At 65.4% G+C, this 56,151-nt stretch carries 58 protein-coding genes (2 of these 58 only partly in view); 53 read left to right on the forward strand and 5 right to left on the reverse strand.

The window, feature by feature from the left end; translation table 11 throughout:
• The 35 genes from rpoB to INQ43_RS02960 form a co-directional block, all read left to right on the forward strand.
• Positions 1–219, forward strand: the final stretch of a protein-coding gene (gene rpoB / locus INQ43_RS02790; protein ID WP_194037048.1) for a DNA-directed RNA polymerase subunit beta. 3,951 nt of this gene lie to the left of the window's left edge; only the last 219 of its 4,170 coding nucleotides appear in the window; its start codon lies beyond the left edge, outside the window; it ends in the stop codon at positions 217–219.
• A 99-nt stretch (positions 220–318) separates the two neighbouring features.
• Entirely contained in the window at positions 319–4,533 is a 4,215-nt protein-coding gene (gene rpoC / locus INQ43_RS02795) for a DNA-directed RNA polymerase subunit beta' (RefSeq protein ID WP_194037049.1), read from the forward strand.
• 282 nt (positions 4,534–4,815) lie between these two features.
• Complete coding sequence (gene rpsL, locus INQ43_RS02800; protein WP_036196058.1) at positions 4,816–5,190, forward strand: 30S ribosomal protein S12; 375 nt, start codon at positions 4,816–4,818, stop codon at positions 5,188–5,190.
• A gap of 11 nt (positions 5,191–5,201) precedes the next feature.
• Positions 5,202–5,669, forward strand: a complete 468-nt coding sequence (gene rpsG / locus INQ43_RS02805) for a 30S ribosomal protein S7 (RefSeq protein WP_043959536.1) — start codon at positions 5,202–5,204, stop codon at positions 5,667–5,669.
• Between the two features lie 137 nt (positions 5,670–5,806).
• Positions 5,807–7,897, forward strand: coding sequence for an elongation factor G (gene fusA / locus INQ43_RS02810; RefSeq protein WP_194037050.1), 2,091 nt, complete (start codon positions 5,807–5,809; stop codon positions 7,895–7,897).
• Positions 7,898–7,965: 68 nt separating this feature from the next.
• Positions 7,966–9,156: an elongation factor Tu gene (gene tuf, locus INQ43_RS02815; RefSeq protein WP_043959529.1), complete on the forward strand. Its 1,191-nt coding sequence runs from the start codon at positions 7,966–7,968 to the stop codon at positions 9,154–9,156.
• 311 nt (positions 9,157–9,467) lie between these two features.
• Positions 9,468–9,779, forward strand: coding sequence for a 30S ribosomal protein S10 (gene rpsJ, locus INQ43_RS02820; RefSeq protein ID WP_043959538.1), 312 nt, complete (start codon positions 9,468–9,470; stop codon positions 9,777–9,779).
• Between the two features lie 10 nt (positions 9,780–9,789).
• Positions 9,790–10,446, forward strand: coding sequence for a 50S ribosomal protein L3 (gene rplC / locus INQ43_RS02825; RefSeq protein ID WP_194035017.1), 657 nt, complete (start codon positions 9,790–9,792; stop codon positions 10,444–10,446).
• 2 nt (positions 10,447–10,448) lie between these two features.
• Positions 10,449–11,054 (forward strand): 50S ribosomal protein L4, encoded by a 606-nt coding sequence (rplD, locus tag INQ43_RS02830; protein WP_194037051.1) that lies wholly within the window; start codon positions 10,449–10,451, stop codon positions 11,052–11,054.
• Positions 11,051–11,347 (forward strand): 50S ribosomal protein L23, encoded by a 297-nt coding sequence (gene rplW / locus INQ43_RS02835; protein WP_036196034.1) that lies wholly within the window; start codon positions 11,051–11,053, stop codon positions 11,345–11,347. Before rplD ends, rplW begins: the two co-directional genes overlap by 4 nt.
• Before the next feature lie 10 nt (positions 11,348–11,357).
• Complete coding sequence (gene rplB / locus INQ43_RS02840) at positions 11,358–12,185, forward strand: 50S ribosomal protein L2 (RefSeq protein WP_043959541.1); 828 nt, start codon at positions 11,358–11,360, stop codon at positions 12,183–12,185.
• 6 nt (positions 12,186–12,191) lie between these two features.
• Complete coding sequence (gene rpsS, locus INQ43_RS02845) at positions 12,192–12,458, forward strand: 30S ribosomal protein S19 (protein ID WP_043959542.1); 267 nt, start codon at positions 12,192–12,194, stop codon at positions 12,456–12,458.
• 10 nt (positions 12,459–12,468) lie between these two features.
• Entirely contained in the window at positions 12,469–12,816 is a 348-nt protein-coding gene (rplV, locus tag INQ43_RS02850; RefSeq protein WP_043959586.1) for a 50S ribosomal protein L22, read from the forward strand.
• A 2-nt stretch (positions 12,817–12,818) separates the two neighbouring features.
• A complete protein-coding gene (gene rpsC / locus INQ43_RS02855) occupies positions 12,819–13,535 on the forward strand; it encodes a 30S ribosomal protein S3 (RefSeq protein ID WP_043959543.1) in 717 nt (238 codons plus the stop codon).
• A gap of 6 nt (positions 13,536–13,541) precedes the next feature.
• Positions 13,542–13,955 carry a 50S ribosomal protein L16 gene (gene rplP, locus INQ43_RS02860; protein ID WP_043959544.1) on the forward strand — a complete coding sequence of 138 codons (414 nt, stop codon included), beginning with the start codon at positions 13,542–13,544 and terminating at the stop codon, positions 13,953–13,955.
• Entirely contained in the window at positions 13,955–14,140 is a 186-nt protein-coding gene (rpmC, locus tag INQ43_RS02865; protein ID WP_043959545.1) for a 50S ribosomal protein L29, read from the forward strand. The genes rplP and rpmC overlap by 1 nt, the downstream gene beginning before the upstream one ends.
• A 9-nt stretch (positions 14,141–14,149) precedes the next feature.
• On the forward strand, positions 14,150–14,419 hold the full coding sequence (rpsQ, locus tag INQ43_RS02870) for a 30S ribosomal protein S17 (RefSeq protein WP_043959546.1): 270 nt from the start codon (positions 14,150–14,152) through the stop codon (positions 14,417–14,419).
• A 15-nt stretch (positions 14,420–14,434) separates the two neighbouring features.
• Positions 14,435–14,803, forward strand: a complete 369-nt coding sequence (rplN, locus tag INQ43_RS02875) for a 50S ribosomal protein L14 (protein ID WP_043959547.1) — start codon at positions 14,435–14,437, stop codon at positions 14,801–14,803.
• A gap of 14 nt (positions 14,804–14,817) precedes the next feature.
• A complete protein-coding gene (gene rplX, locus INQ43_RS02880; protein ID WP_193985943.1) occupies positions 14,818–15,132 on the forward strand; it encodes a 50S ribosomal protein L24 in 315 nt (104 codons plus the stop codon).
• Positions 15,133–15,143: 11 nt separating this feature from the next.
• Positions 15,144–15,683, forward strand: coding sequence for a 50S ribosomal protein L5 (gene rplE / locus INQ43_RS02885; RefSeq protein ID WP_194035019.1), 540 nt, complete (start codon positions 15,144–15,146; stop codon positions 15,681–15,683).
• A 14-nt stretch (positions 15,684–15,697) separates the two neighbouring features.
• Positions 15,698–16,003: a 30S ribosomal protein S14 gene (gene rpsN, locus INQ43_RS02890; protein WP_043959550.1), complete on the forward strand. Its 306-nt coding sequence runs from the start codon at positions 15,698–15,700 to the stop codon at positions 16,001–16,003.
• 136 nt (positions 16,004–16,139) lie between these two features.
• Positions 16,140–16,538, forward strand: a complete 399-nt coding sequence (gene rpsH / locus INQ43_RS02895) for a 30S ribosomal protein S8 (protein WP_193985956.1) — start codon at positions 16,140–16,142, stop codon at positions 16,536–16,538.
• A 13-nt stretch (positions 16,539–16,551) separates the two neighbouring features.
• Positions 16,552–17,079 carry a 50S ribosomal protein L6 gene (gene rplF / locus INQ43_RS02900; RefSeq protein ID WP_194035020.1) on the forward strand — a complete coding sequence of 176 codons (528 nt, stop codon included), beginning with the start codon at positions 16,552–16,554 and terminating at the stop codon, positions 17,077–17,079.
• 37 nt (positions 17,080–17,116) lie between these two features.
• On the forward strand, positions 17,117–17,470 hold the full coding sequence (gene rplR, locus INQ43_RS02905; RefSeq protein ID WP_193985960.1) for a 50S ribosomal protein L18: 354 nt from the start codon (positions 17,117–17,119) through the stop codon (positions 17,468–17,470).
• A gap of 152 nt (positions 17,471–17,622) precedes the next feature.
• Positions 17,623–18,153, forward strand: coding sequence for a 30S ribosomal protein S5 (gene rpsE, locus INQ43_RS02910; protein WP_194035021.1), 531 nt, complete (start codon positions 17,623–17,625; stop codon positions 18,151–18,153).
• Entirely contained in the window at positions 18,146–18,346 is a 201-nt protein-coding gene (gene rpmD / locus INQ43_RS02915; RefSeq protein ID WP_194035022.1) for a 50S ribosomal protein L30, read from the forward strand. Before rpsE ends, rpmD begins: the two co-directional genes overlap by 8 nt.
• A 4-nt stretch (positions 18,347–18,350) precedes the next feature.
• Positions 18,351–18,788, forward strand: coding sequence for a 50S ribosomal protein L15 (gene rplO, locus INQ43_RS02920; protein WP_193985964.1), 438 nt, complete (start codon positions 18,351–18,353; stop codon positions 18,786–18,788).
• A 7-nt stretch (positions 18,789–18,795) separates the two neighbouring features.
• Complete coding sequence (gene secY, locus INQ43_RS02925; protein WP_193985966.1) at positions 18,796–20,154, forward strand: preprotein translocase subunit SecY; 1,359 nt, start codon at positions 18,796–18,798, stop codon at positions 20,152–20,154.
• A 403-nt stretch (positions 20,155–20,557) separates the two neighbouring features.
• The gene (gene rpsM / locus INQ43_RS02930) at positions 20,558–20,914 is read left to right on the forward strand and encodes a 30S ribosomal protein S13 (RefSeq protein WP_043959558.1); all 357 of its coding nucleotides are present in this window, start codon (positions 20,558–20,560) and stop codon (positions 20,912–20,914) included.
• Positions 20,915–20,924: 10 nt separating this feature from the next.
• Positions 20,925–21,317, forward strand: a complete 393-nt coding sequence (gene rpsK / locus INQ43_RS02935) for a 30S ribosomal protein S11 (protein ID WP_043959559.1) — start codon at positions 20,925–20,927, stop codon at positions 21,315–21,317.
• Positions 21,318–21,331: 14 nt separating this feature from the next.
• Positions 21,332–21,961, forward strand: coding sequence for a 30S ribosomal protein S4 (gene rpsD, locus INQ43_RS02940; protein WP_043959560.1), 630 nt, complete (start codon positions 21,332–21,334; stop codon positions 21,959–21,961).
• Positions 21,962–22,020: 59 nt separating this feature from the next.
• Complete coding sequence (rpoA, locus tag INQ43_RS02945; protein ID WP_194037052.1) at positions 22,021–23,019, forward strand: DNA-directed RNA polymerase subunit alpha; 999 nt, start codon at positions 22,021–22,023, stop codon at positions 23,017–23,019.
• 16 nt (positions 23,020–23,035) lie between these two features.
• Positions 23,036–23,410 carry a 50S ribosomal protein L17 gene (gene rplQ / locus INQ43_RS02950; protein ID WP_043959562.1) on the forward strand — a complete coding sequence of 125 codons (375 nt, stop codon included), beginning with the start codon at positions 23,036–23,038 and terminating at the stop codon, positions 23,408–23,410.
• Positions 23,411–23,537: 127 nt separating this feature from the next.
• Positions 23,538–24,047, forward strand: coding sequence for a disulfide bond formation protein B (locus INQ43_RS02955; RefSeq protein WP_194035024.1), 510 nt, complete (start codon positions 23,538–23,540; stop codon positions 24,045–24,047).
• Positions 24,048–24,150: 103 nt separating this feature from the next.
• Complete coding sequence (locus tag INQ43_RS02960) at positions 24,151–25,548, forward strand: 3-deoxy-7-phosphoheptulonate synthase class II (protein ID WP_194037541.1); 1,398 nt, start codon at positions 24,151–24,153, stop codon at positions 25,546–25,548.
• A 103-nt stretch (positions 25,549–25,651) separates the two neighbouring features.
• Here INQ43_RS02960 and typA read toward each other — a convergent pair whose 3' ends face one another.
• Positions 25,652–27,478 carry a translational GTPase TypA gene (typA, locus tag INQ43_RS02965; protein ID WP_194035026.1) on the reverse strand — a complete coding sequence of 609 codons (1,827 nt, stop codon included), beginning with the start codon at positions 27,476–27,478 and terminating at the stop codon, positions 25,652–25,654.
• Positions 27,479–27,626: 148 nt separating this feature from the next.
• Here typA and INQ43_RS02970 point away from each other — a divergent pair, with 148 nt between their 5' ends.
• The 4 genes from INQ43_RS02970 to prpC all read left to right on the forward strand — a co-directional run bounded on the left by INQ43_RS02970 (position 27,627) and on the right by prpC (position 31,885).
• Entirely contained in the window at positions 27,627–28,133 is a 507-nt protein-coding gene (locus tag INQ43_RS02970) for a peptidylprolyl isomerase (protein ID WP_194035027.1), read from the forward strand.
• 165 nt (positions 28,134–28,298) lie between these two features.
• Entirely contained in the window at positions 28,299–29,504 is a 1,206-nt protein-coding gene (locus INQ43_RS02975; RefSeq protein ID WP_194035028.1) for an aminotransferase class I/II-fold pyridoxal phosphate-dependent enzyme, read from the forward strand.
• 44 nt (positions 29,505–29,548) lie between these two features.
• Positions 29,549–30,535 (forward strand): malate dehydrogenase, encoded by a 987-nt coding sequence (locus tag INQ43_RS02980; RefSeq protein ID WP_194037053.1) that lies wholly within the window; start codon positions 29,549–29,551, stop codon positions 30,533–30,535.
• A 198-nt stretch (positions 30,536–30,733) separates the two neighbouring features.
• Positions 30,734–31,885 (forward strand): 2-methylcitrate synthase, encoded by a 1,152-nt coding sequence (gene prpC, locus INQ43_RS02985; protein ID WP_194037054.1) that lies wholly within the window; start codon positions 30,734–30,736, stop codon positions 31,883–31,885.
• Between the two features lie 154 nt (positions 31,886–32,039).
• Here prpC and INQ43_RS02990 read toward each other — a convergent pair whose 3' ends face one another.
• Complete coding sequence (locus tag INQ43_RS02990) at positions 32,040–32,510, reverse strand: cell wall hydrolase (protein WP_194037055.1); 471 nt, start codon at positions 32,508–32,510, stop codon at positions 32,040–32,042.
• Positions 32,511–32,869: 359 nt separating this feature from the next.
• On the reverse strand, positions 32,870–34,843 hold the full coding sequence (locus INQ43_RS02995) for an NADPH-dependent 2,4-dienoyl-CoA reductase (RefSeq protein ID WP_194037056.1): 1,974 nt from the start codon (positions 34,841–34,843) through the stop codon (positions 32,870–32,872).
• 145 nt (positions 34,844–34,988) lie between these two features.
• Between INQ43_RS02995 and INQ43_RS03000 the strand changes: the two genes are divergently transcribed.
• From INQ43_RS03000 to INQ43_RS13030, 4 genes are all read left to right on the forward strand, one after another.
• The gene (locus INQ43_RS03000; RefSeq protein WP_194037057.1) at positions 34,989–36,452 is read left to right on the forward strand and encodes a bifunctional 2-methylcitrate dehydratase/aconitate hydratase; all 1,464 of its coding nucleotides are present in this window, start codon (positions 34,989–34,991) and stop codon (positions 36,450–36,452) included.
• 200 nt (positions 36,453–36,652) lie between these two features.
• Complete coding sequence (locus INQ43_RS03005; RefSeq protein WP_194035033.1) at positions 36,653–37,705, forward strand: OmpA family protein; 1,053 nt, start codon at positions 36,653–36,655, stop codon at positions 37,703–37,705.
• Positions 37,706–37,954: 249 nt separating this feature from the next.
• A complete protein-coding gene (locus INQ43_RS03010) occupies positions 37,955–38,971 on the forward strand; it encodes an OmpA family protein (RefSeq protein WP_194037058.1) in 1,017 nt (338 codons plus the stop codon).
• Positions 38,972–39,163: 192 nt separating this feature from the next.
• The gene (locus INQ43_RS13030) at positions 39,164–39,748 is read left to right on the forward strand and encodes a hypothetical protein (RefSeq protein WP_194035035.1); all 585 of its coding nucleotides are present in this window, start codon (positions 39,164–39,166) and stop codon (positions 39,746–39,748) included.
• Between the two features lie 185 nt (positions 39,749–39,933).
• Here INQ43_RS13030 and kbl read toward each other — a convergent pair whose 3' ends face one another.
• Positions 39,934–41,127, reverse strand: a complete 1,194-nt coding sequence (gene kbl, locus INQ43_RS03020) for a glycine C-acetyltransferase (RefSeq protein WP_194037059.1) — start codon at positions 41,125–41,127, stop codon at positions 39,934–39,936.
• Between the two features lie 100 nt (positions 41,128–41,227).
• On the reverse strand, positions 41,228–42,262 hold the full coding sequence (gene tdh / locus INQ43_RS03025; protein WP_194037542.1) for an L-threonine 3-dehydrogenase: 1,035 nt from the start codon (positions 42,260–42,262) through the stop codon (positions 41,228–41,230).
• A gap of 225 nt (positions 42,263–42,487) precedes the next feature.
• On the opposite strand from tdh, the gene INQ43_RS03030 reads away from it, so the two are divergent.
• From INQ43_RS03030 to INQ43_RS03075, 10 genes are all read left to right on the forward strand, one after another.
• Complete coding sequence (locus INQ43_RS03030; protein ID WP_194037060.1) at positions 42,488–44,665, forward strand: S46 family peptidase; 2,178 nt, start codon at positions 42,488–42,490, stop codon at positions 44,663–44,665.
• Positions 44,666–44,753: 88 nt separating this feature from the next.
• Positions 44,754–46,838, forward strand: coding sequence for a S46 family peptidase (locus INQ43_RS03035; RefSeq protein WP_228062655.1), 2,085 nt, complete (start codon positions 44,754–44,756; stop codon positions 46,836–46,838).
• 466 nt (positions 46,839–47,304) lie between these two features.
• Complete coding sequence (locus INQ43_RS03040) at positions 47,305–49,395, forward strand: S46 family peptidase (RefSeq protein ID WP_194037543.1); 2,091 nt, start codon at positions 47,305–47,307, stop codon at positions 49,393–49,395.
• Positions 49,396–49,444: 49 nt separating this feature from the next.
• Positions 49,445–50,092 carry a histidine phosphatase family protein gene (locus INQ43_RS03045; protein WP_194037062.1) on the forward strand — a complete coding sequence of 216 codons (648 nt, stop codon included), beginning with the start codon at positions 49,445–49,447 and terminating at the stop codon, positions 50,090–50,092.
• A gap of 64 nt (positions 50,093–50,156) precedes the next feature.
• Positions 50,157–51,473, forward strand: a complete 1,317-nt coding sequence (gene folC / locus INQ43_RS03050; protein ID WP_194037063.1) for a bifunctional tetrahydrofolate synthase/dihydrofolate synthase — start codon at positions 50,157–50,159, stop codon at positions 51,471–51,473.
• Between the two features lie 89 nt (positions 51,474–51,562).
• The gene (locus tag INQ43_RS03055) at positions 51,563–52,561 is read left to right on the forward strand and encodes an SPOR domain-containing protein (protein ID WP_194037064.1); all 999 of its coding nucleotides are present in this window, start codon (positions 51,563–51,565) and stop codon (positions 52,559–52,561) included.
• Between the two features lie 49 nt (positions 52,562–52,610).
• Positions 52,611–53,309, forward strand: coding sequence for a CvpA family protein (locus INQ43_RS03060; protein WP_194037065.1), 699 nt, complete (start codon positions 52,611–52,613; stop codon positions 53,307–53,309).
• Between the two features lie 69 nt (positions 53,310–53,378).
• A complete protein-coding gene (gene purF / locus INQ43_RS03065; protein WP_194037066.1) occupies positions 53,379–54,848 on the forward strand; it encodes an amidophosphoribosyltransferase in 1,470 nt (489 codons plus the stop codon).
• A gap of 252 nt (positions 54,849–55,100) precedes the next feature.
• Positions 55,101–55,922 carry a ferritin-like domain-containing protein gene (locus INQ43_RS03070; RefSeq protein ID WP_194037067.1) on the forward strand — a complete coding sequence of 274 codons (822 nt, stop codon included), beginning with the start codon at positions 55,101–55,103 and terminating at the stop codon, positions 55,920–55,922.
• A 48-nt stretch (positions 55,923–55,970) separates the two neighbouring features.
• A protein-coding gene (locus INQ43_RS03075; protein WP_194037068.1) for a hypothetical protein crosses the window boundary here: on the forward strand, positions 55,971–56,151 show its 5' portion. 290 nt of this gene lie beyond the right edge of the window; the window shows 181 of its 471 coding nt (coding positions 1–181); its start codon is at positions 55,971–55,973; its stop codon lies off the right edge, out of view.

A 56,151-nucleotide genomic window follows, 5' to 3' on the forward strand; every position in this document is an offset into this window, starting at 1 on the left:
GGTGAGATGGAAGTCTGGGCGCTGGAGGCCTACGGAGCGGCGTACACGCTGCAGGAAATGCTGACGGTCAAGTCCGACGACGTGCAGGGACGCAACCAGATGTACAAGAACATCGTCGATGGCGAGTACGAGACGGTCGCCGGCATGCCGGAGTCGTTCAACGTGCTGGTCAAGGAGATCCGCTCACTGGCGATCAACATGGAGCTGGAAGAGAACTGAGGTTCCTGGGCGGGCAACGCCGCGGATCGCGCGTTGCCCGGCCCAGGCCACCGGTAGTGCCAGCCCTTTGACGATTTACTCCTCCACGGAGAAAGAAAAATGAAAGACCTGCTCAACCTGTTCAACCAGCAGCGTCCGGCGCTGAACTTCGACGCGATCAAGATCGCGTTGGCGTCGCCCGACCTGATCCGTTCGTGGTCGTTTGGCGAGGTGAAGAAGCCCGAGACGATCAACTACCGCACCTTCAAGCCCGAGCGCGACGGCCTGTTCTGCGCCGCGATCTTCGGCCCCGTGAAGGACTACGAGTGCCTGTGCGGCAAGTACAAGCGCATGAAGCACCGCGGCGTGGTGTGCGAGAAGTGCGGCACCGAGGTCACCCTGGCCAAGGTCCGTCGCGAGCGCATGGGACACATCGACCTGGCCTCGCCGGTCGCCCACATCTGGTTCCTCAAGTCGCTGCCCAGCCGCATCGGCCTGATGCTGGACATGACCCTGCGCGATATCGAGCGCATCCTCTACTTCGAGGCGTTCGTCGTCACCGAGCCGGGCCTGACCCCGTTCGAGCGCGGCCAGCTGCTCAATGAAGAGGAGTACATGCAGGCCCGCCAGGAGCACAACGACGACTTCGACGCCGCGATGGGCGCCGAGGCGGTGTTCGACCTGTTGCGGACCCTGGACCTGCAGAGCGAGCTGGTCCAGCTGCGCGAGGACATGGCCGCCACCGGTTCGGAGACCAAGCTCAAGCGCTACACCAAGCGCGTCAAGCTGATCGAGGCGTTCCTGGAGTCGGGCAACAAGCCCGAGTGGATGGTCATGACCGTCCTTCCCGTCCTGCCGCCGGACCTGCGTCCGCTGGTGCCGCTGGACGGTGGCCGCTTTGCGACCTCCGACCTGAACGATCTGTACCGTCGCGTCATCAACCGCAACAACCGCCTGCGTCGCCTGCTGGAGCTCAGCGCGCCGGAGATCATCGTGCGCAACGAGAAGCGCATGCTGCAGGAGTCGGTGGACGCGCTGATGGACAACGGCCGTCGTGGCCGCGCCATCACCGGCACCAACAAGCGCCCGCTGAAGTCGCTGGCCGACATGATCAAGGGCAAGCAGGGCCGGTTCCGCCAGAACCTGCTGGGCAAGCGCGTGGACTACTCCGGCCGCTCGGTCATCGTGGTCGGTCCGTACCTCAAGCTGCACCAGTGCGGCCTGCCCAAGAAGATGGCGCTGGAGCTGTTCAAGCCGTTCATCTTCGCCAAGCTGCAGCGCCAGGGCCTGGCCACCACCATCAAGGCGGCCAAGAAGCTGGTCGAGCGCGAAGAGGCGGAAGTCTGGGACATCCTGGAAGAAGTCATCCGCGAGCATCCGGTGCTGCTCAACCGTGCGCCGACCCTGCATCGCCTCGGCATCCAGGCGTTCGAGCCGGTCCTGATCGAGGGCAAGGCGATCCAGCTGCACCCGCTGGTCTGCACCGCGTTCAACGCCGACTTCGACGGTGACCAGATGGCCGTCCACGTGCCGCTCTCGCTGGAAGCCCAGCTGGAAGCGCGTGCGCTGATGATGGCCTCCAACAACATCCTGTCACCGGCCAACGGCGAGCCGATCATCGTGCCGTCGCAGGACGTCGTGCTGGGCCTGTACTACATGACCCGCGCGCTGGAGAACAAGAAAGGCGAGGGCATGGCGTTTGCCAACGTCGCCGAGGTCAAGCGCGCCTACGACAACCGCGTGGTGGAACTGCACGCCAAGGTCAAGGTCCGCATCGAGGAGTCGGTGATCCAGGAGGACGGCAGCCGTGTGCAGCAGTCCTCGATCGTCGACACCACGATCGGGCGCGCGTTGCTGGACGACATCCTGCCGTCCGGCCTGCCGTTTGCGCTGGCCAACGTCGAGCTGACCAAGAAGAACATCAGCCGCCTGATCAACTCGTGCTACCGCATGCTGGGCCTGAAGGACACGGTAGTGTTCGCCGACCAGCTGATGTACACCGGTTTCGCCTTCGCGACCCGCGCCGGCGTGTCCATCGGCATCGACGACATGATCATCCCGGACGCCAAGAAGGGCATCCTGGACGAGGCCGAGACCGAGGTCACCGAGATCCAGGAGCAGTACCAGTCCGGCCTGGTCACCGGCGGCGAGCGGTACAACAAGGTCGTGGATATCTGGTCGCGCACCAACGAGCGCGTCGCCAAGGCGATGATGGAAACCATCGGCACCGAGAAGGTGGTCAACGCCAAGGGCGAGACCATCGACCAGAAGTCGATGAACTCGGTCTTCATCATGGCCGACTCGGGTGCGCGTGGTTCGCAGGCGCAGATCCGCCAGCTGGCCGGCATGCGTGGCCTGATGGCCAAGCCGGATGGCTCGATCATCGAGACCCCGATCACCGCGAACTTCCGTGAAGGCCTCAACGTCCTGCAGTACTTCATCTCGACCCACGGCGCGCGCAAGGGCCTGGCCGATACCGCGTTGAAGACCGCGAACTCCGGTTACCTGACCCGTCGCCTGGTCGACGTGGCCCAGGACGTGGTCATCACCGAGGACGATTGCGGCACGCTGGAAGGCCTCACCATGATCCCGATCGTGGAAGGCGGCGACATCGTGGAGCCGCTGCGCGACCGCGTGCTGGGTCGTGTCGTGGCCGAGGACGTGTTCCTGCCGGGCGATGACGAGGATCCGATCGTCACCCGGAACACCCTGCTCGACGAGGCCTGGGTGCAGAAGCTGGAAGAGGCGAGCGTGCAGCTGATCAAGGTCCGCTCGACCATCACCTGCGAGTCCACGTTCGGGGTGTGCGCCAACTGCTACGGGCGTGACCTGGGCCGCGGCCACATGGTCAACCATGGCGAGGCGGTCGGCGTGGTCGCTGCCCAGTCCATCGGTGAGCCGGGTACCCAGCTGACCATGCGCACGTTCCACATCGGTGGCGCGGCGTCGCGAGCGGCGGCCATCGACAACGTCACGGTGAAGACCACCGGTACGCTGAAGTTCAACAACCTCAAGCACATCGAGCACTCCGACGGCCACGTGGTCGCGGTGTCCCGCTCCGGTGAACTCTCCGTGCTCGACGTCCACGGGCGTGAGCGCGAGCGTTACAAGCTGCCCTACGGCGCCACCATCGACGTCAAGGATGGCGCGGATATCAAGGCCGGCCAGCAGGTCGCCCACTGGGACCCGCATAACCACCCGATCGTCTCGGAAGTCGCCGGTTTCGTGCGCTTCATCGACTTTGTCGATGGCGTGACCGTGATCGAGAAGACCGACGAGCTGACCGGCCTGGCCTCGCGCGAGATCACCGATCCCAAGCGGCGTGGTTCGGCGGCCAAGGAACTGCGCCCGATCGTGCGCATCATCGACAAGGACGGCAACGACCTCAACATCCCGGGTACCGACCTGCCGGCGCAGTACCAGCTGCCACCGCGCTCGGTGGTCAACCTGCAGGATGGCGCGGCGGTGGGCGTTGGCGACGTGGTTGCCAAGATCCCCCAGGAAGCGTCCAAGACCCGCGACATCACCGGTGGTCTGCCGCGCGTGGCCGATCTGTTCGAGGCGCGCAAGCCCAAGGATCCGGCGATCCTGGCCGAGGTGTCGGGCATCGTCAGCTTCGGCAAGGAAACCAAGGGCAAGCAGCGCCTGGTGATCAAGGAAGCCGACGGCACCGATTACGAGGAGCTGATCCCCAAGTACCGCCAGATCATCGTGTTCGAAGGCGAGCACGTGGAGAAGGGCGAGACCGTGGTGGACGGCGAGCCGACCCCGCAGGACATCCTTCGCCTGTTGGGCGTGGAGCCACTGGCGGTGTACCTGACGAAGGAAATCCAGGACGTGTACCGCCTGCAGGGCGTGAAGATCAACGACAAGCACATCGAGGTGATCGTTCGCCAGATGCTGCGCAAGGTCGATATCAGCGACGCCGGCGACAGCAAGTTCATGAATGGCGAGCAGATCGAGCGTCAGCGCTTTGTCGAAGAGCATGCACGCGTCGCGGCGAACGACGGCATCGTGCCGCAGTTCAACCCGGTCCTGCTGGGCATCACCAAGGCCTCGCTGGCGACGGAGTCGTTCATCTCCGCGGCCTCGTTCCAGGAGACCACCCGGGTGCTCACCGAGGCCGCTGTCCGCGGTACCCGTGACAACCTGCGCGGACTCAAGGAGAACGTCATCGTCGGTCGCCTGATTCCTGCCGGCACCGGATTGGCGTACCATGCGCAGCGCCGCAAGAACGCGTCGGGTCTGACCGACTCCGAAATGGCGGCCCTGTCGGCGCCGGTGGCGTCCGCTGCGGTGGCAGAGGATGTCGGCGAAGAGTCGAGCGCGTCGTAGTACTGCAATAGCAAGCGGCGACCGGAAACGGTCGTCCCAGATCACCAAATGAGGCGCACGGAGCGCCTCGTGTTGGGCCCAGGGAAGGGCGGGATCAGGAAGTTTCGCGGGGACTGGCGCACTGCGCCGGTCCCCGCGAATTCGTGTCTAATCCGCATTTGACGGCATCGTCAAGGGCGGGTTATACTTTTCGGTCTCGGTCGGTCGGGAGTTTCCGGCTTTCCGTTCGTTATTCACAAGAGGCGCGGCATTCCTGGCCGGCCTCCCACCAAAGAGTTCCTGATGGCGACGATCAATCAGCTGGTCCGCAAGCCGCGGCAGGCAGCGACCTACAACAGTGCCTCGCCGGCGCTTGAGAACTGCCCGCAGCGCCGCGGCGTTTGCACCCGTGTCTACACCACCACCCCGAAGAAGCCGAACTCGGCGATGCGCAAGGTGGCCAAGGTGCGCCTGACCAACGGTTACGAGGTCATCTCGTACATCGGCGGTGAAGGCCACAACCTGCAGGAGCACTCGGTGGTGCTGATCCGCGGCGGTCGCGTCAAGGACCTGCCCGGCGTCCGTTACCACACCGTGCGCGGTGCGCTCGATGCCGCCGGCGTCGCCAAGCGCCGCCAGCGCCGTTCAAAGTACGGCGCCAAGCGCCCGAAGTCCTGAGGAATTGACCCATGTCGCGTAAAGGTTCAGCACCGCAGCGTTCGATCCTGCCCGATCCAAAGCATGGCAGCGAGACGATCGCGCGTTTCATCAACATGGTCATGTACAGCGGCAAGAAGTCGGTCGCCGAGAAGATTGTGTACGGCGCCATGGACGTGATCGGCGAGAAGAATGCCGATCCGTTGGAAGTCGTCGAGAAGGCCTTGGCCAACATCTCGCCGGCGGTTGAGGTCAAATCCCGCCGCGTTGGTGGTTCCACCTACCAGGTTCCGGTCGAGGTGCGCTCGTCGCGCCGGGTCGCTCTGGCAATGCGCTGGCTGATCGACGCCGCGCGCAAGCGTGGCGAGAACACCATGCCGCGCAAGCTCGCCGCAGAGCTGCTTGATGCCTCCGAGAGTCGTGGTGGCGCGGTCAAGAAGCGTGAAGAGACCCACCGCATGGCGGAAGCGAACAAGGCGTTCGCGCACTACCGCTGGTGAGCCGGGTGCCCTGCCGCTGGCGGGGCGTTCGCAGGCAACAAGACACTCCGACGGCGGCCGTGGCTGCCCGAGCGTACCGTGTGCCGCCCCCAGGCGGCACCCGGCCTTTCTGAAACATCCAAATACGAGAGGGTACCGTGGCTCGCACCACTCCCATCGAACGCTATCGCAACTTCGGCATCATGGCCCACATCGATGCCGGAAAGACCACCACCTCCGAACGCATCCTGTTCTATACCGGTGTCAACCATAAGCTTGGCGAAACCCATGAGGGTGCCGCCACGATGGACTGGATGGAGCAGGAGCAGGAGCGCGGCATCACCATCACGTCGGCTGCGACGACCGCTTTCTGGAGCGGCATGGACAAGTCCATGGAACAGCACCGGCTGAACATCATCGACACCCCCGGGCACGTCGACTTCACCATCGAGGTGGAGCGCTCCCTGCGCGTGCTCGATGGCGCGGTGTTCGTGCTGTGTGCGGTGGGTGGCGTGCAGCCGCAGTCCGAGACTGTCTGGCGCCAGGCCAACAAGTACAAGGTGCCCCGTCTTGCGTTCGTCAACAAGATGGACCGCACCGGTGCCAACTTCAACAAGGTCGTCAGCCAGCTGAAGGCCCGCCTGGGTGCCTATCCGGTGCCGATGCAGGTGCCGATCGGTGCTGAAGACGGCTTTGAAGGCGTGGTCGACCTGGTCAAGATGAAGGCGATCCACTGGGATACCGCTTCCCAGGGCACCGTATTCGAGTACCGCGAGATCCCGGCCGAACTGCTGGAAGAGGCGACCACCGCCCGCTCGTTCATGGTCGAGGCTGCCGCCGAAGCCAGCGAAGAGCTGATGGACAAGTACCTCAACGACGGTGAGCTTACCGAGGCCGAGATCATCGCCGGCCTGCGCGAGCGTACCCTGAAGGTCGAGGTCATCCCGGTGTTCTGCGGCACGGCGTTCAAGAACAAGGGCGTCCAGGCGATGCTCGACGGCGTGATCCAGCTGCTGCCGGCTCCGACCGACGTGCATGCCGTCACCGGTATCGACGAGGACGATCAGGAAGCGACCCGTGAAGCCTCCGACAAGGCGCCGTTCTCGGCACTGGCGTTCAAGGTCATGACCGATCCCTTCGTGGGTTCGCTGACGTTCTTCCGCTGCTATTCGGGCGTGCTGAATTCCGGCGACCAGGTGTACAACCCGATCAAGTCGAAGAAGGAGCGCATCGGCCGCATCCTGCAGATGCACTCCAACGACCGCATCGAGATCAAGGAAGTGCGCGCCGGCGACATCGCCGCCGCGGTCGGCCTCAAGGACGTCACCACCGGTGACACCCTTTGCGCGATCGACCACGTCATCACCCTGGAGCGCATGGTGTTCCCGGAGCCGGTGATCTCGATGGCCGTGGAGCCCAAGACCAAGGCCGACCAGGAGAAGATGAGCACCGCGCTGGGCCGTCTGGCGCAGGAGGATCCGTCCTTCCGCGTGCACACCGACGAAGAGTCCGGCCAGACCATCATCTCCGGCATGGGCGAGTTGCACCTGGACATCCTGGTGGACCGCATGCGCCGCGAGTTCAACGTTGAAGCCAACGTGGGCAAGCCGCAGGTGGCTTACCGCGAGACCATCCGCAAGGCGGTCAAGGCCGAAGGCAAGTTCGTGCGCCAGTCCGGCGGCAAGGGCCAGTTCGGCCACGTGTGGCTGGAAATCGAGCCCGGCGAGACCGGCAGCGGTTACCTGTTCGAGAACGCGATCGTCGGCGGCGTGGTCCCCAAGGACTACATCCCGGCGGTGGACAAGGGCATCCAGGAGGCGGTTGCCAACGGCCTGCTGGCTGGCTATCCCATCGTCGATGTCAAGGTCAAGCTGGTCGACGGTTCCTACCATGAGGTCGACTCCTCGGAAATGGCGTTCAAGATCGCCGGCTCGATGGGCTTCAAGGAAGGCTTCCACAAGGCCAGCCCGGTCCTGCTGGAGCCGATGATGAAGGTCGAGATCGTCACCCCGGAGGATTACCTGGGCGACGTGATGGGCGATGTCAGCCGTCGTCGCGGAATCCTGCAGGGTCAGGAGGACAGCCTGTCGGGCAAGATCATCGACGCGATGCTTCCGCTGGGCGAGATGTTCGGCTACGCCACCAGCCTGCGCTCCATGTCGCAGGGTCGTGCGACCTTCACGATGGAATTCGATCACTACGCCGAGGCGCCGGCCAACATCGCCGACGCGGTGATCAAAAAGAACTGATGCAACGGCCGGCATCCGCCGGCCGCCGCTTCCACACGACAACCAGATGAAATCCAGAGGTAACAATCATGGCCAAGGGTAAATTCGAGCGCACCAAGCCGCACGTGAACGTCGGCACGATCGGTCACGTTGACCACGGCAAGACCACGTTGACTGCAGCGCTGACCAAGGTTGGCGCGGAGCGTTTTGGTGGCGAGTTCAGCGCGTACGACGCGATTGACCGTGCCCCCGAAGAGAAGGCGCGCGGCATCACGATCTCGACCTCGCACGTCGAGTACGAGTCCCCGAACCGCCACTACGCGCACGTCGACTGCCCCGGGCACGCCGACTACGTGAAGAACATGATCACCGGTGCGGCGCAGATGGACGGCGCGATCCTGGTGTGCTCGGCCGCGGACGGCCCTATGCCGCAGACCCGAGAGCACATCCTGTTGGCCCGCCAGGTGGGCGTGCCCTACATCGTGTCCTACCTGAACAAGGCGGACATGGTGGACGACGCCGAGCTGCTGGAGCTGGTGGAGATGGAAGTGCGCGAGCTTCTGTCCAAGTACGACTTCCCCGGCGACGACACCCCGATCATCACCGGTTCGGCGCTGAAGGCGCTGGAAGGTGACCAGAGCGACATCGGCGTGCCCTCCATCATCAAGCTGGTCGATGCACTGGACAGCTGGATCCCGGAGCCCGAGCGCGACGTGGACAAGGCGTTCCTGATGCCGGTCGAGGACGTGTTCTCGATCTCCGGTCGCGGCACCGTGGTCACCGGTCGTATCGAGCGCGGCATCATCAAGGTGGGCGAGGAGATCGAGATCGTCGGCATCCGTCCGACCGTCAAGACCACCGTCACCGGTGTTGAGATGTTCCGCAAGCTGCTTGACCAGGGTCAGGCGGGTGATAACGCCGGCCTGCTGCTGCGTGGCACCAAGCGTGACGACGTCGAGCGCGGCCAGGTGCTGTGCAAGCCCGGTTCGATCAAGCCGCACACCGAGTTCGAAGGTGAGGTCTACATTCTGAGCAAGGACGAGGGCGGCCGTCACACGCCGTTCTTCAAGGGCTACCGTCCGCAGTTCTACTTCCGCACCACCGACGTCACCGGCGCCTGCGAGCTGCCCGAGGGCGTGGAGATGGTGATGCCGGGCGACAACGTGAAGATGGTGGTCACCCTGATCAACCCGATCGCGATGGACGAAGGCCTGCGTTTTGCGATCCGCGAAGGTGGCCGCACCGTCGGCGCCGGCGTGGTGTCCAAGATCATCAAGTAATAGCGTCACCCGGCGCTCCCCAGGGAGCGCCAAACCAGCGAAATGAGGAGCAGGATGCCCCTCGTATTCGCCCGACAGGGAAATGTCGCGTGGCAAGACCACAGGCTGTAGCGGAGTTGTCCGCAACAGCTTGACGGGCTGATGACACGCGCTTTATACTTTTCTGTCTGGGCAGGCCGGGTAACCGGCCTGCCTTGTTTTGCTACAGATTTCCGTATCGGCGGGTCATCCCCGGTGCGGAGGATATGTCCATTGGGGTTCGGTGCACCCAGCCACCGGCCCGTCGCTCTTTACTTCCAAGGAACACCGTCATGGCGGACCAAAAGATCCGAATCCGGCTGAAGGCGTACGATCATCGATTGATCGACCGCTCGGCCAGCGAGATCGTCGAGACAGCCAAGCGGACCGGCGCACAAGTGCGTGGCCCGATTCCGCTGCCAACCAAGATCGAGCGCTTCACCGTTCTTACTTCTCCGCACGTCGACAAGGACGCGCGCGACCAGTACGAGACCCGCACGCACAAGCGCGTGCTCGATATCGTCGACCCCAACGACAAGACCGTGGACGCGCTGATGAAGCTCGAACTGGCTGCCGGCGTCGACGTCCAGATCAAGCTGACCTGAGGCAGACATCATGACCGCGAAGAAATATTCGTTGGGCATCGTCGGTCGCAAGGCCGGCATGAGCCGGTTCTTCACCGAAGATGGTCGTTCCATTCCGGTGACCCTCATCGAGGCGACCCCGAACCGGATCACCCAGATCAAGTCCGTCGACAGCGACGGTTACAGCGCGGTGCAGGTCACCGTGGGCGTGCGCCGCGCGGCGCTTGTGAACAAGCCCTCCGCGGGTCACCTGGCGAAAGCCAAGGTCGGCGCCGGTCGTGGTTTGTGGGAATTCCGCGTCGCCGACGACAAGCTGGGCGACTTCAATGTGGGCGGCGAAATCAAGGCCGACATCTTTGAAGTGGGCCAGATCGTCGACGTCCAGGGCGTGACCAAGGGCAAGGGCTTCCAGGGCACGATCAAGCGCTGGAACTTCGCCATGGGCGATGCGACCCACGGTAACTCGCTCTCGCACCGTTCCCCGGGCTCCATCGGCCAGCGCCAGACGCCGGGCCGCGTGTTTCCGGGCAAGAAGATGTCCGGCCATATGGGCCAGGTGCAGCAGAGCACGCAGGGCCTGGAAGTGGTCAAGGTTGACGCCGAGCGCGGCCTGATCGCGATCAAGGGCGCGGTGCCGGGCGCGCCGGGCGGCGATGTGATCGTCCGTCCGACGACCAAGGGAGTATGACGATGGAACTTGCCATCAATAACACCAGCAAGACGCTGGCGGTCTCCGAGGAGATCTTCGGCCGCGAGTTCAGCGAGGACCTCGTCCACCAGGTCGTGGTCGCCTACCGCAACGCCGGTCGTGCCGGAACCAAGGCGCAGAAGACGCGCTCGGAAGTCGCCGGTACCACCAAGAAGTCCAAGAAGCAGAAGGGTGGTGGCGCCCGCCACGGCGCCCTGACCGCTCCGATCTTCCGTGGTGGTGGCGTGACCTTCGCGGCCAAGCCGCGCAGCTTCGCGCAGAAGGTCAACCGCAAGATGTACCGCGCGGCGATGGCGTCGATCCTGTCCGAGCTCAACCGCCAGGGTCGCATCACCGTGGTGGAGAGCCTGGAGCTGGATTCGCCCAAGACCACGGGCATGGTTGCCCTGCTCAAGGATCTTGAAGCCGGCCGCCGTCCGCTGCTGGTCACCGAGGATGCCACCGAGAATCTGTACCTCTCGGCGTGCAACTTGCCGTATGTCGAAGTCCGTGACGTGCAGGGGCTGGATCCGGTCGCGCTGGTTGGCGCCGACACGGTCGTGGTCACCGCCGACGCGATCAAGAAGATCGAGGAGTGGCTGGCATGAACGACGCCAAGCTCTACAACGTGATCCGTGCGCCGCGTGTGTCCGAGAAGACCGCACGGCTGCAGGAAGTTTCCAATCAATACGTCTTCGAAGTGGCGACGACGGCAACCAAGGCGGACATCAAGGTCGCCGTGGAAAAGCTGTTCGACGTCAAGGTCGAGGCGGTCAACGTGCTCAACGTGAAGGGCAAAGCCAAAGCCTTCAAGTTCCGCATGGGCCGTCGCCCCGACTGGCGCAAGGCATACGTGACGCTGGCCGATGGCCAGTCGATCGACGTGATGGCCAAGGCTTGAGGATCGACCCATGGCACTAATGACATTCAAACCCACTTCGCCAGGCCGCCGTTCGGCAGTCCGCGTCGTGTCGCCCGAACTCCACAAGGGCGCGCCGTATGCGCCGTTGCTGGAGCCGCAGAGCCGCTCGGGTGGTCGTAACCACCACGGCCGCATCACCACCCGTCACATCGGTGGTGGCCACAAGCAGCACTACCGCATCATCGATTTCAAGCGCAACAAGGAAGGCATTCCGGCGCGCGTGGAGCGGATCGAATACGATCCCAACCGCACCGCCCATATCGCCCTGCTGTGCTACGTCGACGGTGAGCGCCGTTACATCATCGCGCCCAAGGGCCTGAAGGCGGGCGACCAGGTGATCGCCGGTCGTGATGCCCCGATCCGTACCGGCAACAGCCTGCCGCTGGCAAACGTGCCGGTCGGCTCCACCGTGCATTGCATCGAGATGAAGCCTGGCAAGGGTGCGCAGATCGCCCGTGCCGCCGGCGCCTCGGTGCAGCTGGTGGCGCGCGAGCAGGGTTACGCAACCCTGCGCCTGCGCTCCGGCGAGATGCGCAAGGTGCCGGTCGAGTGCCGCGCCACCATCGGTGAAGTCGGCAACAACGAGCACAGCCTGCAGAAACTGGGCAAGGCCGGTGCCAAGCGCTGGTTGGGCATCCGCCCGACCGTGCGTGGTGCCGCCATGAACCCGGTCGACCATCCGCACGGCGGTGGTGAGGGCAAGGCTGGCCAGGGCAACCCGCATCCGGTCACCCCGTGGGGTGTCCCGACCAAGGGTTACAAGACGCGGCACAACAAGCGCACGCAGCAGTTCATCGTTCGCGATCGCAGGAGCTAATCGACAATGGCACGTTCACTTAAAAAGGGTCCGTTCGTCGACCACCATCTGATCAAGAAGGTGGAGGCTGCGGCCAACAACAAGCGCCCGATCAAGACCTGGTCGCGCCGCTCGATGGTGCTGCCGGAGATGGTGGGTTTCACCATCGCCGTGCATAACGGTCGCAACCACATCCCGGTGCTGGTCAACGAGAACATGGTCGGCCACAAACTCGGCGAGTTCGCCCTGACGCGTACCTTCAAGGGACACGTCGGCGACAAGAAGAGCCGATAAGGAGATGACCATGGAAGCCAAAGCCATCCTGCGCAGCGCGCGCATCTCCGCCCAGAAAGTACGCCTGGTCGCCGACCAGGTCCGCGGTCAGACCGCCGAGAAAGCAGTCAACCTGCTGAAGTTCTCCGACAAGAAGGCCGCCGATCTCGTCCGCAAGGTTCTGGAGTCGGCCATCGCCAACGCCGAGAACAACCAGGGCGCCGACATCGACGAGCTGAAGGTCACGACGATCATGGTTGACGAAGGTCCAACGCTGAAGCGCTTCATGGCGCGTGCGAAGGGTCGCGGCACCCGCATTCTCAAGCGCACCAGCCACATCACCGTGGTTGTGGGCGACGGCAAGCAGGGCGGAGTCTGATTATGGGTAACAAAGTTCATCCGACCGGCATCCGCCTTGGCATTTCCAAGGACTGGAACTCCAAGTGGTTTGCCGGCAAGAAGCAGTACTCCGAGTACCTGATCGCCGACCTCAAGGTCCGCGAGATGCTGCGCAAGAAGCTCTCGCAGGCGGGCATTTCGAAGATCTTCATCGAGCGCCCGGCCAACAACGCCCGCGTGACCATCCATACCGCCCGCCCGGGCGTGGTGATCGGCAAGCGGGGCGAGGACATCGACAAGCTGCGCAAGGAAGTCAGCGAGATGATGGGCGTGCCTGCCCACATCAACGTGACCGAAGTGCGCAAGCCCGAGCTGGACGCGCAGCTGGTGGCCGAGTCGATTGCCCAGCAGCTGGAGCGTCGCATCATGTTCCGTCGCGCGATGAAGCGCGCGGTCGGCAACGCGATGCGTCTTGGTGCCCTGGGCATCAAGGTCCAGGTCGGTGGCCGCTTGAATGGTGCGGAAATCGCCCGTTCCGAGTGGTACCGCGAAGGTCGTGTGCCGCTGCACACCCTGCGCGCAGATATCGACTACGGCTTTGCCGAGGCGAATACCACCTACGGCATCATCGGGGTGAAGGCATGGGTCTACCGGGGCGAGATCTTCGATTTCTCCCAGGTTGGTCAGGAAAAGCCGGACGACAGCCCGCGCAGCGATCGACGTGACCGCTCGCCCCGTCCGCCCCGCGACTCGAGGTAACGGATCATGTTGCAACCAAAACGAACCAAGTACCGCAAGGTGCACAAGGGCCGCAATGACGGTCTGGCCTGGAGCGGCAACGCTGTCAGCTTCGGCGAGTACGGCCTGAAGGCAACCGCGCACGGCCAGCTCACTGCCCGCCAGATCGAGGCGGCGCGTCGCTCCATCAGCCGTCACGTCAAGCGCGGCGGCAAGATGTGGCTGCGCGTGTTCCCCGACAAGCCGGTCACCAAGAAGCCGATCGAAGTCCGCATGGGCAAGGGCAAGGGCAACGTGGAGTACTGGGTTGCCCAGGTCCAGCCCGGCCGGATGATCTACGAGATCGAGGGCGTGGCTGAAGACGTGGCGCGCGAGGCGTTCCGCCTGGCCGCCGCGAAGCTCTCGGTGACCACCACTTTCGTGACCCGGACGGTGCGGTAATGGAACTCAACAAACTGCGAGAGAAGTCCGCTGACGAGCTCAAGGCCCATCTGACCGAGCTGCACAAGGAAGGGTTCGCCCTTCGCATGCAGCAGGCCACCGGCCAGCTCGCCAAGACCCATGAGGCCCGCCGGGTGCGCCGCGAGATTGCTCGCGTCAACACCCTGCTCGGCGAGAAGAAGTAAGGACCCGCCATGACCGACAACAATACAGAGAAGGCGCTGCGCACGGTCGAAGGACGCGTGGTCAGCAACAAGATGGACAAGACCGTCACCGTGCTCGTGGAGCGCCAGGTCAAGCACGCGCTGTACGGCAAGTACATCCGTCGCTCGACCAAGCTGCACGCGCACGATGCGGAGAACACCTGCAACGAGGGCGACGTGGTCCGGATTTCCGAGATCGCGCCGATGTCGAAGACCAAGAACTGGCGTGTGGTGGAAGTTGTCACCCGCGCTGTCGAATAACGAGGAGGCTGAACCATGATCCAGATGCAAAGCTACCTCACGGTGGCAGACAATTCCGGCGCGAAGGAAGTGATGTGCATCAAGGTGCTCGGTGGCTCCAAGCGCCGTTACGCCGCGATCGGCGACGTCATCAAAGTGACCGTGAAGGACGCGATTCCGCGGGGCAAGGTCAAGAAGGGCGACGTCTATGACGCCGTCGTGGTGCGTACCCGCAAGGGCGTTCGCCGCTCGGATGGCTCGTTGATCCGCTTCGACGGCAACGCCGCCGTCCTGCTGAACAACAAGCAGGAGCCGATTGGCACCCGCATATTTGGGCCCGTGACCCGTGAACTGCGTTCCGAGAAGTTCATGAAGATCGTCTCGCTCGCCCCAGAAGTGCTCTGAGCGGAGGAATTGACATGAACCGTATCAAGAAAGGCGACCACGTGATCGTGACCGCCGGCAAGGACAAGGGCAAGAAGGGTGATGTGGTGCGCGTGGCAGGCGACAAGGTCGTCGTGTCCAACGTCAACATCATCAAGCGCCACACCAAGCCGAACCCGCAGGTCGGCCAGGCCGGCGGCGTGATCGAGCGTGAGGCGCCGATCCATATCTCCAACGTGATGGTGTTCAACCCGGCATCGGGCAAGGGCGAGCGCGTTGGCATCAAAGTGCTGGAGGATGGACGCAAAATGCGTGTGTTCCGCTCCAGCGGCGAGGCGCTTGACGCCTGAGGAATGCTGAAATGACCCGTCTTGAAAAATTCTACAAAGAAGAAGTGGTTCCGTCGCTGACCGAGAAGTTCGGTTACACGAACCCGATGCAGGTGCCGCGCATCTCCAAGATCACCCTGAACATGGGTGTGGGCGAAGCGGCCACCAACAAGAAGGTGCTCGAGAACGCGGTCGCCGACATGACGAAGATCGCCGGCCAGAAGCCGATCGTGACCAACAGCCGCGTCTCGGTGGCCTCGTTCAAGATCCGCGACGGTTGGCCGATCGGCTGCAAGGTCACCCTGCGCCGTTCGAAGATGTTCGAGTTCCTCGACCGTCTGATCAACGTCTCGCTGCCGCGCGTGCGTGACTTCCGTGGTGTGTCTGGCAAGTCCTTCGACGGGCGTGGCAACTACAACATGGGCGTCAAGGAACAGATCATCTTCCCTGAGATCGATTACGACCAGGTGGATGCTGTCCGGGGCATGGACATCGCGATCATCACGACCGCGAACACCGATGCAGAAGCCCGCGCCCTGCTGGAAGCGTTCCGCTTCCCGTTCCGCACCTAATTCAAGGATCCACCATGGCAAAGACATCAATGATCAACCGCGATCTGAAGCGGGCGAAGCTGGCGGAGAAGTACGCCGCCAAGCGCGCCGAGCTGAAGAAGACGATTTCCAGCCCGTCCAGCTCCTATGAGGAGAAGGAAGAGGCGGTGGTCAAGCTGCAGAAGCTGCCGCGTGACTCCTCCCCGTCGCGTCAGCGCAACCGTTGCGCCCTGACCGGCCGCTCGCGCGGCGTGTACGCCAAGTTCGGCCTCGGCCGGAACAAGCTGCGCGAAGCCACCATGCGTGGTGACGTGCCGGGCCTGCGCAAGGCCAGCTGGTAAAAAAGTGGTAATGGGGGTCGGTTAGTCTGCTAGACTTGCCGGCTCGCAACGCTCCACGCGTGTCTGTCGTTCGAAGGCGCGCCACAACTGAATTCGCAATCGCGCGGATATCGGTGCACTCATCAGGTAACTACACATGAGCATGACTGATCCCATCGCCGACATGTTCGTCCGCATCCGCAATGCGGCCGCGGTCGGCAAGCCGTCGGTGAAAATGCCGTCGTCCAAGACCAAGGTCGCTATCGCCAAGGTGCTGGAAGACGAAGGCTACATCCTCGGCACGACCGTGACCGATATCGGCAACGGCAAGCACGAGCTCCAGGTCGATCTGAAGTACTACGAAGGCAAGCCGGTCATCGAGCAGCTGAAGCGCTATTCGCGCTCGGGCCTGCGCCAGTACCGCGGCAAGGACGCGCTGCCCAAGGTGCTCAATGGCCTCGGCGTTTCCATCATTTCCACCTCCAAGGGCATCATGACCGATTCGAAGGCGCGCGAGCTCGGCGTCGGCGGTGAAGTCCTGTGCTTCGTGGCATAAGGGAGTAACGACCATGTCCCGTATTGCCAACAAGCCGATCGTCCTGGCCAAGGGCGTCCAGCTGGATGTCCAGTCCGGCAGCGTAACCGTCAAGGGCCCGAAGGGCTCGCTCTCGATGGCGGTGCCCGAAGGCGTGCAGATCAAGATCGAAGACGGCCAGGCGCTGATGAGCTCGGACACGCCGGCCCATGTCGCCGTGACCGGCACGATGCGTTCGATCATCGCCAACATGGTGCATGGCGTTTCCGAAGGCTTCGAGCGCAAGCTCGAGCTGGTCGGCGTCGGCTACCGTGCCGCCATGCAAGGCAAGGATCTGAGCCTGACGCTTGGATTCTCGCATCCGATCGTGTTCACCGCTCCGGAAGGCATCACCATCACCACCCCGACCCAGACCGAAGTGCTGGTGCAGGGTGCCGACAACCAGCGTGTCGGTGAGGTGGCTGCCAAGATTCGTGGCTTCCGTCCGCCCGAGCCCTACAAGGGCAAGGGTGTGAAGTACGCCGGCGAGACCATCATTCGCAAGGAAGCCAAGAAGGCCTGATCACCATCAGGGGCCTTCAGCTTTCGAGGACCAGACAATGAACAAGAACATCGCCCGCCTGCGTCGCGCCAAGTCCACCCGTTCGCATATCCGCACGCTCGGTGTCCCGCGCCTGTCGGTGCTGCGTACCGGCCAGCACCTGTACGCGCAGGTATTCACTGCCGACGGTTCGCAGTGCCTCGCCGCCGCATCGACCACCCAGTCGAGCGTGATGGAAGGCCTGAAGAACGGTCGCAACGCCGACGCCGCCGCCAAGGTTGGCCAGGCAATTGCCGCGGCGGCCAAGGCCGCCGGGATCGAGAAGGTCGCTTTTGACCGCTCGGGTTATCGCTATCACGGTCGCGTCAAGGCGCTGGCCGATGCCGCCCGCGAGGGTGGCCTGCAGTTCTAAGCCGGGACGGGGCTTGCGCCCCGTCTTTCACCTGCCGACGCGGGTCGCGTCGGGTGTGATCCCAGGTTCCTGTGGTCACACGGCACCCGGACGTGTCAACAATCATAAGCGGCACCGCCGCAAATTCCCTATTCAAACCAGGTAACTGCAAAATGGCTAACGAACGCGATTCGCGGGGGCGTGGTCCCCGCGACGAAATCGACGACGGAATGATCGAGAAGCTGATCACCGTCAACCGTGTCAGCAAGACCGTCAAGGGCGGCCGCCAGTTCACCTTCACCGCGTTGACGGTGGTCGGCGACGGTGGCGGCAAGGTCGGCATGGGTTACGCGAAGGCGCGCGAAGTGCCGGCCGCGATCCAGAAGTCGATGGAGCAGGCACGCAAAAACATGAAGGGCGTCGATCTCAACAACGGCACGCTCTGGCATTCGGTCAAGTCCGGCCACGGGGCGGCGCATGTGTACATGCAGCCCGCCTCCGAAGGTACCGGCGTGATCGCGGGCGGCGCCATGCGCGCGGTGCTCGAGGCGGTCGGCGTGCGTGACGTGCTGGCCAAGGCCACCGGTTCGCGCAACCCGATCAACCTGGTCCGGGCAACGCTGCGTGGCCTGTCCGAGATGCATTCGCCGGAGAAGATCGCGGCCAAGCGCGGCAAGAAGGTCGAGGAATTGCACCATGGTTGATGCAACTGAAAACAAGAACGGCACCGTCAAGGTGCGTCTGGTCAAGGGTCTGCGTGGTACCCAGGGGCGTCACCGCCTGTCGGTGAAGGCATTGGGCCTGCGCAAGATCAATGACGTCCGCGAGCTGAAGGACAGCCCGCAGGTTCGTGGCCTGATCAATACGGTCCACTACCTGGTCCGGGTCGAGGAGTAATACGATGCGTCTCAATACACTTTCGCCCGCAGAGGGCGCCCGCGAAGACCGCAAGCGCGTCGGTCGCGGTATCGGTTCCGGCCTGGGCAAGACCGCCGGTCGTGGACACAAGGGCTCGTTCGCGCGGTCCGGCAAGGGCAAGATCAAGGCCGGCTTCGAAGGCGGCCAGATGCCGATGCAGATGCGCCTGCCCAAGATCGGCTTCCGCAGCAAGACCAAGAACGACACCGCCGAAGTCATGCTCTACCAGTTGGACAAGCTTGAGGCGGGCGAGATCGATTTCGCCGCCCTGCGTGCCGCCGGCCTCGTGCCGAGCCGCGCCAAGCGCGCCAAGCTGGTGGTGAAGGGCGAGGTCGGCAAGAAGTTCGTGTTCAAGGGCGTGCTGGCCACGGCCGGTGCCAAGGCCGCCATTGAAGCGGCCGGCGGCAAGGTCGAGGAGTAAGTCACCGATGGCGCGTAGCAACAACGCCATGGCCGGCATGGGCGGCGGGCTCGGCAAGTTTACCGAGCTCCGTCAGCGCCTCATGTTCGTGCTGGGAGCACTGGTCGTCTACCGGGTGGGCTGTTACATCCCGGTTCCGGGCGTCAATCCCGAGGCGATGTTGCGCTTGATGGAAAGCCAGCAGGGCACCATCGTGGACATGTTCAACATGTTCTCCGGTGGTGCGCTGGAGCGCTTCAGCCTGTTCGCGCTGAACGTGATGCCCTACATCTCCGCGTCCATCATCATGCAGCTGATGGTGCAGATCCTGCCCAGCATGAAGGCGATCCAGAAAGAGGGCGAGTCGGGCCGGCGCAAGATCACCCAGTGGTCCCGTCTCGGTGCGATCCCGCTGGCGGTGTTCCAGGCCTGGGGCATTGCAACGGCGCTGCAGGCCGGCGGCGCCAGCCAGGGCATTCCGGTGGTCTACAGCCCCGGCGCGGGCTTTGTCATCACCGCGGTCATCTCGCTTACCGCCGGCACGATGTTCTTGATGTGGTTGGGCGAGCAGGTGACTGAGCGCGGCATCGGCAACGGTGTCTCGCTGATCATCTTCGCCGGCATCGTCGCAGGGTTGCCGTCGGCGGCGCTGAACATGTTCGAGCAGGTCCGCAACGGCGAGATGGGCACGCTCACCGCCATGGCGGTCGTTGCCATCGTATTGGCCGTTACCTTCTTCGTGGTGTTCGTCGAGCGTGGCCAGCGACGGATCACCGTAAATTACGCGCGACGCCAGGGCGGCCGCAGCGCGTACATGAACCAGTCCTCGTTCCTGCCGCTGAAGCTCAACATGTCGGGCGTGATCCCGCCGATCTTCGCGTCCAGCATCGTGATGTTCCCGGCAACCGCGGCAACGTGGTTCAGCCAGGGGGATTCGTCGTCGTTCATGCTCAAGGTCAGCCAATGGCTGAATCCGGGCGAGCCGCTGCACATGCTGCTTTACGGTGGCCTGATCGCCGGTTTCACGTTCTTCTATACGGCGCTGGTCTTCAACTCGCAGGAGACCGCCGACAACCTGAAGAAGTCGGGGGCCTTGATTCCGGGTATCCGTCCGGGCAAGGCGACCGCCGATTATGTCGACGGGGTGCTGACCCGGCTGACCGCAGCGGGCGCGACCTACCTGGTCATCGTCTGCCTGCTGCCGGAAGTGATGCGCTCGCAGATGGGGACCTCGTTCTACTTCGGGGGTACCTCTTTGCTGATCGTCGTGGTGGTGGTGATGGACTTCATCGCGCAGATCCAGGCGCACCTGATGTCCCACCAGTACGAAAGCCTGCTGAAAAAAGCGAACCTGAAGGGTTCCCGTGGCGGCGCCGGCGCGCGTTGAGTAAAAGGTGTTGATTCAAGCCAGTCGCTTCGGCTAAACTGGCGCGTCATCTTCGGCGTACGTTGCCGTGGATGCTGCTGATGTATCGAGAGCCCGGCTTCCACACCGGCTTTCATCAGGGCGACCTGCGCGACGTCTCGCGCGCAGGTGGATCCGGACCCGTCTGCGCGCCAGAGTAGCGCGCGGTGTCCGGGAAGGCGGCTTGACAGCGCTTTCCCGGTCAGTCCTGGTTCGTCGCCGGAGCATGGGCACACTCCCCATGCCGTTGCGGCGCTGCGTCAGTCAACCGACGGCGCGCTGCTTCCTACGACCCGAGGCCTAGATGATTTTTCGATTCACTGACCAGTGAACCTTTCCACCGAGTTGTCAGGGCTCGGTTGCCAAACCAGTTGGAGATCGCGTTATGGCGCGTATTGCGGGCGTCAATCTGCCTGCCCAGAAGCACGTCTGGGTCGGGCTGCAGAACATCTACGGCATTGGCCGTACCCGTTCCAAACAGGTATGCGAGTCGGCCGACGTCAAACTGTCGACCAAGATCCGCGACCTGTCCGAGCCGGAAGTCGAGCGTCTGCGCGGCGAAATCGGCAAGTTCATCGTCGAGGGCGACCTGCGTCGCGAAATCGGCATGTCGATCAAGCGCCTCATGGACCTGGGTTGCTACCGCGGCCTGCGTCACCGTCGCGGCCTGCCGCTTCGGGGCCAGCGCACCAAGACCAACGCACGTACCCGCAAGGGTCCGCGTCGGGCCATCAGGAAGTAAGGGGTAGATCATGGCCAATCCAAGCGGCTCGAAGACGAAGAAGAAGGTCAAGCGCGTCGTCACCGACGGCGTTGCGCACGTCCACGCTTCGTTCAACAACACCATCATCACGATCACCGACCGCCAGGGCAATGCGCTCTCGTGGGCGACGTCGGGCGGCGCGGGTTTCCGCGGTTCGCGCAAGTCGACCCCGTTTGCCGCCCAGGTGGCGGCTGAAAAGGCCGGCCGTGCTGCGCTCGACTACGGCGTCAAGTCGTTGGAAGTGCGCATCAAGGGCCCGGGTCCGGGTCGGGAATCCGCCGTTCGTTCGCTGAACAACGTCGGGTACAAGATCATCAACATCATCGACGTGACGCCGATTCCGCACAACGGTTGCCGCCCGCCGAAAAAGCGTCGCGTCTGAGGAGCTGAAGAAGAATGGCTCGTTATATTGGTCCCACCTGCAAACTTGCCCGTCGCGAAGGCGTCGATCTCGGTCTCAAGTCCGCCTCGCGCGCCCTTGACTCCAAGTGCAAGCTTGAGCAGAAGCCCGGTCAGCATGGCGCGACGCTCCGTCGCGGCAAGATGTCCGATTACGCTAACCAGCTCCGTGAGAAGCAGAAGGTCAAGCGCACTTACGGCTTGCTTGAGCGCCAGTTCCGGAACTACTACAAGAAGGCGGCGGCGAAGCGCGGCAACACGGGTGAAATCCTGTTGCAGTTGCTCGAAACCCGTCTCGACAACGTCGTTTACCGCATGGGCTTTGCGGTGACCCGGCCGGCCGCGCGCCAGCTGGTGTCGCACCGCGGTGTCACGGTCAACGGCAAGTCGGTCAACCTGCCTTCCTACCAGGTCAAGGCCGGTGACGCGATTGCGTTGTCCGAGCGTGCGCAGAAGCAGTTGCGCGTGCAGGAGTCGCTGACCGTGTCGCAGCAGATGGACCTGTCGCCGTCCTGGATCGATGTGGACAGCAAGAAGTTCGCAGGTGTCTTCAAGGCGATTCCGGAGCGTACGGATCTGTCGGCCGACATCAACGAAGCGCTGATCATCGAGCTGTACTCGAAGTAATCCATCTGTTCTTGAGCCTCCGACCCGCCGGGTCGTGGGCTCACAGGAGACTCCACAAAATGACGGTTACCGCCAATCAGGTGCTGCGCCCACGCGGTCCCCAGATCGAACGCCTCACCGACAACCGCGCAAGGGTGGTCATCGAGCCGCTCGAGCGTGGCTACGGTCACACGCTGGGCAACGCGTTGCGCCGGGTCCTGCTGTCCTCGATCCCGGGCTTCGCGATTACGGAAGTCGAGATCGATGGCGTGCTGCACGAATACACGACGGTCGAAGGCTTGCAGGAGGACGTGCTCGAGGTCCTGCTCAACCTGAAGGACGTCGCCATCACCATGCACACCGGCGAGTCGGCGACCCTGTCGCTGACCAAGCAGGGTCCGGGCGTGGTGACTGCGTCCGATATCAAGACCGATCACAACGTCGAGGTCGTCAACGGCGACCACGTGATCGCCCACTTGACCAAGGACACCGCACTCAACATGCGCATCAAGGTCGAGCGCGGTTACGGCTACCAGCCGGCGACCACCCGCCGCAATCCAGAAGAGGAGACCCGCACCATCGGTCGTCTGATGCTGGATGCGAGCTTCAGCCCGATCCGCCGCGTGGCGTATTCGGTGGAAGCCGCGCGCGTCGAGCAGCGCACCGACCTGGACAAGTTGATCATCGACATCGAGACCAACGGCACCATCGACGCGGAAGAGGCGGTTCGTACCGCCGCTGAAGTGCTCAGTGACCAGCTGTCGGTGTTTGGGGACTTCACCCAGCGCGAGCGCGGTGCAGCCAAGCCGGCCAGCACGGGGATCGATCCGGTGTTGCTGCGTCCGATCGACGACCTGGAGCTGACCGTGCGTTCGGCCAACTGCCTCAAGGCGGAAAGCATCTACTACGTCGGCGATCTGATCCAGAAGACCGAAGTCGAACTGCTGAAGACGCCGAACCTTGGCAAGAAGTCGCTCACCGAGATCAAGGAAGTGCTTGCCCAGCGCGGCCTCTCGCTCGGCATGAAGCTCGAAAACTGGCCGCCTGCAGGCATCGCCTCGCACGGCATGATGGGCTAAACAGGAAACAACACTCATGCGCCACCAGAAATCAGGACGCAAATTCAACCGTACCAGTGCCCATCGCGATGCGATGTTCACCAATATGGCCGCGTCGCTCATCAAGCACGGAGCAATCCGTACGACCCTGCCCAAGGCCAAGGAGCTGCGCCGCGTTGCGGAGCCGCTGATCACCCTTGGCAAGACGGATGGCGTTGCCAACCGTCGTCTCGCCTTCTCGCGCCTGCGCGACAAGGAAGCGGTGGGTACGTTGTTTGTCGAACTCGGCCCGCGTTACAGCGCGCGTCCGGGTGGTTACCTGCGCATCCTCAAGTGCGGCTTCCGCGCTGGTGACAATGCGCCGATGGCCTACGTGGAACTGGTTGACCGCCCGCAGTCCGCGGCCGAGTAATCGCTCCTCGACGTTGACCGGGTGGCAACGCCCTGTCATCCGCATCAACCCTGGCCGTGCGCCGGGGTTTTTGCGTTAGACGACCTCGGCTTTGCGTAGCCAACCCAAGCCCGTATGGTGTAGCCCCATGACGAGTCCCGCCACGCGTACCTCCCGTTTCCGCCTCCGTTTCCTGCTGGGCTTTCTGGCCTGCGCCGGCCTGATCGGCTACGCGCTCTACACGCAATTCTACGGCGGTCTGCTGCCGTGTCCGTTGTGCATCTTCCAGCGGGTCGCGTTTGCCGCGCTTGGGCTGGTGTTCCTGATCGGCGGACTGCACGCACCGCTCACGCGGGCGGCGCGACGAACATACGGCGGGCTGGCCTTCCTGGCTGCCCTGGTTGGGATGGGAGTGGCCGGCAACCACGTACGTCTGCAGCATCTGCCGCCCGACCAGGTGCCTGCCTGCGGCCCGGGACTGGACTACATGCTCGAAGCGATGCCTTTGACCGGCGTGATCCGCAAGGTCATGACCGGATCGGGCGAGTGCGCGGAGGTGGACTGGAGCTTCCTCGGCCTGGCGATGCCGGCCTGGAGCCTGATCTGGTTTGTTCTGCTCGGCGCCTGGGCCCTGTACGCGGCCGCGCGTAGCGACTGAAGCGACTGCAATACCCGATGGGCGACGCCCGCGGGGCGCCGTTGCAACTGGGTCGGTCCGCATGGATGATGTAATGCTGCTTCGCAACAAAAGTCCTGACGCCATGCCCACCGCCGAACGTAGCCTGCACCCCGTGAATCTCCCCGAGAACTGGAACCCGACCTCCTGGCGCGAGCGCACCGCGCTCCAGTTGCCGACCTACGGCGACGCCGAGGAGCTTGCCGGGGTGCTCTCGGAGCTGCGGGCGCTGCCGCCGCTGGTGACTTCCTGGGAAATCCTCGCGCTCAAGCAGCAGATCGCCGACGCCCAGGAAGGCAAGTGCTTCGTGTTGCAGGGCGGTGATTGCGCCGAGACCTTCGATGCGTGCTCGTCGGACGTCATATCGAACCGCCTGAAGGTGCTGTTGCAGATGAGCCTGGTGCTCGTGCACGGTATGCGCAAGCCGGTCGTGCGGGTAGGGCGGTTTGCCGGCCAGTACGCCAAGCCTCGTTCGGCCGACAGCGAGACGATTGATGACGTGACCCTGCCGAGCTACCGCGGCGACATGGTCAATGCGCCGTTGTTCGAGGCTGCCGCGCGACGCCCGGATCCACGGCGCATGGTCAAAGCGCATGCGCGTTCGGCGATGACGATGAATTTCGTGCGTGCGCTGATCGACGGCGGGTTTGCCGATCTGCGTCATCCCGAGTACTGGAACCTCGACTGGGTCGGGCACTCGCCGCTGGCCGCCGAGTACCGCCACATGGTCGAGTCGATCGGCGACGCGGTCCGTTTCATGGAAACGCTGTCGGGCGGATCGGTCCGCAACTTGGACCGGGTCGACTTCTACACCTCGCACGAGGCGCTGCTGCTGCCGTACGAGGAGTCGTTCACCCGCCAGGTGCCGCGTCACTGGGGCTGGTTCAACCTGAGCACGCATTACCCGTGGATCGGCATGCGTACGGCGGCGATCGACGGTGCCCACGTCGAGTACTTCCGGGGCATCCGCAACCCGATTGCCCTCAAGGTGGGGCCCTCGGTCACCCCGGATCAGTTGATGCGGGTGGTGGACGTGCTCAATCCGCAGGACGAGCCGGGTCGGTTGACGCTCATCCATCGGATGGGCGCGGCGCATATCGCCGAGAAACTGCCGCCGCTGCTGGATGCCGTGCGGCGCGACGGTCGCCGCGTGCTGTGGGTGTGCGATCCCATGCACGGCAACACCGAAGCCACCGCGAATGGCTACAAGACCCGCAAGTTCGCCAACATCGGCGACGAGCTCGAGCTCGCCTTTGACATGCACGCCGCGGCTGGGACGCGATTGGGTGGCGCGCATCTGGAGCTGACCGGCGAGGACGTCACCGAGTGCACCGGCGGCGCGCGCGGCCTGACCGAAGTCGACCTGGAGCGTGCGTACCATTCCACGGTCGACCCGCGGCTGAACTACGAGCAGGCGCTGGAGGTCGCGATGCTGATCGTTCGCAAGCAGTCCCAGCTGTCGGCGGCCGACAAGAGCGCATAGGCCGGACAGCCGGCACAGGACGCAGCAACAAAAAAGCCGCCCACCATGGGCGGCTTTTTTGCGCCCGCCCCGCGCATGGCGCACGGGGCCGGGTTGCAGGCGGTCAGCTGCGGCTGGCGCGCTTGCGGTCGGTTTCGGTCAGGTGCTTCTTGCGCAGGCGGATCTCCTTCGGCGTCACCTCGACCAGCTCGTCGTCCTCGATGAAGTCCAGCGCCTGCTCCAGGCTGAACTTGATCGCCGGGGTCAGCTTGATCGCGTCATCCTTGCCCGAGGCGCGCATGTTGGTCAGCGGCTTGGTCTTGATCGGGTTGACGGTGAGGTCATTGTCCTTGGAATGGATGCCGATCAGCTGGCCTTCGTAGACGTTGTCACCCTCGGCGGCGAACAGCTTGCCACGCTCTTCCAGCGGCCCCAGCGAATACGCGGGGGTGGCGCCGGCCGAGTTGGAGATCATCACGCCATTGGGGCGCTTGGCGATCGCGCCGACCTCGCGCGGACCGTAATGGTCGAACACGTGGAACAGCAGGCCGGTGCCCTGGGTCAGGGTCTTGAACTCGTTCTGGAAGCCGATCAGGCCGCGTGCGGGGATCATGTAATCCAGACGCACGCGTCCCTTGCCGTCGGACTCCATGTTCTTCAGCTGGCCCTTGCGGATGCCCAGCTTCTCCATCACGCCGCCCTGGTGCTGCTCCTCGATGTCGACAACCAACTGCTCCACGGGCTCCATCATCTGGCCGTCGATTTCCTTGACGATCACTTCCGGACGCGACACGGCCAGCTCGAATCCTTCGCGGCGCATGGTCTCAATGAGTACCGACAAATGCAATTCGCCGCGGCCGGACACCAGGAACTTGTCCGGGTCCGAACCTTCCTCGACCTTGAGGGCGACGTTGTGCAACGTCTCGCGCTCCAGGCGCTCGCGGATCTGGCGGCTGGTGATGAACTTGCCGCCGCTGAAGTCCTTGCGCCCGGCGAAAGGCGAGTTGTTGACCTGGAAGGTCATCGAGATGGTGGGCTCGTCCACGGTCAACGGAGGCAGGGCCTCGGGCGCGTCCACCGAGCAAAGGGTGTCGGAGATGCCCAGGTCCTGCACGCCGGAGATGGCGATGATGTCGCCGGCTTCCGCCTCTTCCACCTCGACCCGCTCCAGGCCCATGAAGCCCAGCACCTGCAACACCTTGGCCTGGCGCTTCTTGCCTTCGCGGTCGATCACGGTGACCGGCATGTTCGTGCGCACCTTGCCGCGCTGGATGCGGCCGACGCCGATCAGGCCGACGAAGCTGTTGTAGTCCAGCTGGCTGATGCGCATCTGGAACGGACCGTCGGGGTCCACCGCCGGCGGCGGCACGTGCTTCATGATCGCCTCGTACAGCGCGGTCATGTCGCCGTCGCGCACGGTGTCTTCCAGGCCGGCATAGCCGTGCAGCGCGGAGGTGTAGACGATCGGGAAGTCGAGCTGCTCGTTGGTCGCGCCGAGCTTGTCGAACAGGTCGAACACCTGGTCGATCACCCAGTCCGGACGCGCGCCGGGACGGTCGATCTTGTTGATCACCACGATCGGCTTGAAGCCCATCGCGAACGCCTTCTGGGTGACGAAGCGCGTCTGCGGCATCGGCCCGTCCATCGCGTCCACCAGGATCAGCACCGAGTCGACCATAGAGAGCACGCGCTCGACCTCGCCACCGAAGTCGGCGTGTCCCGGGGTGTCGACGATGTTGATCCGGTTGCCCTGCCAGGTGATGGCGGTATTCTTGGCAAGGATCGTGATGCCGCGTTCCTTTTCCTGGTCATTGCTGTCCATCACCCGCTCGGCCAGCACAGTGCGGTCGGAGAACGTGCCGGACTGCTTCAGCAGGCAATCAACGAGGGTGGTCTTGCCGTGGTCGACGTGGGCGACGATGGCGATATTGCGTAGGCGTTCGATGGACATGGGGTAGAGCGGCGCGTAGGCAGCTTTCAGAAGGAAGTCCGCCAGTATATATGCCTGCGTGTTCTGCGCGGTAACCGAGGTGCGGTGGGTTAAACTTGGGGGTCTGGCGTACGCACAAGCGCCCCCTTGAGAAAACCGGAGTCACGACATGAGCCTGATCGCCAATTTCGATACCGAGCGCGGACCGATCCGCATTGAGCTGGCCGCCGACAAGGCGCCGCTGACGGTCGCCAACTTCGTCAACCTGGCCCAGCGCGGTTTCTACGACGGACTGAATTTCCATCGCGTCCTGGCCGATTTCATGGTCCAGGGCGGATGCCCGCAGGGCACCGGCACCGGCGGTCCCGGCTACCGCTTCGAGGATGAGACCGGCAACGGCCTGGCCCACGAGCGTGGCGTCCTGTCGATGGCCAATGCGGGCCCGGGCACGAACGGCAGCCAGTTCTTCATCACCCACGTGCCGTGCTCGTGGCTGGATGGCAAGCACACGGTGTTCGGCAAGGTGATCGAGGGCCAGGAGATCGTCGACAGCGTCAAGCAGGGCGACAAGATCAAGTCGGTCAAGATCGAAGGCGACGCCGACGCGGCACTGGCGGCCAAGGCCGACCGCGTTGCCGAGTGGAACAAGACCCTCGACGCCGCGCATGGCAGCTGATCGGGTGCGATCATTTCCGGCGCGCCGCCGCGCGCCGTGAGACCCGCTTGCGATACAAGACCTTGAAACGCCTGGTCGCTTCGAAGCAACCCGCGCCGGCGCCTCATGCCCGGCCTGGTTGCGGGCGCCCACCTCACGACTCCTTAATTCTTTGAGAGTGTTGCGATGCCCCAATTTGCCCAGCGCATCGGTCGGGCCCGGCCCAGCGCGATCATGCAGGTCGCTGAAAAAGCCAAACGGCTGAAGGCCGAAGGCCGCGACATCATCAACTTCTCGATCGGCGTGCCCAACTTCCTGCCCGGCGACCACATCTATGCCGCGGCGCGCGAGGCGCTCGCCCACGACAGCGGCCAGTACGGCAGTAACCGCGGGTCCGATGCGCTGCTGAAGGCCTTCCTCGCGCACCTGGAAAAAATCGGCCTGAGCGGTTACACCGCCGCCAATCTGGCCAGCGGCATTGGCGCCAAGCAGGTGATCTACAACCTGGCCGAGGCGCTGCTTGATGAGGGCGACACGATCGCCTTCGCCGTGCCGTACTGGACCAGCTACCGCGACATCGCGGCCATCGTCAACGCGAAGGTCGATCTGCTGCCGTGTCCCGCCGCCCAGGACTACAAGCTGACCCCGCAGCAGCTTGAGGCCGCGCTGGAGAAGAAGCCGCGGGTGTTCCTGTTCAACAACCCGTCCAATCCCACCGGCATGGTCTACGGCAGGGACGAGATCGCCGCGCTGGCCGACGTGCTGGTGCGCTATCCCGATACCTGGATCATCACCGACGACATCTACCACGCGATGGTGTTCGACGAGCTGGGCTACCACAACTTCGCCCACGCCCGGCCGGAACTGCGTGACCGGCTGATCTTTGTCGACTCGTTGTCCAAGACCTACGGCATGCCCGGCTGGCGCGTGGGCTTGATGGCTGGGCCGGAATCAGTGGCCAAGGCGATTGCCACGCTCAATTCCAACCACATCACCAGCATTCCCGAGGTCGTCCAGGCTGCAGCGGTGGCCGCGCTGGAAGGCCCGCAGGATGTACCGGCCGCCAAGCGGCGCGAATTCCAGGCCAAGCGCGACCAGGTCATGGTCGTGATGGACGCGATCCCCGGCGTGGTCTGCCCACGGCCGCAGGGTGCGTTCTATGCGTTCCCCGATGTGAGCGCCGCATTCGGTCGGCTGCACGGGCCCAGCGGTCTGGCAATCGATGACGACCTGACGTTTTGTGGCGCCTTGCTGGAGACCAAGGGCGTGGCCTGCGTACCCGGTTCGGCCTTCGGTGAGCCGCGTGCCGTGCGCATCAGCTACACCTGCCCGACACCGCAGCTGGCTCCCGGGCTGCAACGCTTTGCCGAGTTTTTCGCCGAACTGAACTGAGCCGTCGCTTCCGATCTCCCACCCCCACTGTTTCAGGAGCCCCCATGAAGAATCCCGTTCGCGTTGCCGTTACCGGCGCTGCCGGCCAGATCGGTTACTCCCTGCTGTTCCGCATCGCCTCCGGCGAGATGCTCGGCAAGGACCAGCCGGTGATCCTGCAGATGCTCGAGCTGCCGATGGAGAAAGCCCAGGCCGCGCTCAAGGGCGTGATGATGGAGCTGGAAGATTGCGCGTTTCCGCTGCTGGCCGGCATGGTCGGTACCGATGACGCCGAAGTCGCCTTCAAGGATGCCGACTTCGCCCTGCTGGTTGGCGCGCGCCCGCGTGGCCCGGGCATGGAGCGCAAGGACCTGCTGCTGGAGAACGCGAAGATCTTCACCGCCCAGGGCGCGGCGCTGAACAAGGTCGCCAGCCGCGATGTCAAGGTGCTGGTGGTGGGCAACCCGGCCAACACGAATGCCTACATCGCCATGAAGTCCGCGCCAGAGCTCAACCCGGCCAACTTCACCGCGATGCTGCGCCTGGACCACAACCGCGCGCTGTCGCAGCTCGCCAACAAGGCCGGCGTGCCGGTCGGCGACATCGAGAAGCTGGTCGTGTGGGGCAACCACAGCCCGACCATGTACCCCGACTACCGCTTCGCCACCGTCAACGGCGAGTCGCTGAAAGACAGGATCAACGACGCCGACTGGAACGCCAACACCTTCATCCCGCAGGTCGGCAAGCGGGGCGCGGCAATCATCGAGGCGCGCGGGCTATCCTCCGCGGCCTCGGCGGCCAATGCCGCGATCGACCACATGCGTGACTGGGCGCTGGGCAGCGACGGCAAGTGGGTGACGATGGGCGTCCCCTCCGATGGCAGCTACGGTATTCCCGAAGGCATCATCTACGGCGTGCCGGTGATCACCGAAAACGGCAAGTACACGCGCGTGGAAGGCCTTGAAGTCGATGACTTCAGCCGTGCAGCGATGGACAAGACCCTGGCCGAACTGGAAGAAGAGCGCGCTGGGGTTGCGCACCTGTTGGGCTGATCGCTGAAGTCAGGCGGTTGCAAAGGGGCAGCTTCGGCTGCCCCTTTGCGTTCAGGGCCGGGCAGCGCCGCGGCTCGGCTAGAATGGTGATCTGTGCCGCGCCGTCTCCGGCGCCGCTTGACAACGCCATTCACGTACGCCGTCCGACGACCATCGCGCCGCCAGGACACGGTCTGGACCATCACCACTGGAGCCAAGATGAGCGACACACCCGTAACGACGCCCAAGCCAAAAAAGTCCGTTGCGCTCAGCGGCACTCCCGCGGGCAACACCGCGCTCTGCACCGTGGGCCTCAGCGGCAATGACCTGCACTACCGTGGTTACGACATCCACGATCTCGCGACGAAATCGAGTTTCGAAGAGGTCGCACACCTGCTCGTGCACGGCGTGCTGCCCACGCGCGCGCAGTTGGCGGCGTACAAGACGAAACTGCGTCGCCTGCGCGGTCTGCCGGCGCTGGTGACCGAAGTGCTTGAGCTGGTGCCGGCCAACGCCCATCCGATGGACGTGCTGCGCACCGGTTGCTCGATGCTGGGCACGGTGTTGCCCGAACGGGACACGCATCCGGCATCGGAGGCGCGCGACATCGCCGATCGCCTGATCGCGAGCTTCGGCTCGATGCTGCTGTACTGGTGGCACTTCACCCGCAACGGCCGCCGGATCGATGTCGAAACCGAAGACGACAGCGTCGCCGCGCATTTTCTCCACCTGCTGCACGGTGAGCCGGCCAGCGCGCTGCATGCCGACGCGCTGGACAAATCGCTGGTGCTGTACGCCGAGCACGAGTTCAACGCCTCCACTTTCGCCGGCCGCGTGATCGCCGGCACGGGGTCGGATCTGTACTCGTGCCTGACGGGCGCCATCGGCGCGCTGCGCGGACCCAAGCACGGTGGCGCTAACGAAGTCGCCATGGACATCATCAGCCGCTACAGCAGCGCCGACGAGGCCGAGGCCGACATCCGTGCGCGCATGGAGCGCAAGGAAATCGTCATCGGATTCGGCCACCCGGTGTACACCGTCGGGGACCCGCGCAATCCGATCATCAAGGAGATCAGCCGCTCCCTGTGCGAGGACGGTGGCAACCAGGTGCTGTTCGACGTCTCCGAGCGCATCGAGAACCTGATGATGGACACCAAGAAGATGTTCCCCAACCTTGATTGGTACAGCGCGTCGGCGTACCACATGATGGGCATTCCGACCGCGATGTTCACCCCGCTGTTCGTGATCGCGCGGACGACGGGCTGGAGCGCCCACGTGATCGAGCAGCGCGAGGACGGCAAGATCATCCGTCCCAGTGCGACCTACGTCGGCCCCGATGACCGTGACTACGTGGCGCTGGACAAGCGCTGAGCGTCAACAAAGGCCGCGGCGCGGCTCCCAGCAAGCAAAAAGGCCACGCATCTGCGTGGCCTTTTTTTTGCAACGACGTCTGGTCACCCACCGAGGTCGGTCATCGTCGTGCCGATGACTGGCCCAATTGCCTGCGCGGCCGCTGACGGTGCGCTCAGGTGCCGACCGAAAGACTCGAAGGAGCGAGGTTCTGCACCTTCAGGAAGGTGTGGTCGCCGATGGTCGCAACCCGATACGCATTGCGCCAGTTCGGGCTGGCAATCGACAACGCGGCGAAATGGCTGGCGCCGGGCACGATCTCGAGGCGCTCACCGGCAGGCAGCTCCCAGTTGCGCTGCGCTTCCAGCGCGATTGTTACCGATTCAGCCCACGCCTCGGTGTTGCTCAGGCGGGTATTGGGCGAGACGATCGTTGGCGCGAACTGCTTGCGCGCGGTGACCACGTCGCAGACGCTGTCGCCCCACAAGCCGCTGTCGCGGCGACGCAGCGCGACCTCGGCCACTGCTTGCTGTCCCTGCACCGACTGGTTGCGAGCTTCCAGGTACAAGGTGGTGCTCAGGCAAAGCGAGTCTGCGCTTTGCGGGGATAGAACCGAGGCCAACCACAGGATCCAGGCCAGTTTCATGACGAACTCCTTGCTCCGTTGCGCCGGCAACGTTGATCGCACTCCGAAGAGCACGGTCGATTGCCGACATGGCGTACTGGGGAGGCGGCGGCTCTATGGCGCGCTTGGCCCCTTCACCTTGTCCCGCAGACGGCGGGAAGGTGGATGTCACCAAAGGGGGTGACTGGGAAAGTTGCGGCACGGTAGCGACCGGAATATAAATGTAACGTGAACAGGGCGCCGCATTCAGGTTCGTGTGGACACGGCTTGTACCGCTCCGATTCTGCGAGCCCTTGCTCCGTCACGGTTTCACGACAAGCTGAACAAAAGTCTGAATTTGAGGTCGGGAAACCCCTGTTCAGGTTTTGCCGGGCGATGCATCAGAGTGCAGCGGCCACTCGACAGCCTTGATCGATGGCCCGTTTTGCATCCAGCTCGGACGCCAGCTCCGCGCCGCCGATGACGTGGATCGTTCCAATGTGATCGCCCAGTTGGTCTGCCAACGGCTTGAAGGAAAGCTGGCCGGCGCAGATCACCACGTGATCCACGGGCAACAACTGCACTGCGCCATCGATCCGCACGTGCAGGCCCGCATGGTCGACGCGCAGATACTCCACGCCGCTGATCATCGTCACCTGCTTGTGCTTCAGGGTGGCCCGGTGGATCCAGCCCGTGGTCTTGCCCAGCCGCGCGCCCAGTTTGCCTTCGCTACGCTGGAGCAGCCACAGCGCGCGCGCCGGGGCTTCGGCCGCCGCCGGCACCAGGCCGCCGCGATTTTCGGTGTAGTCCAGGTCCACTCCCCATTCCCGGCGCCAGCGCGCGGGTTCCAGCGTCGGCGATCCGCCGGCCTGGACGAGAAATTCGGCAACGTCGAATCCGATCCCGCCGGCGCCGATGATGGCCACGCGGGCGCCGACTTCGACATTCCCCTGCAGGACATCCGCGTAACCGACCACGCTGGGATGGTCCGCGCCGGGGAATTCCACCTCGCGCGCGACCACGCCTGTGGCAAGCACCACATGGTCGAACCCGCCCAGATCCGCCTTCGTGGCGCGCGACCCCAGCCGCAGCTCGACGCCGGTCAGCTCGATCTGGCGTTGGAAGTAGCGCAGGGTCTCGTGGAATTCCTCCTTGCCGGGTATCCGCTTGGCCAGGTTGAACTGGCCGCCGATCCGGCTGGCGGCTTCGAACAGCGTGACCCGGTGGCCGCGTTGGGCGGCAATGGTCGCGCAGGCCAGTCCCGCCGGCCCGGCGCCGACGACCGCGATGCGCTGCGGCGATGCGGTCTGGGTGTAGCGCAGTTCGGTTTCGGCGCACGCGCGCGGGTTGACCAGGCAACTGGCGCGCTTGTCACTGCGCCGCGTGCGCGCCTTGACGACCCACTGTGGATCGGCCAGCAGGGGACGCGCCATCGACACCATGTCGGCCTCGCCGCTGGCAAGGATGCGTTCGGCGGTCTCGGGCATGTTGATCCGGTTGGTGGCAATCACCGGCACGCCGACGACCGGCCGCAGGCGCGCGGTGATGCCGCTGAAGGCGCCGCGAGGGACCGACGTGGCGATCGTCGGCACCCGCGATTCGTGCCAGCCGATGCCGGTGTTGATCAGGGTCGCGCCGGCGGCCTCCACCGCACGCGCCTGGGCCAAGACCTCTTCCCAGCTGAGCGCGTCATCGACGAGGTCGATCATCGAGAGGCGGTAGATCAAAATGAAGTCCGGCCCGCACGCCTCGCGGATGCGCCGAACGATCTGCACCGCGAAGCGCATGCGCTGATCGGCGCCGCCGCCAAAAGCGTCCTTGCGGCGATTGGTCCGCGGCGCGGTGAACTGGTTCAGCAGGTAGCCCTCCGATCCCATCACCTCCACGCCGTCATAGCCGGCATCGCGGGCGAGCTGGGCGGTCCGCACGAACGCCGCGATCTGGCGCTCCACCCCGCGTGTCGACAACGCGCGCGGGGTGAACGGATTGATCGGCGACTTGATCCGGCTGGGAGCGACCTGCAGCGGGTGATAGCCGTAGCGCCCGGCGTGCAGGATCTGCAGGCAGATGCGGCCATCGTGGCTGTGGACGGCATCGGTGACCTGGCGATGCTTGCGCACCTCCCATGAGCGGCTCAGCTTGCCGCCGAAGGGCTTCAGCCAGCCGCTGATATTGGGCGCGAAGCCGCCGGTCACCATCAGCCCCACGCCTGCTTCCGCGCGCTCGGCGAAGTAGGCCGCCAGCCTGGGGAAGTCCGCCGCCCGGTCTTCCAGGCCCGTGTGCATCGAGCCCATCAGCACCCGGTTGGGCAGGCGGCAGAACCCCAGGTCCAACGGAGAAAACAGATGCGGATACAGCGGGTGCGGGTCGGCCATGGAGAGTACGCGAGCGTATGGATGAATCACGATGCCGCCATTTCCGCGACCGGGCAAGTCGTCGCGCCGCCGTTACCCGGGAGTGTCCACGCCCTGCTTATGAACCAGGAGGCACAGTGGAGTCCCGCACTCTGGAGTCCTGCCAATGAGCCAGCCCGACAGCCGCTCTGCGATCCGTCCCGCGCCCGACCAGCCGCTGCTGGACGTGGCCGACTACGTGGTCGATTACACGGTCGATTCGACGGAGGCCTACGACACCGCGCGCTACATGCTGCTGGATTCGCTGGCATGCGCGGCGTTGGCGATGGAGCACGCCGAATGCGTCGCCCATCTCGGGCCGCTGGTGCCGGGCGCGGAGCTCAAGGACGGCGCCCGCGTGCCGTTCACCGGATTCCAGCTCGACCCGGTGCAGGCCGCCTACAACATCGGCGTGCAGATCCGCTGGCTGGACTTCAACGACACCTGGCTGGCGGCGGAGTGGGGGCACCCGTCCGACAACCTCGGCGCGATCCTCGGCGTGGCGGATTATCTGGGCCGGATTGCGCAGCAGGAAGGCAAGGCGCCGATGACCGTGCGCGACGTGCTCGGCTGGGCCATCAAGGCCCATGAAATCCAAGGCTGCTACGCGCTGGAGAACGCGTTCAACCGCCTTGGCATGGACCACGTCATTCTGGTGCGCCTCGCATCGACTGCCGTGGCGACGCGGATGCTCGGCGGTGACCGCGACGCGATCTGGTCGGCGCTGTCGCACAGCTGGATGGACAACGGTGTCCTGCGCACCTATCGCCACGCGCCCAACACCAGCCCGCGCAAAAGCTGGGCCGCCGGCGATGCCTGCCGCCGTGCAGTAACCCACGCGCTCAATGCCGTGCGCGGGGAGGTTGGCTGCCCCAGCGCGCTGACCGCGCCGACCTGGGGTTTTTACGACGTCGCCTGCAACGGCCGGCCGTTTACCTTCGAGCGTCCTTTCGGCAGCTACGTGATGGAAAACATCCTGTTCAAGCTCAGCTTCCCGGCCGAGTTCCACGCCCAGACAGCGGTCGAGTGCGCCATGCAACTGCACGCGCAGGTGAAGCAGCAGCTGGACGCCGGCGGCGTGGACGCCATCGAGCGCATCGAACTGGAAACCCAGCAGGCGGCCATCCGCATCATCGACAAGACCGGTCCGCTGTCCAATTACGCCGACCGCGACCACTGCCTGCAATACATGGTCGCCGTGCCGTTGCTGTTCGGGCGCCTCACCGCCGATGATTACGGCGACGCGGTTGCCGCCGACCCGCGCATCGATGCACTCCGGGACAAGATGACGGTGAGCGAGGACCCGCGATTTACCCGGGACTATTCCGATCCCGCCAAGCGCTATATCGGGAACTCGGTCCAGGTGTTTTTCAAGGATGGAAGCCACACGCGAAAGATTACGGTGGATGTTCCGATTGGGCATCGGGAGCGCCGGGCGGAGGGAGTTCCGGTGCTGATGGACAAGTTCGAGCGCGCCATGCGCGGCCGGCTTTCGGCGGAGCGGGCGGATCGCTTGATGACTCTTGCAAATGCGCCAACGCAACTGGAATCACTTGCTGTCACCGACTTCATGGATCTGTTTTCGAACTGAACGAACCCCGATGCATCCGGCGGGGCTGCGGGAACTTAGTCAATTGTTAGTCGCCTGTTAACACGGCCTTCACGGTCACGACCCTACGCTTCACCCCGATGGCGTCAAAACGGCAGCCGTCCTCAAGCGCTACCGAAACACGCACCCCGATTTCTACAGTCTCGTTCCATACCAGTTTTGATCCACACGGAGATACACGAATGAACAAGAAACTCCTTTGCGCAGCCATGCTTGGTGGCCTGGCGTTCGCCGGCGCCGCAAGCGCTCAAGAGTTCGATGACCGCTGGTACCTGACCGGTTCCGCGGGCATGAACATCCAGGACAACAATCGCGATTCGCGCGATGCGCCGTTCCTGGCTCTGGGCGTGGGCAAGTTCCTCAACCCGAACTGGTCGCTCGACGCCGAGCTGAACTACCAGAAGCCGAAGGCGGATCGCAACCAGGATCTGAACTGGAGCCAGTACGGTATCTCGCTCGACGCGCGTTACCACTTCATCGCGGAAGGCCGGAACTGGAACCCGTACGTGTTGATGGGCCTGGGCTACCAGCGCGCCGAGGAAGAGTTTGATCCGTCCAACCCGCTGCTGCCCGCGCGCTTCACCCGCAACGGTGCCCCCAGCGTGCAGAAAGACGGCCACGTCGCCGGCAAGCTCGGTTTCGGTGCCCAGGGCGATGTGGGTCGCGTCAAGATCCGCACCGAGTTGGCTTACCGCATTGATGCGCACGACGACAGCGTTGGCGCGTTCCTGAGCGACGACGTGCCGCGCGATGACGGTGCCGACTGGTTTGGTGACGTGCTGGCCTCGGTCGGTGTCGTGGTTCCGCTGGGTCCCGAGCCGATGGTTCCGGTTGCTCCCGCGCCGCCGCCGCCGGCCGCGCCTGTCCAGGAAGCCCCGGTTCCGGTCACCATCGACCTGCGTGGCGTGAACTTCGACTTCGACAAGTCGACCCTGCGCGCCGATTCGCTGGCGATCCTCAACGAGGCGCTGGAAATCCTGCGTCGTTACCCGGAAGTCCGCGTTGAAGTGGCCGGTCACACCGACCTCTGCGGTCCGGATGCTTACAACCAGGCGCTGTCCGAGCGTCGTGCGCGGGCCGTGTATGACTACATGACCTCCAACGGCATCGATTCCAGCCGCCTGGCCGGCCCGATCGGCTACGGCGAGAGCCGTCCGCTGGAGCAGACCGAGCAGACGCAGCCTGGCTGCCGCAACGAGCGTAACCGCCGCACCGAGTTGAACGTTCAGAACTGAGTGAGGCATTCACCGCTGCAGGTCCTCCTGCAGCCGTGACGTAATCCCGAAGCCCGGCAGAGATGCCGGGCTTCGCCTATTTTGGGCGCTTGTTAATAAAGTGTTCGAATATGTGTATCATCACGTTCGTGACTGCGGATCGTCGGGGCTTCGTGCCGCCTTCCGAAGTGACCTGCCTGTTCCAGCGATGTGTTGCAAAACCGATGTGTCGCCCAACCATTTCCCCCGGATCCACTGAAGGAGCTTTCCATGAAAATCCGCTTGATGAGCGCCGCGCTGCTCGCCGGCCTGGCATTTGCCTCGGCCGCCAATGCGCAGGAATTCGATGACCGCTGGTACCTGACCGGTTCCACCGGTTTCAACCTGCAGGACAGCGACCGTGGCACCAATGACGCCCCGTTCCTGGCCCTTGGCCTTGGCAAGTTCGTCAGCCCGAACTGGTCGATCGACGGTGAGCTGAACTACCAGAACCCGAACTTCGACGCCAACCAGGACCTGAACTGGAGCCAGTACGGCATCTCGCTGGACGCGCGCTACCACTTCCTGGCCGAAGGCCGCAACTGGAACCCGTACCTCCTGATGGGCCTGGGCTACCAGCGCGCCGAGGAAGAGTTCGACGCGTTCCCGAACCCGAACTCGCCCGGTCAGCGCGTTGACGGCAACCTGGCCGCCAAGGTCGGTGCCGGTCTGCAGGCCAACATGGGTCGCGTCGGTGTGCGTACCGAGCTGGCCTACCGCGGTGACTTCGACGATCAGAGCGTTCACAACCCGAACGAGAGCTGGTTCGGTGACCTGCTGGCCACCGTCGGCGTGATCGTTCCGCTGGGCCCCGAGCCTGTGGCTGCCGTGGCGCCGGCTCCGGTCGCTCCGGCGCCGGCTGCTCCGGTTGAAGAGGCCCCGATCCCGGTGACCATCGACCTGCGTGGCGTGAACTTCGAGTTCGACAAGTCGAACCTGCGCCCGGATGCGGTTTCGGTCCTGAACGAAGCTGCGCAGATTCTGCAGCGCTACCCCGAGCTGCGCGTCGAAGTGGCCGGCCACACCGACTCCAAGGGTTCGGATACGTACAACCAGGCCCTGTCGGAGCGTCGCGCGAGCGCCGTGTACGACTACCTGACCAGCAACGGCGTTGACGCGGGTCGCCTGGTGGGCCCGAACGGTTACGGCGAGAGCCGCCCGATCGCGCCGAACACCAACCCGGACGGTTCGGACAACCCGGCCGGTCGCGCCGAGAACCGTCGCACCGAGTTGAACGTGCAGAACTAAGCACGTCTGCAACAACAGGGGCGCCTGTCGGCGTTCCCTGCGCGCTACCGAAACCCGGCCATGTGCCGGGTTTCGTGTTTTTCGCGTCCCGGCCGGCCATGCGGCGCGCTTGCGGTTGTTCAACGCGTGGGGGGCGCCTACACTCCCGGTGACTGGACGCGGTGTCCAGATGCCGTTTCCAGGAGTCCGAACATGTTGCGTGCCGCTGCTTTTCTTGTCCTGCTGTCAGCCGCCGGAGTAGCAAACGCGCAAAGTGCTGCCGCCTGCAGCAGCCTGGCCGCCCCCGCCGTGCCAGTCCAACGCACGGTCATTGTCCCGGTTGCCTCGGAATTCCGTACTCCGGGTCGGCAGTTGGGGGCGCCCGCAGGCGTTCTGTCGCAGGCCTTGAGCGAGTCTCTTTCCGCCGAGCAGGTGATGTTTCGCAAGCACGTTGAGAGCTGCGCCGCGTTTGCCAGCATCGCGCCACTGGCATCACCCGCCAGCCTGCCTGCCGCCACGGTGGCACCCGCAGTGCCGGGTACTGCGGCTTCGACGACCGGCGCCGTGCCCACGGCGACCGATCCGGCCGCCTACAAGCCGCGTACCGAATTCGACAACACGCCGTGGCGGTTCAACATGAGCGAGAACGGCCAGCGAATGACCGCCGATGCCTTCGACGAGTGGATGAAGGCCAAGGGGCTCCAGGTGGTGGGCGGCAAGTTCATGCGGATTCCAGCCGCGGCCGCGGCGCCGGCCGGGGAAGCGGATGCAGCCGAAACGCCGGTCCAGGAACAGTAGGCGGTTCAACTGGAGCGACTCCGGATCTTGGACCACGGTCGAGTCCAGGAAATGAAAACGGCCGCAGATGCGGCCGTTTTCATTGGTCATTGCGTGGGATATTTCCTGGTTCACCGGTCCGCGGCGTCACAGCCGCGCACCGGGCCGGGATCAGGCCGATTCCAGAGCGCGGGCCTGTCGAGCGCTCAGTCCTTCAGCACGCCCAACTCGCGCCCGATGCGGACGAACGCCTCAATGGCCTGGTCGAGCTGCTCGCGTGTGTGCGCTGCGCTGATCTGGGTGCGGATGCGCGCCTCGCCCTGGGGTACCACGGGGAAGAAGAACCCGATCGCGTAGATGCCTTCATCCAGCAAGCGGTCGGCGAACTTCTGGGCCATCGGCGCGTCGTACAACATCACCGGGACGATGGGATGGTTGCCGGGCTTGAGGTCGAAGCCGGCGGCGGTCATTTTTTCGCGGAAGTAACGCGTGTTCTCCTCCAGCGTGGTGCGCATCGCGTCGGCGCCGGCCAGCATCTGGAAGGCCCTGGTTCCGGCCGCAACGACGTGCGGCGGCAGCGAGTTGGAGAACAGGTACGGGCGTGAACGCTGGCGCAGCAGTTCGATCACTTCCTTCTTGCCGGTCGTGAAGCCGCCCACGGCGCCCCCCATGGCCTTGCCCAGGGTGCCGGTGAAGATATCGATGCGGTCCATCACGCCCTTGAGTTCGGCCGAGCCCCGGCCGGTGGCGCCGATGAAGCCGGTCGCATGGCAGTCGTCGATGTGCACCATGGCGCCGTACTTTTCGGCGAGCGCGCAGATCTCGTCCAGCGGGGCGACGAAACCGTCCATCGAGAACACGCCGTCGGTCGTGACCAGCTTGGTCTTGCAGCCGGCGGCTTCCGCGGCCTGCAGCTGCTTTTCCAGGTCGGCCATGTCGCAGTTGGCGTAGCGGAAGCGCTGGGCCTTGCACAGGCGCACACCGTCGATGATCGATGCGTGGTTGAGGCTGTCGGAAATGACCGCGTCGTCGGGCCCCAACAGCGGATCGTACAGACCGCCGTTCGCGTCGAAGCAGGAGGCGTAGAGGATGGTGTCCTCAGTGCCGAAGAAGTCGGCGATCGTCTCCTCCAGCTCCTTGTGCAGGTCCTGGGTGCCGCAGATGAAGCGGACGGACGCCATGCCGAAACCGTGGGAATCCAGCGCGTCCTTGGCGGCCTGGATGAGGTCGGGATGATCGGCCAGGCCGAGGTAGTTGTTGGCGCAGAAGTTCAGCACCGCGCTGCCGTCTTCCAGGGTGATCTGCGCCGACTGCGGGCTGCTGATCACACGCTCGGACTTGAACAGGCCGGCCTCGCGGATTTCCTCGAGGCTGGTGGCGTAACGCTTGGTCAGGGACATGGCGGCTCCAGAAAGCAGTGGTCGATGTCGGTCGCTGCGCGCAGGTCGCGGTGGCGCGGCGTCGGTAAAACGCGGAGTACGGCGGGCGAGCGGCCCGGACTCAATTCCAGCTGAGTACGATCTTGCCCGACTGGCCGGCTTCCATGAGGTCGAAACCCTTCTGGAACTCGTCCACCGGCAGCTGGTGGGTCAGCACCTTGCCCAGTGGGAATCCGCCCAGCACCAGTTGGGTCATCTTGTACCAGGTCTCGTACATCTTCCGTCCGTAGATGCCTTGCAGGGTCAGGCCCTTGAAGATGATCTTGTCCCAGTCGGCGCCGGCGCCTTGGGGCATGATCCCGAGCAGCGCGATCTTGCCGCCGTGGTACATGCAATCGAGCATGTCGTTGAAGGCACGCGGGTTGCCGCTCATCTCCAGGCCGACGTCAAAGCCCTCCATGTGCAGGTCCTTCATGACGTCCTTCAACGAGGTGTTGGCGACGTTGACGACGCGGGTGGCGCCCATGTCGGCGGCGAGCTTGAGCCGGTAGTCGTTGACGTCGGTGACCACCACGTTGCGCGCGCCGATGTGCTTGCAGATGCCGGCCGCGATGATGCCGATCGGGCCGGCGCCGGTGATCAGCACGTCCTCGCCGACCACGTTGAACTCAAGCGCGCAGTGCGCGGCGTTGCCGTAGGGATCGAAGAACGCGGCCAGCTCGCTGGGGATCTGGTCGGGGATGGGCCACAGGTTGGTCGCCGGCATCACGATGTACTCGGCGAACGCGCCGTTGCGGTTGACGCCGATGCCGACGGTGTTGGGGCACAGGTGCTGGCGGCCGCCGCGGCAATTGCGGCAGTGGCCGCAGACGATGTGGCCTTCGGCGGAGACGCGCTGGCCGACGCGGTAGCCGGTGACGCCGGGGCCGAGGTCCACGATGCGCCCCACGAACTCGTGACCGATCACCAGGCCCGGCTGGATGGTGCGCTGGCTCCACTCATCCCACAGGTAGATGTGCAGGTCGGTGCCGCAGATCGCGGTCTTCTCCAGCTTTATGAGGACCTCGTTGGCACCGGCGGTTGGCACCGGGACGTCCTCCATCCAGATGCCTTTGCCGGCTTCGCGCTTGACCAGCGCCTTCATCGTGGAGGGGATCGAGTGCGCTGCGGAGGGCTGCGCGATGGCAATGGTGTCGGACATGGATGGCCTGGCGGAAACGGCGGATTGAGGGCCAATTGTACCGGCCGCGCCTTCGGCCCCGATGACGGACCTTGCACGCGCCGGTCCGGCGCCCCGACCGAAGGCATGACCGTTGGCGGTTGCGGACCGTCGCTGGCATTGCTTATCGTCGACGGTTGCACAACACAGACCGGGGCACCCGTGACCTTTCGACTCCTCTCGGCGGCCCTGACCGTCGCGCTCGCATCCACCGCCGCCCACGCCGATGAAGGCATGTGGCAACCCCGCCAGATGCCCGAGCTGGCAGCGCAGCTCAAGGCGCGCGGCCTGGAGATGGACCCGGCGGCGTTGTCCAACCTGGCCGGCAAGCCGCTGGATGCCGTCATCAGCTTGGGCGGCTGCACGGCAAGCTTCGTGTCACCTACCGGCCTGGTGGTGAGCAACCACCACTGCGTCTACGGCGCGGTGCAGTACAACTCCACGCCCGAGCGCGACCTGCTCAGCGACGGCTTCGTGGCCAGGACACTCGCCGACGAGCTGCCCGCCGAGCCCAATGCGCGCATCTACGTCACCCAGGAGATCGAGGACGTCACTGCCCGCATCACCGACGGGCTGGACGGGCTGGATGGCAAGGCGCGCTACGACACCGTGGAATCGCGCAGCAAGGCACTGGTGGCCGAGTGCGAGGAGCCCGGCGGCCTGCGCTGCAACGTCTACAACTTCCACGGCGGACTGCAGTTCTCGCTGATCCGGCAGCTGGAGATCCGCGACGTGCGGCTGGTGTATGCGCCGTCGGATGCGATCGGCAAGTTCGGCGGCGATGAGGACAACTTCGAGTGGCCCCGGCACACCGGCGACTTCGGTTTCCTGCGCGCCTACGTCGGCAAGGACGGCAAGCCGGCGGCGTACTCCGCGGACAACGTGCCCTACCGGCCGGCGAGCTGGCTGACGGTGTCCCAGCAGCCGCTGGAGGAGGGCGACTACGTCATGGTGACGGGCTACCCGGGTTCCACCGACCGCTACCGCCTGCCGGGCGAGGTCAAGCAGGCGATCGACTGGCGTTATCCGACCATGGTGGGCTACTTCGGCGACTACCTGGCCACGATTGACCGCACGACTGCTGGCGACAAGGCGGCGGCGCTCAAGTACGCCTCCACCGTGGCCGGCATCAACAACGTGCTCAAGCTGTATCAGGGCAACCTGGACGGGTTCGCCCAGATGGACGATCCGGTGGGCATGAAGCAGGCGCGCGAGGACGCGCTGGAGGCGTGGCTGGGCAAGCGCGGCAGCGAAGGCCGCGCACAGCTGGCCGCCATCCGCGCACTGGAGAAAGAGCTGGCCGAGGACCGCGCGACCCGTGAGCGCGACCTGTGGTTCAACACGGTTCTGGGCGGTGGCCTGCCCGGCGTGGCGGTCAACCTGTACCGCAACGCGATCGAGCAGGCCAAGCCGGACGCGGAGCGCAAGCCGGGCTATCAGGATCGCGATGCGCCGCGCATTGCCGGTTCGATGACCGCGTTCGACAAGCGCTACGACGCCAGTGTGGACCAGGCGCTGTTGTCGCTGCGCCTGCAGCGCTACGCCAGCCAGGTGCCCGCTCCGCAGCGCGTGGCGGCGCTCGACCGCTGGCTCGGCATCAGCGCCAGCGACAAGACCATACCCGGACTGGATGCCAAGCTGGACGCGCTCTATGCCGGCTCCAAGCTGGGCGACGCCGACACGCGGCTGGCGCTCCTGAAGGCGGACGAGGCGGCGATCGAGGCCTCCGATGACGCCGCCCTGCAGCTGGCCGTGGCGATGATGCCGACCGTGCTGCAGATCGAAGCCGAGGCCGAAGCCCGCTCCGGCCGGATCTCGGCGCTGCGGCCGAAGTACATGCAGGCGATGATCGATTTCAACCAGTCGCAGGGCAAGCCGGTGTATCCGGATGCCAACAGCTCGCTGCGCATCACCTTCGGCACCGTGAAGGGCTACTCGCCGCGCGACGGCGTGCAGATGACCCCGTTCACCACGCTGGCCGGCATCGTCGCCAAGACCACCGGCAAGGAGCCTTTCATCACCCCGCAGGCCGAGCTCGACGCGATTGCCGCCGGCAAGGGCGCGCAGTACCGGATGGATTCGCTGGGCGACGTGCCGGTGAACTTCCTCAGCGACGTGGACACCACCGGCGGCAACTCCGGCTCGCCGACGTTGAACTCCAAGGGCGAGCTGGTCGGCCTGCTGTTTGACGGCAACTACGAAAGCCTCAGCGCCGGCTGGATCTTCAACCCCGAACTGACCCGCTCGATCCACGTCGATACCCGCTACATGCGCTGGGTAATGGACGAGGTCGACCACGCTGAACACCTCCTGGAGGAGATGGGACTGCCGCATGACTGACACCAACGCAAACCTGAAGACCGCCGTGCGCGGCGTCCTGCTGGCCACTGCGGCCGGCCTCGCATTCGGCGCCCACGCCGACGAAGGGATGTGGATGCCGTCGCAGTTGCCGCAGATCGCCGACCAGCTGGCCGCCGCCGGCTACAAGGGCGATCCGGCCGCACTGGCCGACCTGACCCACCCGCCGATGAGCGCGGTCGTGTCGCTGGGCGGCTGCACCGCCAGCTTCGTCTCGCCGCAGGGTCTGGTGGTCACCAACCACCACTGTGCCTACGGCGCGATCCAGCTCAATTCCACGCCGCAGAACAACCTGATGGCGGACGGCTTCAATGCCGCCACGCTCAAAGATGAAGTCTCCGCCGGCCCCGCCGCCCGTGTGTTCGTGACCACGGACTTTGACCGGGTCACCGACCGCGTGCTGGCGGATGCCCGCGGGAAATCCGGTCGCGACTACTACGACGCAGTCGATGCGGCGAGCAAGGCGCTGGTGGCCGAGTGCGAGCAGGATGCCGGGTACCGCTGCAGCGTCGCCAACATGTACTACGGCACCGATTTCTACCTGGTCAAGCAACTCGAGCTCAAGGACATCCGGTTGGTCTACGCACCGCCCGAGTCGATCGGCAAGTACGGCGGCGAAATCGACAACTTCATGTGGCCACGCCACAGCGGCGACTTCGCGTTCTACCGCGCCTATGTCGGCCGCGACGGCAAGCCGGCCGCGTTCTCGCCCGACAACGTGCCCTACCGGCCCAAGGCATTCCTCGAGGTGTCGACGGACCCGGTTGCCGAGGGCGACTTTGCCATGCTGGCCGGGTACCCGGGCCGCACGTTCCGCCACCGCACCGCAGCGGAGTTCGCCGACCAGGTAGGCACCCAGCTGCCCGAGCGCGTGGATCTGTATGCCGCGATGATCGACACCATCGAGCGCGCCGCCGCCAATGACGCCGATGCCGGCGTGCTCTACGCCTCGCAGGTCGCGAGCATGAAGAACAACCTCAAACGCGCGCAGGGTGAGCTCGACGGCCTGCGCCGCAGCGATGCGGTCGGCGTGCGCAAGCGCGACGAGGCCGCGATGCTGGCCTGGCTCGACAAACAGCCCGATGCCGCCAACGCCCGTCGCGACATCGATGCGGCGGCCGCGGTCATCGCCCAGTCGCAGGCCACGCGCGAGCGCGACCAGTTATTCGGGATGATGCGCAGCCAGACCCAGTTGCTCAAAAGCGCCATGCAGCTGCAGCGACTCGCGGTCGAGCGGGCCAAGCCCGACGCGGAGCGCGAAACCGGCTACCAGCTGCGTGACGAGGCGCAGATCGAGGCCTCGCTCAAGCAGGTCCAGCGCCGTTACGCCCCGCAGGTGGAAAAGGCCCTGCTGGCCGAGCTGCTGACCCGCTACCGCGCACTGCCCGCCAATCAGCGCATTGCCGAGCTGGACGCCGTGTTTGGCGCCGACAAGGCCCAGGCCGCCGCCGCGCTGGACACGCTCTACAGCGGCACCCGACTTGACGAAGAGGCGGAACGCCTGCGCCTGCTCGCCGCCGATCCCGCGGAGATCGCCGCGTCCACCGATCCGTTGATGCAGGCTGCTGCGACGTTGCTGCCGGCCCAGTTGCGAATCGCTGATGCGGACAAGTCCAGTGACGGCGAACTGCTGCGCCTGCGGCCGGCCTACATGCGCGCGCTGATCGGCTTCCGTGAGTCGCAGGGGCAGGCGGTCTACCCCGACGCCAACTCGACCCTGCGGGTGAGTTACGGCAAGGTCAGCTCGCTGGACCCGCGAGACGGCGTCCACTACACCCCGCTGACCACGGTGCAGGGCATCGTCGAGAAGCACACCGGCGAAGACCCCTTCGACGCGCCGAAAACCCTGCGCGACGCAATCACCGAGGGCGACTTCGGCAGCACCGTCGATCCCGTGCTGGGCACCCAGACCGTCAACCTGATGACCAACCTGGACACCACCGGCGGCAACTCCGGATCGCCCGTGATGGATGCCAACGGGAAGCTGATCGGCCTGAACTTCGACAGTAACTGGGAAGCGGTCAGCGCCAGCTGGATGTACGACCCGCGCTACAAGCGGGCCATCCACGTCGACGTTCGCTACCTGCGCTGGTTGATGGGCAAGGTGTATCCGGCACCGAACCTGTTGCGGGAAATGGAATTGCCGTTGGAGTAGGGCGAGCGGACCGGGCGCCTCGTCGCGGGCAGGGGGTTAATCCCCTTGCTGCGAATGTCCCCCGGCACCGGTGAAGCCGGTGCCTCCTCCTTTACTTCGCCGCAAGGGCATCCACCCACTGAGGTCTGGCACGACGGTGGGTCACAACCGCAAGCCGCCCCGCACGGCGCGACGTGCCAGCATGGGGCGAGCTGTATGTCTTCGGGGCGAAATAAAGGAGGAGGCCGCCGCCGCAGGCGGTGGCCGGGGGACATTCGCCCCGAAGACATGCAGCTCGCCCGACCCCGTAGTCCTCGCCCGACCCCGTAGTCCCCGTCACCTGCGGGCCAACGCGCCGGACGCACACTCTCCGGCAGGCTAAAATCACCGATTCGACATCGGCAGGAGCACTTGCATGCGTTATTCGATATTGACCGCTGCCATCGCGTTGACAGGCGTCATGGGGTCGGCGGTGGCCGGCGAGGGCATGTGGGTGCCGCAGCAATTGCCGGAGATTTCCGCCGCTTTGCAGAAGGCCGGACTGGAATTGCCCGCCGAACAACTCGCCGACCTGACCGGCGACCCGATGGGCGCGGTGGTATCGCTGGGCGGCTGTACGGCAAGCTTTGTGTCGCCGCAGGGTCTGGTGGTCACCAACCACCATTGTGCTTACGGCGCCATCCAGCTCAACTCGACGCCGGAAAACAACCTGATCGAGGACGGCTTCAATGCCGCGGCAAAGGAGCGCGAAGTATCGGCCGGGCCGAACGCGCGCATCTATGCCCTGGACTCGATCCGCGATGTGACCCGCGATGTCCGCGCCGCCATCGACGCAGCTCCGGATGCGCTGGGCCGGACGCGCGCGCTGGAGACCATCCAGAAACAGCTGGTGGCCGACTGCGAGAGCGACGCGGGCTACCGCTGCCAGTTCTACAGCTTCGCCGGCGGCAACACCTACCGCCTGTTCAAGAACCTGGAAATCAAGGACGTGCGCTTGGTCTATGCGCCGCCCAACAGCATCGGCAGCTTCGGCGGCGATATCGACAACTGGATGTGGCCGCGCCACACCGGTGATTTCGCGTTCTACCGGGCCTACGTCGGCAAGGACGGCAAGCCGGCGCCGTACTCGACCGACAACGTGCCCTACGAGCCGAAGCATTTCCTCAAGTTCGCCAGCCAGCCGCTGAACATCGGAGATTTCGTGATGGTGGCCGGCTATCCGGGCCGGACCGCACGTTACGCCCTGGCCGAGGAATTCGACGCGACTGAGCAATGGACCTACCCGACCATCAAGCGCCATTACGAGGCGATGGTGGATCTCGTCGAGGCGGCCGGCGCGAAGGACGAGGACATCAAGGTCAAGTACGCCAGCACCATCCGTGGCTGGCAGAACACGATGAAGAACTACGGCGGCCAGCTGGAAGGCTTCCAGCGCATCGACGCCAGCAAGACCAAGCACGCCGAGGAGGCCGCCGTACTGGCCTGGCTGCGCGGGCAGGGCGCCAAGGGCGAGCCCGCGCTGCAGGCGCATGCACGCCTGCTGGAAGTGGACGCCGCCGAGCGCGCGACCCGCGAGCGCGACCTGGTCTTCGGCCAGCTGATCCGCACCGGCGCGATCGGCGCGGCCACCGGCCTGTACCGGTTTGCGATCGAGGGCGAGAAGCCCGACGCACAACGCGATGCCGGCTACCAGGCGCGCGACCTGCCGGGTTTCGAAGGCTCGCTGAAGCAGATGGAGCGCCGCTACGACGCCGGCATGGACCGTCAGTTGCAACAGTACTGGTTGCGCGAGTATGTGAAGCTGCCGCAGGCGCAGCACATTCCCGCGCTCGATGAATGGCTGGGGGGCAACGACGAGGCCGCCGTGCAGGCCGCGCTCGATCGCCTGGCCCGCACCAGCCTGGGCGATCTGGATACGCGCCTGAAGTTGATGCAGGCCGACCGCGCGACGCTGGAGGCCAGCAAGGATCCGGCCCTGCAACTGGCCGTCGCTCTGATGCCGACGATCCTGCAGAACAAGGAGCTCGACGAGATCCGCACCGGCGACGTGCTGCAGGCCCGCCCGGTGTACCTGCAGGCGGTCGCCGACTACCGCGCCAGCCGCGGCGAGTCGGTCTATCCCGACGCCAACTCCTCGCTGCGCATCACCTTCGGCAACGTGCAGGGCTACACCAAGCTCGACGGCAGCCGGCAGGCTGCGTTCACCACGCTGGAGCAGGTCGCCGACAAGTCCACCGGCGTGGAACCGTTCAACGCGCCCAGGGCGCAACTCGACGCCATCGCCGCCAAGCGCTACGGCGGCCTCGCCAGCGAGGAACTGGGCACGGTCCCGGTCAACTTCATGGCCGACCTGGACATCACCGGCGGCAATTCGGGTTCGCCGGCGATGGATGCGCGCGGCGAGCTGGTCGGGCTGGTGTTCGACATGAACTGGGAAAGCGTCAGCTCCAACTGGGTGTTTGACCCCGACATGACCCGGGTGATCGCGGTCGATGGGCGCTACCTGCGCTGGGTCATGCAGGAGGCGTTCCCGGCGCCGCAGGTGCTGGAGGAGCTCGGCCTGCCTACCGGCCAGTGATCCCCGCACCGCCCGTCGCGCTTCCTGTCCCCTCGCATCGAGTATCCGCATGAAAATCATCCTCGCCCGTCATGGCGAAACCTCCTGGAACGCCGAAGGGCGTTACCAGGGCCAGGTCGACATCCCGTTGTCGGAAACCGGCGAGGCGCAGGCACGCGCGCTGGGTGCGCGCCTGCACGACGTGGAGATCACCCGCGCGGTCGCCTCGCCACTGTCGCGGGCACGCCGCACGGCCGAACTGGCGCTGGGCGAACACCGCGCCGGCCTGCTCAGCACCGACGCGGACCTCAGCGAGATCGCGCACGGTAGCTGGGAGGGACTGCTGGCCAGCGAGATCCACGCAACCGATCCGGAACTGCTGAAGCTCTGGCGCGATTCACCGCATGAGGTGTTGATGCCCGGTGGCGGCGAGTCGCTGCAGCATGTGTTCGACCGCGCGTGGCCGGCATTCGGCCGGGCAATGGCCGGCCTGGGCGACCACGACACCGTGCTGGTGGTCGCCCACGACGCGGTCAACCGGATGTTGCTGTGCAATGTGCTGGGAATCCCGTTCTCGCGGCCGTGGACGTTCCGCCAGGCGCCGACCACGCTCAACCTGCTCGAAGGCACGCGGCTGGACGATCTCGAGGTGGTGCGCCTGAACGATTGTTCGCATCACACCGCGTTGTTCGGCGAAGCGGTGCATCGCGCGCTCTAGCCGCGGGCCGACGGCCCCCATCCCGTAGCTCCGCCTCCCGCTTGTCGCCCTGCGAGTGTTCGCCATGAACCTGTCCCAATGGCTCGACCGGATCGAGCAACTGCACCCCAAGTCGATCGACATGGGGCTGGAGCGGGTCGGCGAGGTCGCGGGTCGCCTGGGCGTCGCGCGGCCGGCGCGGCGGGTGATCACCGTGGGCGGCACCAATGGCAAGGGGTCCACCGTCGCCTTCATCGAGGCGATCGGCCGGGCCGCCGGCTGGCGTGTCGGCGCGTACACCTCGCCGCACCTGCTGGCCTACAACGAGCGCATCCGCATCGACGGTGTGGACGCGGACGACGCGATGATCGTGGCCGCGTTCGAGGCGATCGAAGCCGCGCGCGGTGAGACTCCGCTGACCTATTTCGAGTACGGCACGTTGGCTGCCTTGTGGCTGTTCCAGCGCGCCCATCTTGATCTGGCAGTGCTGGAGGTTGGGCTCGGCGGCCGCCTGGATGCGACCAATGTGGTCGACCCCGATGTCGCGGCGATCACCACCGTGGACGTGGACCACCAGGACTATCTGGGCGAAGGGCGGGAAGCCATCGGGCACGAAAAGGCCGGCATCGCCCGGGCCTGGAAGCCGCTGGTGCTGGGCGATGACGACCCGCCCTCCAGCGTGCTGCGCCATGCCTACTCGATCGCGGCCAAGACGCTGAGGATTGGCTGCGACTTTTTCGTCGACCTGCCCGGCGGTGCAAGCGGCGATCCGGAGGATTCCAGTGCCGTCGGCGCAGGGCGCTGGCGTTGGCGGGAGGTTGGCCACCGCATCGACCTGCCGTTGCCGCGGCTGGCGGGCCGAATGCAGCTGCGCAATGCCGCCGTGGCCGTCGCTGCGTTGCGGGCGCTGGACAAATCACCGCCCGACCGGGCGGTCGTGCAGGGAATTGCCGATGCCCGTATCCGCGGCCGGCTGCAGCGTTTCGACCGTGACGGGGTGGAGGCGGTGGTGGATGTCGGCCACAACCGGCAGGCCGCGCATGCCCTGGCCGACTGGCTGTCGGCCAGTCCCGTTGCCGGACAAACGCACGCCGTCTACGCGGCGCTGGTGGACAAGGACGTGGCGGGCGTGGTCTCGGCACTGGCCACCAGCGTCGACCACTGGCACCTGGCCGGTCTGGCGAGACATGCACCCCGGGGCGTCTCCGTGGAGGATTTTGCGCCCCGGCTGGCCGGGACCGCGGCCCAAGCGGGCCGGCGCCATGACACGGTCGCCGATGCCCTGGACGCGGCGCTGGCTGCGGCCAGCCCGGGCGACCGGGTGCTGGTGTTCGGCTCCTTCCACACCGCCGCCGAGGCGCTCACCCTGCTGGAGGGCGCGTCCACGGTGGCGCCGAACTGAACCGCCGGGTCGGGACTGCCGCCGCGGTCCGGCCTTCATTTGGCACAAGGGTATAATTCGCCGGCATTCCCCGTTGCCTGCGAGATCCGATGGAACCTGCCCTCAAACAGCGTCTGATCGGCGCGGCCGTGCTGGTCGCCATTGCGGTGATCTTCCTGCCCATGCTGATCAAGGGCCCCGCCCCCGACAGCGGCGTGTCGGATATTTCACTCGACGTGCCTTCCATGCCCCGGCAGGGTTTTGAAACCCGCGAGCTGCCGCTGGTCACGCCGCCAGCGCGCAATGGCGCCAGTGTCACGGCCCCCGGGGCGGAGCCCTCCGGTGAGGGCGCGCTGCCCACCGTGGATACCCGCGCCGCGCGAGACAGCGGCGATCAGGCGTCGGGGATGACGCCGGCAACGGTGGCGGCCGGCAACTACGCCGTCAGCTTCGGCAGCTACGCCAGCCAGGAAGATGCACAGAAAGTGGTCGGCGCGCTGCAGGCGGCTGGGTTTCCCGCCTTCCAGGAATCGGTGAAGAGCGGCGAGCGAACCTTGCACCGGGTCCGCATCGGTCCTTTCCAGACGAGTGCCGAGGCCGAAACCGCGCGCATCGATTCGGCCCGCGTGCGCAAGGACGTCGGGGCCAAGGTCGTGGTGCTGGACGCGGATCGCGCCGGCTCCGCACCCGCGAGTGCGAGTGCAGGGAAAACCCCGGCGCAGCCCGCGCAGACGGTTGTCGCCAAACCCGAGCCAAAGCCGGAACCGCCGAAGCCGACACCCGCCGAGCCGGCCAAGCCGGTCGCGACGGCACCAGCGCCTGCAAAACCCGAGCCGGCACCCGCAACCAGCCAGCCGGCTCCCGCCGCGGCCGGGGTGGGCTTCGTCGTCCAACTGGGTGCCTTTGGCAACCCGGCCGAGGCCACGGCGCTGCGCGATCGCGCGCGCAGCCAGGGCTTGAGCGCGTTCGTCGAGCAGGTCCGCAGCGGCGACGCCACGCTCAACCGGGTCCAGGTCGGTCCGGTCGCGGACCGCGCCGCGGCTGACCAGCTCAAGGCGCAGGCCGCCGCCAAGCTCGGCATCTCCGGCTTCGTCCGCGCACATCCATGACGCAAGGTTTGATGTTGCCCGGCCGCATGCGGCGCGACCGGTTGGCGCGATGATCGCAATCGACTGGGTCCTGATCGGGCTGGTCGGCGTCTCGGCCCTGTTCGGGATGATGCGCGGCCTGATCGGGGTGCTGGCGTCGCTGGCGGCCTGGATCCTTGCGGGCCTGGCGGCGTTCCAGTTCGGGGCGCAGGTCGCGCTGCTGTTGGCCGGCAGCGGCGAGCCGGGCGCCGGCCACCTGTTCGCCGGCTATGCGCTGGCCTTCATCGTGGTGATGATCGTGGTCGGCATCGCGGGCTGGATGCTGCGCACGCTCGTGCACTCGGTGGGATTGTCGGGCGTGGACCGGATGCTCGGATTCGTCGTCGGCGTCGTGCGTGGCCTGGTGATCGCCTGCGCGCTGTTGTTGCTGATCGGATTGACCGAGCTGCCGCGCGAGCCGTCGTGGAGATCCTCCCGCGTGGTTCCGCTGCTGGTCCCGGGCGCCGAGCTGATGCGCACCTGGCTGCCCGAGTGGGTCGCCGCGCAGGTGGATCTTCGCGGTGACGGCGACGGCCCGGCGCTGCTGTCGCCCGACACGCTGCCGCGCCTGCCACGCCCGGTGACGCCGCCTGCGACCCCTGACGCGGTTACGCCGGATGCGCCCGGGCCCGGGCCGGTCGAGCAGGAAGCGCCGTTGCCGACGCCGGCGCGGTCAGCGCCGTCGGGCGATGCGGACAAACAATCGGTACTGCCGGCCGAACGCGGCTGAGCTCCTCTCCACAACGGCGCTCCCGCCGTCATCTTTTCGCCCCGCTCCAACCAACCAGGATTACCAGTCATGTGCGGCATCATCGGAATCGTCGGCCACCAGGACGTCGCGGCGCAGCTCTACGACGGACTGCTCGTCCTCCAGCACCGTGGCCAGGACGCCGCAGGCATCGCCACCGCCGACCGCCACCGCTTGCTGCTGCACAAGGGCAACGGTCTGGTCAGCGACGTGTTTGACGACGCGGCGATGCGGCGGATGGTCGGCCACGTCGGCATCGGCCATTGCCGCTACCCGACTGCCGGCAGCGAGGGCGACGACGAGGCGCAGCCGTTCTACGTCAACTCGCCCTACGGCATCGCGCTGGCCCACAACGGCAACCTGATCAACGCCGACGCGTTGCGCGAGGAGCTGTTCCAGCAGGATCGGCGCAACGTCAACACCGAGTCGGATTCCGAAGTGCTGCTGAACGTATTCGCGCACGAAATGGCCGGACTGGAGCCGCTGTCAGCGGAAACCGCGTTCCGCGCCGTGGCCGGCGTGTACCGGCGCTGCGTCGGTGGCTACGCGGTGGTGGCCACGGTGCTGGGTCTGGGGCTGGTCGCATTCCGTGACCCCAACGGCATCCGCCCGCTGGTGCTGGGCAAGCGCAGCGGTGCGAGTGGCGACGAATACGCGGTGGCATCCGAATCGGTCGCCTTCGACCTGACCGGCTTCAAGCGCGTCCGCGACGTGCAGCCTGGCGAGGCGATCGTGATCACCAACGACGGCAAGCTGCACGCGCGCCAGTGCGTCGCCCCGGGCACGCACACGCCGTGCATCTTCGAGTACGTGTACTTCGCCCGGCCGGACTCGATGATTGATGACATCTCGGTGCACAAGGCGCGCATGCGGATGGGCCAGAAGCTCGGCGAGAAGATCCTGCGCCTGCGCCCGGACCACGACATCGACACGGTGATTCCGATCCCCGATTCCTCGCGTGATGCGGCGCTGGAAGTGGCGAACGTGCTCGGCATCAAGTACCGCGAGGGGTTCATCAAGAACCGCTACGTCGGCCGCACCTTCATCATGCCGGGGCAGGAAATGCGGGCCAAATCGGTGCGCCGCAAGCTCAATCCGATTCCGTTGGAGTTCCGTAACCGGGTCGTGCTGCTGGTGGACGATTCAATCGTGCGCGGGACGACGTCGCGGCAGATCGTGCAGATGGCCCGCGAGGCCGGCGCGCGCAAGGTGTACCTGGCCTCGGCAGCGCCGCCGGTGCGCCATCCCAACATCTATGGCATCGACATGCCCAGCCGGGAGGAGTTGATCGCCCACCAGCGCGATGAGTCGGAGATCGAGAAGCTGCTGGGCTGCGACTGGCTGGTCTACCAGGACCTCACCGATCTGGAAGAGGCGGTGTCGGGGCCGAAGCATCGGCTGGATGATTTCGATTCCTCGTGCTTCAACGGGGAGTACGTGACGGGCGCGGCGGAGGAGTACTTCGAGCGCGTGCGGCGCTTGCGGTCGGATGAGGCCAAGGCGGATCGACGGGCGCTTTAGTCGGTCGTTTGACTGGGCAGTTGGTTGTTGGGTGCGTGGGCGGGTTGGTTGGTTGTGTGATCCGGGATGTGGGGCTTGGAAGGTTCGCGCTGGCGACACCGGGACCCTGTTCCAAGTCGCTCCACGATATTCGCTTGGTTGGAACATGATCCCGGTGTCGCCTTGGGGGATTCGGCGGCGTCGACACGGAACGACGATGTTGCTCGGGGCGACGGATCTCTGTTGAGCAGACCGTGAGAGGTGGGGAGGTTCATGGATCTTTTTGAGGCGGCCTGGGAATGCCTGGAGGCGGAGTCGCCGGACGCGAAGGTGGCGGCTACCGTGCGCGCGGCTGCCGCGTTTTCCCGGGGGGAACTGCCGATTCCGACCGATGCCCCGCCGCCGCGGCCGATCGGGATGCCGGGGCGGCCGTCGCGACCGCGCCTGGTGCATCCGCGCGATCTGCCGCGGCGCGGGTTTGGCAGCGACGAGGGGCGGGCGGCGTTCATCCATGCCATCGCGCACATCGAGTTCAACGCCATCGACCTGGCCTGGGACGCGGTGTACCGGTTCCGGGGGCTGCCGGATCGGTTCTACGCCGACTGGGTGCAGGTGGCGGCCGATGAGGCGCGGCATTTCACGATGCTGCGTGGGCGACTGCAGCAGTTGGGGCGCGATTACGGGGACTTCGACGCGCACAACGGTCTGTGGGAGATGGCGCAGAAGACGGCCGGCGACGGGCTGGCGCGGATGGCGCTGGTGCCGCGGGTGCTGGAAGCGCGCGGGCTGGACGTGACGCCGGGAATGATCCAGCGCCTGAAGGGCTTGGGCGACACACAGACGGTCGCGATCCTGGAGGTCATCCTGGAGGAGGAGGTCGCCCACGTCGCCGCCGGATCGCGCTGGTTCCGCTGGTATTGCGAGCGCCGCGGCGTGGAACCGGCATCGACGTTCCGCGAGCTGCTGACCGGCTACGCGCGCGCGGTCCTGCACGGGCCGTTCAACGTCGAGGCGCGTACCCGGGCGGGTTTCGATGAGGAGGAGCTGGCGATGCTTGAGGCGGCGGTCACAGAACTGGCCGCGGGGCCGGCGTGACCAAGGCGGTCGGTTAAGCTCAGCGCATCCAATCGGGAGGGCGTTGCCATGAATCATCTGCGTGCGTTGGCGGTGTTGCTGTGCGGTCTTGCCGCAGGCGCTGTCTTGCTGGGATGCGATCCCGACGCGCCCGCGCCGGCGGCGTCCACGACAGAGAGCGGAGCCGGGAGCGCACCGCCGGTATTCGTAGCGCCGGCCGATGGCGAGGCGGCTCTCGATGGCGATCGGG

The organism is Lysobacter sp. H23M47, from assembly GCF_015209765.1.
Classification (GTDB): Bacteria; Pseudomonadota; Gammaproteobacteria; order Xanthomonadales; family Xanthomonadaceae; genus Novilysobacter; species Novilysobacter avium.

Bases quoted from the DNA above. Each gene is read 5' to 3' on its own strand.
- rpoC (WP_194037049.1), top strand. From the start codon at position 319: ATGAAAGACCTGCTCAACCTGTTCAACCAGCAGCGTCCGGCGCTGAAC.
- rpsL (WP_036196058.1), top strand. From the start codon at position 4,816: ATGGCGACGATCAATCAGCTGGTCCGCAAGCCGCGGCAGGCAGCGACC.
- rpsG (WP_043959536.1), top strand. From the start codon at position 5,202: ATGTCGCGTAAAGGTTCAGCACCGCAGCGTTCGATCCTGCCCGATCCA.
- tuf (WP_043959529.1), top strand. From the start codon at position 7,966: ATGGCCAAGGGTAAATTCGAGCGCACCAAGCCGCACGTGAACGTCGGC.
- rpsJ (WP_043959538.1), top strand. From the start codon at position 9,468: ATGGCGGACCAAAAGATCCGAATCCGGCTGAAGGCGTACGATCATCGA.
- rplC (WP_194035017.1), top strand. From the start codon at position 9,790: ATGACCGCGAAGAAATATTCGTTGGGCATCGTCGGTCGCAAGGCCGGC.
- rplD (WP_194037051.1), top strand. From the start codon at position 10,449: ATGGAACTTGCCATCAATAACACCAGCAAGACGCTGGCGGTCTCCGAG.
- rplW (WP_036196034.1), top strand. From the start codon at position 11,051: ATGAACGACGCCAAGCTCTACAACGTGATCCGTGCGCCGCGTGTGTCC.
- rplB (WP_043959541.1), top strand. From the start codon at position 11,358: ATGGCACTAATGACATTCAAACCCACTTCGCCAGGCCGCCGTTCGGCA.
- rpsS (WP_043959542.1), top strand. From the start codon at position 12,192: ATGGCACGTTCACTTAAAAAGGGTCCGTTCGTCGACCACCATCTGATC.
- rplV (WP_043959586.1), top strand. From the start codon at position 12,469: ATGGAAGCCAAAGCCATCCTGCGCAGCGCGCGCATCTCCGCCCAGAAA.
- rpsC (WP_043959543.1), top strand. From the start codon at position 12,819: ATGGGTAACAAAGTTCATCCGACCGGCATCCGCCTTGGCATTTCCAAG.
- rplP (WP_043959544.1), top strand. From the start codon at position 13,542: ATGTTGCAACCAAAACGAACCAAGTACCGCAAGGTGCACAAGGGCCGC.
- rpmC (WP_043959545.1), top strand. From the start codon at position 13,955: ATGGAACTCAACAAACTGCGAGAGAAGTCCGCTGACGAGCTCAAGGCC.
- rpsQ (WP_043959546.1), top strand. From the start codon at position 14,150: ATGACCGACAACAATACAGAGAAGGCGCTGCGCACGGTCGAAGGACGC.
- rplN (WP_043959547.1), top strand. From the start codon at position 14,435: ATGATCCAGATGCAAAGCTACCTCACGGTGGCAGACAATTCCGGCGCG.
- rplX (WP_193985943.1), top strand. From the start codon at position 14,818: ATGAACCGTATCAAGAAAGGCGACCACGTGATCGTGACCGCCGGCAAG.
- rplE (WP_194035019.1), top strand. From the start codon at position 15,144: ATGACCCGTCTTGAAAAATTCTACAAAGAAGAAGTGGTTCCGTCGCTG.
- rpsN (WP_043959550.1), top strand. From the start codon at position 15,698: ATGGCAAAGACATCAATGATCAACCGCGATCTGAAGCGGGCGAAGCTG.
- rpsH (WP_193985956.1), top strand. From the start codon at position 16,140: ATGAGCATGACTGATCCCATCGCCGACATGTTCGTCCGCATCCGCAAT.
- rplF (WP_194035020.1), top strand. From the start codon at position 16,552: ATGTCCCGTATTGCCAACAAGCCGATCGTCCTGGCCAAGGGCGTCCAG.
- rplR (WP_193985960.1), top strand. From the start codon at position 17,117: ATGAACAAGAACATCGCCCGCCTGCGTCGCGCCAAGTCCACCCGTTCG.
- rpsE (WP_194035021.1), top strand. From the start codon at position 17,623: ATGGCTAACGAACGCGATTCGCGGGGGCGTGGTCCCCGCGACGAAATC.
- rpmD (WP_194035022.1), top strand. From the start codon at position 18,146: ATGGTTGATGCAACTGAAAACAAGAACGGCACCGTCAAGGTGCGTCTG.
- rplO (WP_193985964.1), top strand. From the start codon at position 18,351: ATGCGTCTCAATACACTTTCGCCCGCAGAGGGCGCCCGCGAAGACCGC.
- secY (WP_193985966.1), top strand. From the start codon at position 18,796: ATGGCGCGTAGCAACAACGCCATGGCCGGCATGGGCGGCGGGCTCGGC.
- rpsM (WP_043959558.1), top strand. From the start codon at position 20,558: ATGGCGCGTATTGCGGGCGTCAATCTGCCTGCCCAGAAGCACGTCTGG.
- rpsK (WP_043959559.1), top strand. From the start codon at position 20,925: ATGGCCAATCCAAGCGGCTCGAAGACGAAGAAGAAGGTCAAGCGCGTC.
- rpsD (WP_043959560.1), top strand. From the start codon at position 21,332: ATGGCTCGTTATATTGGTCCCACCTGCAAACTTGCCCGTCGCGAAGGC.
- rpoA (WP_194037052.1), top strand. From the start codon at position 22,021: ATGACGGTTACCGCCAATCAGGTGCTGCGCCCACGCGGTCCCCAGATC.
- rplQ (WP_043959562.1), top strand. From the start codon at position 23,036: ATGCGCCACCAGAAATCAGGACGCAAATTCAACCGTACCAGTGCCCAT.
- INQ43_RS02955 (WP_194035024.1), top strand. From the start codon at position 23,538: ATGACGAGTCCCGCCACGCGTACCTCCCGTTTCCGCCTCCGTTTCCTG.
- INQ43_RS02960 (WP_194037541.1), top strand. From the start codon at position 24,151: ATGCCCACCGCCGAACGTAGCCTGCACCCCGTGAATCTCCCCGAGAAC.
- typA (WP_194035026.1), bottom strand. From the start codon at position 27,478: ATGTCCATCGAACGCCTACGCAATATCGCCATCGTCGCCCACGTCGAC.
- INQ43_RS02970 (WP_194035027.1), top strand. From the start codon at position 27,627: ATGAGCCTGATCGCCAATTTCGATACCGAGCGCGGACCGATCCGCATT.
- INQ43_RS02975 (WP_194035028.1), top strand. From the start codon at position 28,299: ATGCCCCAATTTGCCCAGCGCATCGGTCGGGCCCGGCCCAGCGCGATC.
- INQ43_RS02980 (WP_194037053.1), top strand. From the start codon at position 29,549: ATGAAGAATCCCGTTCGCGTTGCCGTTACCGGCGCTGCCGGCCAGATC.
- prpC (WP_194037054.1), top strand. From the start codon at position 30,734: ATGAGCGACACACCCGTAACGACGCCCAAGCCAAAAAAGTCCGTTGCG.
- INQ43_RS02990 (WP_194037055.1), bottom strand. From the start codon at position 32,510: ATGAAACTGGCCTGGATCCTGTGGTTGGCCTCGGTTCTATCCCCGCAA.
- INQ43_RS02995 (WP_194037056.1), bottom strand. From the start codon at position 34,843: ATGGCCGACCCGCACCCGCTGTATCCGCATCTGTTTTCTCCGTTGGAC.
- INQ43_RS03000 (WP_194037057.1), top strand. From the start codon at position 34,989: ATGAGCCAGCCCGACAGCCGCTCTGCGATCCGTCCCGCGCCCGACCAG.
- INQ43_RS03005 (WP_194035033.1), top strand. From the start codon at position 36,653: ATGAACAAGAAACTCCTTTGCGCAGCCATGCTTGGTGGCCTGGCGTTC.
- INQ43_RS03010 (WP_194037058.1), top strand. From the start codon at position 37,955: ATGAAAATCCGCTTGATGAGCGCCGCGCTGCTCGCCGGCCTGGCATTT.
- INQ43_RS13030 (WP_194035035.1), top strand. From the start codon at position 39,164: ATGTTGCGTGCCGCTGCTTTTCTTGTCCTGCTGTCAGCCGCCGGAGTA.
- kbl (WP_194037059.1), bottom strand. From the start codon at position 41,127: ATGTCCCTGACCAAGCGTTACGCCACCAGCCTCGAGGAAATCCGCGAG.
- INQ43_RS03035 (WP_228062655.1), top strand. From the start codon at position 44,754: ATGTGGATGCCGTCGCAGTTGCCGCAGATCGCCGACCAGCTGGCCGCC.
- INQ43_RS03040 (WP_194037543.1), top strand. From the start codon at position 47,305: ATGTGGGTGCCGCAGCAATTGCCGGAGATTTCCGCCGCTTTGCAGAAG.
- INQ43_RS03045 (WP_194037062.1), top strand. From the start codon at position 49,445: ATGAAAATCATCCTCGCCCGTCATGGCGAAACCTCCTGGAACGCCGAA.
- folC (WP_194037063.1), top strand. From the start codon at position 50,157: ATGAACCTGTCCCAATGGCTCGACCGGATCGAGCAACTGCACCCCAAG.
- INQ43_RS03055 (WP_194037064.1), top strand. From the start codon at position 51,563: ATGGAACCTGCCCTCAAACAGCGTCTGATCGGCGCGGCCGTGCTGGTC.
- INQ43_RS03060 (WP_194037065.1), top strand. From the start codon at position 52,611: ATGATCGCAATCGACTGGGTCCTGATCGGGCTGGTCGGCGTCTCGGCC.
- purF (WP_194037066.1), top strand. From the start codon at position 53,379: ATGTGCGGCATCATCGGAATCGTCGGCCACCAGGACGTCGCGGCGCAG.
- INQ43_RS03070 (WP_194037067.1), top strand. From the start codon at position 55,101: ATGGATCTTTTTGAGGCGGCCTGGGAATGCCTGGAGGCGGAGTCGCCG.